At 38.3% G+C, this 57,671-nt stretch carries 53 protein-coding genes and 1 tRNA gene (2 of these 54 running past the window's edge); 23 read left to right on the top strand and 31 right to left on the bottom strand.

Features of this window, described 5'->3' with window-relative positions; genetic code table 11:
• The 3 genes in view from E4661_RS03370 to E4661_RS03360 are tightly spaced (at most 29 nt apart) and all read left to right on the top strand, a layout consistent with a single transcriptional unit that may run on beyond the window.
• Positions 1-487, top strand: partial view of a hypothetical protein gene (locus E4661_RS03370; protein WP_136465403.1) — the 3' portion only. The gene continues 425 nt to the left of window position 1, outside the view; 487 of the gene's 912 nt are visible here — the last part of the coding sequence; its start codon lies beyond the left edge, outside the window; it ends in the stop codon at positions 485-487.
• Positions 488-499: 12 nt separating this feature from the next.
• On the top strand, positions 500-1,333 hold the full coding sequence (locus E4661_RS03365) for a hypothetical protein (RefSeq protein WP_136465402.1): 834 nt from the start codon (positions 500-502) through the stop codon (positions 1,331-1,333).
• A 29-nt stretch (positions 1,334-1,362) separates the two neighbouring features.
• Entirely contained in the window at positions 1,363-2,328 is a 966-nt protein-coding gene (locus E4661_RS03360; protein ID WP_136465401.1) for a hypothetical protein, read from the top strand.
• Here E4661_RS03360 and E4661_RS03355 read toward each other — a convergent pair.
• The 4 genes from E4661_RS03355 to mnmE all read right to left on the bottom strand — a co-directional run bounded on the left by E4661_RS03355 (position 2,302) and on the right by mnmE (position 7,506).
• On the bottom strand, positions 2,302-3,351 hold the full coding sequence (locus E4661_RS03355) for a GDP-L-fucose synthase family protein (protein WP_136465400.1): 1,050 nt from the start codon (positions 3,349-3,351) through the stop codon (positions 2,302-2,304). The genes E4661_RS03360 and E4661_RS03355 overlap by 27 nt on opposite strands.
• 11 nt (positions 3,352-3,362) lie before the next feature.
• Positions 3,363-4,481 (bottom strand): GDP-mannose 4,6-dehydratase, encoded by a 1,119-nt coding sequence (gene gmd / locus E4661_RS03350; RefSeq protein ID WP_136465399.1) that lies wholly within the window; start codon positions 4,479-4,481, stop codon positions 3,363-3,365.
• A gap of 335 nt (positions 4,482-4,816) precedes the next feature.
• Positions 4,817-5,953 carry a tyrosine-type recombinase/integrase gene (locus tag E4661_RS03345; protein ID WP_136465398.1) on the bottom strand — a complete coding sequence of 379 codons (1,137 nt, stop codon included), beginning with the start codon at positions 5,951-5,953 and terminating at the stop codon, positions 4,817-4,819.
• Positions 5,954-6,135: 182 nt separating this feature from the next.
• Positions 6,136-7,506 carry a tRNA uridine-5-carboxymethylaminomethyl(34) synthesis GTPase MnmE gene (gene mnmE, locus E4661_RS03340; RefSeq protein WP_136465501.1) on the bottom strand — a complete coding sequence of 457 codons (1,371 nt, stop codon included), beginning with the start codon at positions 7,504-7,506 and terminating at the stop codon, positions 6,136-6,138.
• A gap of 94 nt (positions 7,507-7,600) precedes the next feature.
• Between mnmE and E4661_RS03335 the strand changes: the two genes are divergently transcribed.
• On the top strand, positions 7,601-7,966 hold the full coding sequence (locus E4661_RS03335; protein WP_136465397.1) for a DUF4870 domain-containing protein: 366 nt from the start codon (positions 7,601-7,603) through the stop codon (positions 7,964-7,966).
• A gap of 57 nt (positions 7,967-8,023) precedes the next feature.
• Here the strand turns inward: E4661_RS03335 and dnaN are convergent, their stop codons facing one another.
• The 5 genes from dnaN to E4661_RS03310 form a co-directional block, all read right to left on the bottom strand.
• Positions 8,024-9,142: a DNA polymerase III subunit beta gene (gene dnaN, locus E4661_RS03330; protein ID WP_136465396.1), complete on the bottom strand. Its 1,119-nt coding sequence runs from the start codon at positions 9,140-9,142 to the stop codon at positions 8,024-8,026.
• 112 nt (positions 9,143-9,254) lie between these two features.
• A complete protein-coding gene (gene gldG / locus E4661_RS03325) occupies positions 9,255-10,919 on the bottom strand; it encodes a gliding motility-associated ABC transporter substrate-binding protein GldG (protein ID WP_136465395.1) in 1,665 nt (554 codons plus the stop codon).
• A complete protein-coding gene (gldF, locus tag E4661_RS03320) occupies positions 10,919-11,650 on the bottom strand; it encodes a gliding motility-associated ABC transporter permease subunit GldF (protein ID WP_136465394.1) in 732 nt (243 codons plus the stop codon). Before gldF ends, gldG begins: the two co-directional genes overlap by 1 nt.
• A 61-nt stretch (positions 11,651-11,711) precedes the next feature.
• Complete coding sequence (locus E4661_RS03315; protein ID WP_136465393.1) at positions 11,712-12,038, bottom strand: putative quinol monooxygenase; 327 nt, start codon at positions 12,036-12,038, stop codon at positions 11,712-11,714.
• Complete coding sequence (locus E4661_RS03310; protein ID WP_136465392.1) at positions 12,039-12,869, bottom strand: SAM hydrolase/SAM-dependent halogenase family protein; 831 nt, start codon at positions 12,867-12,869, stop codon at positions 12,039-12,041. It lies immediately after the preceding gene.
• A gap of 122 nt (positions 12,870-12,991) precedes the next feature.
• Between E4661_RS03310 and E4661_RS03305 the strand changes: the two genes are divergently transcribed.
• From E4661_RS03305 to acs, 6 genes are all read left to right on the top strand, one after another.
• Positions 12,992-13,945, top strand: coding sequence for a PhoH family protein (locus tag E4661_RS03305; protein WP_136465391.1), 954 nt, complete (start codon positions 12,992-12,994; stop codon positions 13,943-13,945).
• 6 nt (positions 13,946-13,951) lie between these two features.
• Entirely contained in the window at positions 13,952-14,911 is a 960-nt protein-coding gene (locus tag E4661_RS03300) for a phosphoribosylaminoimidazolesuccinocarboxamide synthase (protein ID WP_136465390.1), read from the top strand.
• Between the two features lie 88 nt (positions 14,912-14,999).
• On the top strand, positions 15,000-16,796 hold the full coding sequence (locus E4661_RS03295; RefSeq protein WP_136465389.1) for an alpha-L-fucosidase: 1,797 nt from the start codon (positions 15,000-15,002) through the stop codon (positions 16,794-16,796).
• A gap of 86 nt (positions 16,797-16,882) precedes the next feature.
• Positions 16,883-17,137: a DUF4212 domain-containing protein gene (locus tag E4661_RS03290; protein WP_136465388.1), complete on the top strand. Its 255-nt coding sequence runs from the start codon at positions 16,883-16,885 to the stop codon at positions 17,135-17,137.
• A 3-nt stretch (positions 17,138-17,140) separates the two neighbouring features.
• Positions 17,141-18,916, top strand: a complete 1,776-nt coding sequence (locus tag E4661_RS03285) for a sodium:solute symporter family protein (RefSeq protein WP_136465387.1) — start codon at positions 17,141-17,143, stop codon at positions 18,914-18,916.
• A gap of 166 nt (positions 18,917-19,082) precedes the next feature.
• Entirely contained in the window at positions 19,083-20,990 is a 1,908-nt protein-coding gene (gene acs / locus E4661_RS03280; RefSeq protein WP_136465386.1) for an acetate--CoA ligase, read from the top strand.
• 44 nt (positions 20,991-21,034) lie between these two features.
• Here acs and E4661_RS03275 read toward each other — a convergent pair.
• A tRNA-Met gene (locus tag E4661_RS03275) sits at positions 21,035-21,108 on the bottom strand.
• Between the two features lie 135 nt (positions 21,109-21,243).
• On the opposite strand from E4661_RS03275, the gene E4661_RS03270 reads away from it, so the two are divergent.
• Positions 21,244-21,627, top strand: coding sequence for an START-like domain-containing protein (locus E4661_RS03270; RefSeq protein ID WP_136465385.1), 384 nt, complete (start codon positions 21,244-21,246; stop codon positions 21,625-21,627).
• Between the two features lie 54 nt (positions 21,628-21,681).
• Positions 21,682-22,527 (top strand): aminotransferase class IV, encoded by an 846-nt coding sequence (locus E4661_RS03265; RefSeq protein WP_136465384.1) that lies wholly within the window; start codon positions 21,682-21,684, stop codon positions 22,525-22,527.
• Positions 22,528-22,529: 2 nt separating this feature from the next.
• Here E4661_RS03265 and E4661_RS03260 read toward each other — a convergent pair whose 3' ends face one another.
• The 5 genes from E4661_RS03260 to E4661_RS03240 form a co-directional block, all read right to left on the bottom strand.
• Positions 22,530-23,090: a YqgE/AlgH family protein gene (locus tag E4661_RS03260; protein WP_136465383.1), complete on the bottom strand. Its 561-nt coding sequence runs from the start codon at positions 23,088-23,090 to the stop codon at positions 22,530-22,532.
• Positions 23,091-23,211: 121 nt separating this feature from the next.
• Positions 23,212-23,484: an HU family DNA-binding protein gene (locus tag E4661_RS03255; RefSeq protein WP_073176939.1), complete on the bottom strand. Its 273-nt coding sequence runs from the start codon at positions 23,482-23,484 to the stop codon at positions 23,212-23,214.
• Positions 23,485-23,659: 175 nt separating this feature from the next.
• Positions 23,660-24,625 (bottom strand): methionyl-tRNA formyltransferase, encoded by a 966-nt coding sequence (fmt, locus tag E4661_RS03250; protein ID WP_136465382.1) that lies wholly within the window; start codon positions 24,623-24,625, stop codon positions 23,660-23,662.
• Complete coding sequence (locus E4661_RS03245) at positions 24,606-26,492, bottom strand: RecQ family ATP-dependent DNA helicase (protein ID WP_136465381.1); 1,887 nt, start codon at positions 26,490-26,492, stop codon at positions 24,606-24,608. The genes fmt and E4661_RS03245 overlap by 20 nt, the downstream gene beginning before the upstream one ends.
• Positions 26,492-27,055, bottom strand: coding sequence for an AAA family ATPase (locus tag E4661_RS03240; RefSeq protein ID WP_136465380.1), 564 nt, complete (start codon positions 27,053-27,055; stop codon positions 26,492-26,494). The genes E4661_RS03245 and E4661_RS03240 overlap by 1 nt, the downstream gene beginning before the upstream one ends.
• Positions 27,056-27,143: 88 nt before the next feature.
• Here E4661_RS03240 and E4661_RS03235 point away from each other — a divergent pair, with 88 nt between their 5' ends.
• From E4661_RS03235 to murA, 3 genes are all read left to right on the top strand, one after another.
• Positions 27,144-27,431, top strand: coding sequence for a DUF493 family protein (locus E4661_RS03235; RefSeq protein ID WP_136465379.1), 288 nt, complete (start codon positions 27,144-27,146; stop codon positions 27,429-27,431).
• A 77-nt stretch (positions 27,432-27,508) separates the two neighbouring features.
• Positions 27,509-28,156: a DUF4290 domain-containing protein gene (locus E4661_RS03230; protein WP_136465378.1), complete on the top strand. Its 648-nt coding sequence runs from the start codon at positions 27,509-27,511 to the stop codon at positions 28,154-28,156.
• A 15-nt stretch (positions 28,157-28,171) separates the two neighbouring features.
• The gene (gene murA, locus E4661_RS03225) at positions 28,172-29,479 is read left to right on the top strand and encodes a UDP-N-acetylglucosamine 1-carboxyvinyltransferase (RefSeq protein WP_136465377.1); all 1,308 of its coding nucleotides are present in this window, start codon (positions 28,172-28,174) and stop codon (positions 29,477-29,479) included.
• 17 nt (positions 29,480-29,496) lie between these two features.
• On the opposite strand, the gene E4661_RS03220 is transcribed toward murA, so the two are convergent.
• Positions 29,497-30,360: an AraC family transcriptional regulator gene (locus E4661_RS03220; RefSeq protein ID WP_136465376.1), complete on the bottom strand. Its 864-nt coding sequence runs from the start codon at positions 30,358-30,360 to the stop codon at positions 29,497-29,499.
• Between the two features lie 91 nt (positions 30,361-30,451).
• On the opposite strand from E4661_RS03220, the gene E4661_RS03215 reads away from it, so the two are divergent.
• Positions 30,452-31,168: a phytanoyl-CoA dioxygenase family protein gene (locus tag E4661_RS03215; RefSeq protein ID WP_136465375.1), complete on the top strand. Its 717-nt coding sequence runs from the start codon at positions 30,452-30,454 to the stop codon at positions 31,166-31,168.
• Between the two features lies 1 nt (position 31,169).
• Positions 31,170-31,979 carry a sugar phosphate isomerase/epimerase family protein gene (locus tag E4661_RS03210; RefSeq protein WP_136465374.1) on the top strand — a complete coding sequence of 270 codons (810 nt, stop codon included), beginning with the start codon at positions 31,170-31,172 and terminating at the stop codon, positions 31,977-31,979.
• On the opposite strand, the gene E4661_RS03205 is transcribed toward E4661_RS03210, so the two are convergent.
• The 8 genes from E4661_RS03205 to E4661_RS03170 form a co-directional block, all read right to left on the bottom strand.
• The gene (locus E4661_RS03205) at positions 31,960-32,832 is read right to left on the bottom strand and encodes a polysaccharide deacetylase family protein (protein WP_136465373.1); all 873 of its coding nucleotides are present in this window, start codon (positions 32,830-32,832) and stop codon (positions 31,960-31,962) included. The genes E4661_RS03210 and E4661_RS03205 overlap by 20 nt on opposite strands.
• 65 nt (positions 32,833-32,897) lie before the next feature.
• Entirely contained in the window at positions 32,898-34,871 is a 1,974-nt protein-coding gene (locus E4661_RS03200; RefSeq protein ID WP_136465372.1) for a tetratricopeptide repeat-containing sensor histidine kinase, read from the bottom strand.
• Between the two features lie 130 nt (positions 34,872-35,001).
• Positions 35,002-36,006, bottom strand: a complete 1,005-nt coding sequence (locus E4661_RS03195) for a pirin family protein (RefSeq protein WP_136465371.1) — start codon at positions 36,004-36,006, stop codon at positions 35,002-35,004.
• Positions 36,007-36,019: 13 nt separating this feature from the next.
• On the bottom strand, positions 36,020-36,991 hold the full coding sequence (locus E4661_RS03190) for an NAD-dependent epimerase/dehydratase family protein (protein ID WP_136465370.1): 972 nt from the start codon (positions 36,989-36,991) through the stop codon (positions 36,020-36,022).
• A 13-nt stretch (positions 36,992-37,004) separates the two neighbouring features.
• A complete protein-coding gene (locus E4661_RS03185) occupies positions 37,005-37,889 on the bottom strand; it encodes a VOC family protein (protein WP_240751400.1) in 885 nt (294 codons plus the stop codon).
• A 60-nt stretch (positions 37,890-37,949) separates the two neighbouring features.
• Positions 37,950-39,377, bottom strand: coding sequence for an amidohydrolase (locus E4661_RS03180; RefSeq protein ID WP_136465369.1), 1,428 nt, complete (start codon positions 39,375-39,377; stop codon positions 37,950-37,952).
• A 114-nt stretch (positions 39,378-39,491) separates the two neighbouring features.
• Positions 39,492-40,802, bottom strand: coding sequence for a cryptochrome/photolyase family protein (locus E4661_RS03175; protein WP_136465368.1), 1,311 nt, complete (start codon positions 40,800-40,802; stop codon positions 39,492-39,494).
• Positions 40,799-41,296, bottom strand: a complete 498-nt coding sequence (locus E4661_RS03170; protein WP_136465367.1) for an SRPBCC family protein — start codon at positions 41,294-41,296, stop codon at positions 40,799-40,801. The genes E4661_RS03175 and E4661_RS03170 overlap by 4 nt, the downstream gene beginning before the upstream one ends.
• Before the next feature lie 201 nt (positions 41,297-41,497).
• Here E4661_RS03170 and E4661_RS03165 point away from each other — a divergent pair, with 201 nt between their 5' ends.
• The gene (locus E4661_RS03165; RefSeq protein ID WP_136465366.1) at positions 41,498-42,340 is read left to right on the top strand and encodes a DUF2911 domain-containing protein; all 843 of its coding nucleotides are present in this window, start codon (positions 41,498-41,500) and stop codon (positions 42,338-42,340) included.
• Positions 42,341-42,386: 46 nt separating this feature from the next.
• Here E4661_RS03165 and E4661_RS03160 read toward each other — a convergent pair whose 3' ends face one another.
• From E4661_RS03160 to E4661_RS03130, 7 genes are all read right to left on the bottom strand, one after another.
• Positions 42,387-44,093, bottom strand: coding sequence for a sodium:solute symporter family protein (locus E4661_RS03160; RefSeq protein WP_136465365.1), 1,707 nt, complete (start codon positions 44,091-44,093; stop codon positions 42,387-42,389).
• Between the two features lie 110 nt (positions 44,094-44,203).
• The gene (locus tag E4661_RS03155) at positions 44,204-46,735 is read right to left on the bottom strand and encodes a PIG-L family deacetylase (RefSeq protein WP_136465364.1); all 2,532 of its coding nucleotides are present in this window, start codon (positions 46,733-46,735) and stop codon (positions 44,204-44,206) included.
• Between the two features lie 100 nt (positions 46,736-46,835).
• Positions 46,836-47,795: a septum formation inhibitor Maf gene (locus tag E4661_RS03150; protein ID WP_136465363.1), complete on the bottom strand. Its 960-nt coding sequence runs from the start codon at positions 47,793-47,795 to the stop codon at positions 46,836-46,838.
• A 35-nt stretch (positions 47,796-47,830) separates the two neighbouring features.
• Positions 47,831-48,433 (bottom strand): Maf family nucleotide pyrophosphatase, encoded by a 603-nt coding sequence (locus E4661_RS03145; RefSeq protein WP_136465362.1) that lies wholly within the window; start codon positions 48,431-48,433, stop codon positions 47,831-47,833.
• Complete coding sequence (locus E4661_RS03140) at positions 48,426-48,953, bottom strand: KdsC family phosphatase (RefSeq protein WP_136465361.1); 528 nt, start codon at positions 48,951-48,953, stop codon at positions 48,426-48,428. Before E4661_RS03140 ends, E4661_RS03145 begins: the two co-directional genes overlap by 8 nt.
• Positions 48,937-49,698 (bottom strand): Rossmann-like and DUF2520 domain-containing protein, encoded by a 762-nt coding sequence (locus tag E4661_RS03135; protein WP_136465360.1) that lies wholly within the window; start codon positions 49,696-49,698, stop codon positions 48,937-48,939. Before E4661_RS03135 ends, E4661_RS03140 begins: the two co-directional genes overlap by 17 nt.
• Positions 49,699-49,982: 284 nt before the next feature.
• Positions 49,983-50,354: a DoxX family membrane protein gene (locus tag E4661_RS03130; protein WP_136465359.1), complete on the bottom strand. Its 372-nt coding sequence runs from the start codon at positions 50,352-50,354 to the stop codon at positions 49,983-49,985.
• A gap of 98 nt (positions 50,355-50,452) precedes the next feature.
• Here E4661_RS03130 and E4661_RS03125 point away from each other — a divergent pair, with 98 nt between their 5' ends.
• The 5 genes from E4661_RS03125 to bshB1 all read left to right on the top strand — a co-directional run.
• Positions 50,453-51,133 carry an RNA polymerase sigma factor gene (locus E4661_RS03125; protein WP_136465358.1) on the top strand — a complete coding sequence of 227 codons (681 nt, stop codon included), beginning with the start codon at positions 50,453-50,455 and terminating at the stop codon, positions 51,131-51,133.
• A gap of 419 nt (positions 51,134-51,552) precedes the next feature.
• Positions 51,553-54,726: a cytochrome c biogenesis protein CcsA gene (locus E4661_RS03120; RefSeq protein WP_136465357.1), complete on the top strand. Its 3,174-nt coding sequence runs from the start codon at positions 51,553-51,555 to the stop codon at positions 54,724-54,726.
• A gap of 173 nt (positions 54,727-54,899) precedes the next feature.
• Positions 54,900-56,309, top strand: a complete 1,410-nt coding sequence (locus E4661_RS03115) for an MATE family efflux transporter (protein ID WP_136465356.1) — start codon at positions 54,900-54,902, stop codon at positions 56,307-56,309.
• Positions 56,310-56,344: 35 nt separating this feature from the next.
• On the top strand, positions 56,345-57,514 hold the full coding sequence (locus E4661_RS03110; RefSeq protein WP_136465355.1) for a trans-sulfuration enzyme family protein: 1,170 nt from the start codon (positions 56,345-56,347) through the stop codon (positions 57,512-57,514).
• Positions 57,515-57,516: 2 nt separating this feature from the next.
• Positions 57,517-57,671 carry the beginning of a bacillithiol biosynthesis deacetylase BshB1 gene (gene bshB1, locus E4661_RS03105; protein ID WP_136465354.1) on the top strand. Its footprint extends 568 nt past the window's final position, so the window shows 155 of its 723 coding nt (coding positions 1-155); the start codon lies at positions 57,517-57,519; its stop codon lies beyond the right edge, outside the window.

Genomic DNA, 57,671 nt, shown 5'->3' with positions numbered 1-57,671 from the left:
AGAAGTCATCGGGGAGTTACCAAATTATGAGGAAGCAAAACGTAGGTTCACATATTTTGGATTGGATTTGGAACCTCTTCACTATCAACAAATATGGAATATTGAACGAAATCAAAACCAATTTAGTAAAAGAAAGTATCTTCTTTCTTACCCTCTTGTTGGAGGGTACTCCGATATGTTTGTTATAAGTTCAAAAATCATAAAAAAGTTTTGTCATTATTGCGGTGTATTCGCCGCTACAAGATTGTTCGTTGAAATTGCAGTCCCAACAGCTTTGGTATTGTCAGCGACTGTTATAGTCCAGGAAAAAGATATAGAATTGGGAGGAAAGGCTTTGTGGGCCAATGAAGATTATATGATTTTCAAACCTTACGATAAAAAACTGGAGAAGCTACTAACAGGATTTCCCGAGAAACTTTTATATCTCCACCCTGTTAAATTATCAAAATGGGACACTACCTTATGGAATAAGCCAGAAATGAACTAAAAAAAACTGAAAATGGAACGTTTCATGTATCTGGTTCAATGTAAAGGGGATAATGTAGAACCTTATCCTGAACTTCAAGGACAACATCATAGAAAGATTGTCTTTTTATCTTGGAAATTAAAAAATGAGCACATGATTTATTTTCCAAACTCTACATGGACAGCTGGTAGGAATAGATTACTGTTGGAAGCCAGAGTTCAACAGGAACGTTATGATTATTATATTTTTTTGGATGATGATATTCTTTTCAATAAAGGCAGCTTCGATGAATTTGAACAGTTATTGCTTAAGGAATCACCTGCTGTTGCAACTCCATTACTAATTGGCTATCCTTTTTCACGGCAGTCAGCTGATTCCATACAAGCGGTGTTCATGTTTGATGCCTGCATGAATGCATTTCATCACAGTATAATTTTCGATGACGCGGTTTTTCCTTATTGTACCATTTTTGATAAGGATTCTTGGTGGTACTCTCAATATGTAATGATTCATCTTTTAGCTCTTTTTTATGAAGGACATGTTATACAACTGAATAACATATGTATAATCAATTCTGAGCATGGTGATTATCCAAAAAACATTTATGTAGATAAAAAAAATAACAAAAAAGCTGAACAAGAAAATCAATCAAGTACTTCTGGTTTCAGTTATTTTGATAGTGTTGAAAAATGGATTTATTCAGAATACTTATCCAATTGCGAAAAAGTATTGATTTCAAGAAGGAAAATTATGAATGGAGTTTTTGATAGAGTGCTATCCAGCAAAATAGATTATTCAATTTCCAAGGAAATAAAAAAAAACTGCTTTAAAGTATCTCCTGAGAAAATCAATGACTCATTTGTTTGATTTTGAACCTATAAATTATTTGCAAAAGAATGAAGGAAATAAAAGACTTGACTAAAGTTCTCTTGTCAAATCTCGATGAAATCAAAGAAAATTCAGTAAATGGAAAGATGTTTGTCGCCAATTACCTTTTTAACTATAGAGAGTTTCAAAAAGATAGCACTTATGAAGATGAATTGTTGGAAGTTATAGAAATTGCGTTAGACGCAGAATTTTCCAATATTCAAAATGCTAGATTGGATTTCTTTACAGGTATTACTGGATTGGGTTGGGCGCTTGTTAAATTAGTACGTAATGGATTTTTTGAATCCAGCAATTTAATGGATATTCTAAATTTAGTAGATTCTAAGGTAACAGCGGAAACAGAAGTATTATGCAAATCAACTATAATTGAAAGGCACGATTTGTTAAAACTTTTGGGAGCCATATCATATTTTATAGAACGAATAGGGCTTTCGAATGCGAAAACACCCTGCGACCTTAGAATTAGCCAATATCTTTCGATGGCTATTCACGAAGTATCAGGTAATTTAAGAAATAATGATATAGAGGATTTTTGGGTTTTGCAGCTTCGCAACCTTGTTATAAAGGAATGTCTTGATGAAGGAGTATTGGAACATCTAGGTTATGAAAAAATAAGATTATTGAAAGAATCGCTAGTACAATTTGATAAGAAACAAATCTCCGAATATTATTTTTATTTTTTGGAAAATAAGCAATTTTTATTAGCCTTAACTGTTAGAGTTCTTCTTGAGGAAGGGCATTATAAAGAAATTGAAGAGGACAAACTTTTTTTTGACCAAATTGAAAATTATGCCCGGAATATTATGATTCAAATGAAAGACGCACAGAATGTAGCGCAAGAAAACCTTTATGAACTTTGCTTAATTGCCTGCGCTTCACTTAAAAACATGGGGCAGGATGATAATGAATTTTTGAGGTATGCTCTTGGGTTTCGACTCTGCGAACCACTATTTTCCGAGATAAGAGATAACTAATTTTTTTAGACCTTCCTTAAGGGATGTTTTAGGTTCCCAACCAAAACTTTCTAATTTTGAGTTATCTAATAATTTTCTTGGAGTCCCATCCGGTTTTGAAGCATCGAAGTAGATAGTTCCTTGATATCCTACAATATCTCTTATGATTAAGGATAATTCCTTGATATTGATTTCCTTTCCCACTCCGATGTTAATGTGGGTCGATGGATTACTTATTAGGCCAACTTTACTATTTAAATCTTTGAAATCTACAATTTCCATGATATGTATGCATGCTGAAGCAAGATCTTCTGACCAAAGAAACTCTCTTAATGGTTTACCAGAACCCCATAACTCCAATCGGTTATGATAAACTCCTTTATTTTCGATATAATTTATTACTTCATCTACTGATTCTATTTCCAAATCTTCCTGGAGTGATGCAAAATCTCTTTGATGATACCATTTAGCTAAGATTATTTTTCGTATCATGGCAGGGATGACATGGGAAGTATCCAAATCAAAATTATCATTTGGCCCATATAAATTTGTGGGCATAACTGGAATAAAATTAGTGTTATATTGTAGGTTATAACTTTCGCACATTTTGACACCTGCAATTTTTGCTATGGCATAGGATTCATTAGTAAGCTCCAAAGGGCCTGTAAGTAAATGCTCTTCCTTGATCGGTTGTGGTGCGGCTTTTGGGTAAATACATGAACTACCCAAAAAGAGTAATTTTTTAATTCCAAACCTGTAGCTGCAATAAATCACATTGTTCTGTATTGTCAGGTTTTCATAAATAAAATCTGCTTTATAGGTTTTGTTTGCTTGAATACCCCCTACTTTTGCAGCCGCCAAAAAAACGTATGTAGGCCTCTCTTTAGCAAAAAACTCATATACAGCTTTTTGGTTTAACAAATCCAGTTCACTTCTGTTTTTAAGTAAGAGATTTTTATATCCTTTTTCTAAGAGTACCTTAACTAAAGCGCTTCCAACCAAACCTTTATGTCCAGCTACGAATATCTTAGCTTCTCTTATCACTTTGATGTAGCTTATTCATAATAATTTTTAACCTTATAACCACCCTCTTTTAGGTATTGTTCTTTATAGGTCAATTTTAAGTCACTTTCCATGATGTCCATTATTAGTGAGTCCAAATTATATTCAAGTACCCAATCCAATTTGATTCTTGCTTTTGTTGAATCGCCCACCAAAAGGTCAACCTCAGTGGGACGATAATACCTTGAATCCACACCTACCACTTCTTTGCCAATAGGTAATTGATATTTTTGCTGGTTACATTTCACGACATAAGCCTTTTCATTCCTTCCAGTTCCTTTAAACACAATTTCAATACCCAAATGGGAAAAAGTTTTTAAAACAAAATCTCTGACGCTTGTAGTAATGCCTGTTGCGATAACCCAATCTTCTGGAACTTCATATTGCAATATCAACCACATCATCTTTACATAATCCTTGGCATGGCCCCAGTCTCTCTGTGCATCCAAATTACCCAAATATAGTTTTTCCTGTAGACCTAGAGCAATCCGACATACAGCTCTGGTTATTTTTCGAGTGACAAAGGTTTCTCCCCTTATTGGCGATTCATGATTAAATAGAATGCCATTACAAGCAAATATGCCATAAGCCTCCCTATAATTTACTGTTATCCAATGAGCATATAGCTTGGCAACACCATAGGGACTCCTAGGATAAAATGGGGTGTCTTCATTTTGGGGAACCTCTTTAACTTTACCAAAAAGTTCGGAAGTTGATGCTTGGTAGAATTTTGTCTTTTTCTCAAGGTTGAGAATTCTAACGGCTTCCAATAATCTTAAGGTACCAAGAGCATCAATATTTGCTGTATATTCTGGATTTTCAAAGGATACTCTGACATGACTCATTGCTCCTAAATTGTAGATTTCATCTGGATTTGTTTCCTGAATTATACGAATCAAGTTGGTACTATCTGAGAGATCACCGTAATGAAGAAAAAAATTAGAATCTTTTTCCTGTGGATCTTGATAAAGGTGGTCTACTCTATCTGTATTGAACATAGAAGAACGTCTTTTAATACCATGTACTTGGTATCCCTTTGTTAATAGAAACTCGGAAAGATATGCGCCATCCTGTCCTGTTATTCCGGTAATTAAGGCTGTTCTTTTATCCATTACAATATGTAAGATAATTCTTTCAGTTTATTGAAGCAAATGAAACCAACTTTATTCTGAATCTTGACTAAGTTTTGACTAATTTTTAAGACTTTCGGATATGTTAAGCGACAATTCATTTTTTCGCATTTAAAACATCCTGTTCAAAAAGAGTTTAAGATCAAGTTCACATATTTGTAAGTTAAGAAAGAACAAAATCGGATTACTCAGATTGTGAAAAATCTGAGACAAAACTGAAATCAACCATTGGCTTGACCTAAATAAAAGAAATGACAATTTTGATAGATAATAAATTGAGAAAGGTAAACTAGAAACTCTTTTAAGTAAGAGTTTTTCTATTGTTTGCCAATATCCAATTCAGGAATCATATTCGCGGCCTCTTTCATTTTTCTGTCAATTATTTTAGTGTAAATTTCGGTTGTCCTTATTTCTCGATGTCCAAGACGTTTTGAAACCGTATAAATATCTGCACCATTTTCAAGTAATAAAACAGCATTTGTATGCCTGGCACTATGGAAAGTGATATGTTTTGTAATACCAGCTTTCATGCACCACCTTAGGATTTCAGTATTGTAAACTGCACCATATTTTAAGCCCTTAAAAACCCGTACGGTTTTATGAGTTCTTTTGCCTAATAAATCTCTTGCTTGGCTAGAAATATAAAGATACTCAAGTCCATCAGTCTTTTTCTGCCTAAAAATGATTCTTGAAGCTTCGTCTTCATCTCGTACCTCCGCCCAAGTCAGTTTATTGATGTCGCTCCATCGTAATCCAGTAAGACAGCTGAATATGAAAGCGTTCTTAAGTATTGGGTATTTACATCCGGTTTGTGTCAAAGCCTGTAATTCAGAATAGGTCAGATATTCCCTCTGCGATTCCGCTTGTTCAAATCCTTTAACCGACTTAATAACATTTGTGTCAATATAGTTCTCATTATAGGCTTCTCGAAGTGCTGCTTTCAGTTTATTGAAGTAAGTATATTTAGAGTTTTGGGATAGAGGAGTTTTGCTTTTTGTTTTGGCCTTGGTATCTAAGTACCTTTTGAATCCGCGAACAAAATCCGTATTAATATCCTTTAATTGAATATGTGCAGGAGCGTATTTTTTTAAGTGCTTAAAAGCAGCATCCCAATTTCCATAGTTTCCTTTGGATTCATAACGCTCTTCTTGCAATGTTTTGTAGAAATCAAATAGAAGGATCTTCCCTTTTTTATTGTCTTTAAGTTTATACTTGCCTTGATAGAATTCCGATTTTCTTATAGAAAGGATTTTTTCGGCCAATTCGTAAATCTCCTTGTTCGTTCTTTTTTCATCTGGTGTCGATGGATTTTCCAAAGGATACATTTTCAAATACTCAAAATCTCTATTGTATTTGTTGATTCCGTTCTTGTCAATAAAGTGGCCTTTATAGTATTCAATAAAAAGACTCAACTTTCCATTTTTAATCTTTTTACTTTTTAGATTTATTTTCATTTCGAGGTGAAATTTTTTCACCTCGAATATCATAAATTATGTAGAGGTGAAAATTAGGTGAAATAAATATATGAAAATAAGCTATTAAAAGAAGTTAAGTAAAGGAATATTTTTCAACAAATCATTGATAATCAATTAAATGAAAACAAATGAACTTAAATCAAATTTAAAAATCAACTTACTTATTTCCCGATGCAAAAACTTGAAAATATATTTCCAAGTAATTCATCTGTGGTTACGCTACCAGTAATTTCACCTAAATGATATAGTGCTTCACGGATATCAATGGCCATTAAATCACTTGATAAACCTACCTCCATACCTTCCTTAACTTTTTGGATTTCTTCCAAGGCCTTTAATAACGAATCATAGTGCCTACCGTTGGTAACAATTGATTCGCCACTTTGTAACCTTCCTGAATCTACCAAAGAAAGCAACTTTTGCTCCAACTCTAAAATTCCTTTTTTCTGCTTGGCCGAGATAAATAGTGTATCCGGGATTGTTTTTTTAATATGATTGACACTTGTATCATTAAGTAGATCAACCTTATTGCAAATAGGTAGAAGTTCTTTATCAGGAAATTGTTTTTTTATGTTTTCAAATGGGGAGATATCCTTACTTGATCCGTCAAAAAGATAAATGATCAATCTAGCTTTTTCGACTTTGTCAAAAGTACGTTCGATTCCAATTTTTTCGACGACATCCGCTGTCTCTCTAATTCCTGCTGTATCGATAAACCTAAAATTGATGCCCTTGATACTTATTTGATCCTCCACCGTGTCCCTAGTGGTACCAGGAATATTGCTGACAATGGCTCTCTCTTCATTTAATAGTGCATTCAGTAAGGTGGACTTACCTACATTTGGCTCACCTACTATAGCCACGGGGATTCCATTTTTAATGACATTGCCTAGTGCAAAAGAATCAATGAGTTTTTTGAGAACCTCACTAATACGTTCTAACAATTGTTTGAACTGATCACGATTGGCAAATTCAACATCTTCTTGGGAGAAATCCAATTCAAGCTCAATTAATGAAGCAAAATTGAGCAGTTCTTCGCGCAATTTTTTGATTTCATTGCTAAACCCACCACGCATTTGTTGCATTGCAATTTCATGGGAAGATTCACTATCGCTGGCAATTAAATCCGCAACGGCTTCAGCTTGGCTAAGATCCATCTTACCATTTAAAAAAGCTCGAAGGGTGAACTCACCAGGAGAGGCCATGCGACATCCTTTTCTTAAAAAAAGCTGTAGAACTTGTTGTTGAATATAGGAGGAACCATGACAGGAAATCTCTATGACATTCTCACCAGTATAAGAATTAGGTGCCTTAAAAATGGAAACCAGTACTTTATCAAGCTCTTTCTGATCATCGATGATATGACCTAAATGTATGGTATGACTGTTTAACTGGGTTAAATCCTTATTGGAAACCGATTTGAATTGGGAATTCCCTATTTTAATGGCATTTGGCCCCGAAATCCGTATGACGGCTATTGCCCCAACACCTTGGGGTGTTGCCATGGCAATTATATTATCACTCGTATTCATTTTCATGGGTCAAAAATAAGAAATCCGCATGGGCTGTAACATTATTGGCGATTTGGACACTTATACTATGTAATCATCACAAAATCAATCAAAAATGGAAGTCATCAATAAGAATCAAACTGTTTTAAGAAAAGACAACAATTTACTGGCTATTACCCATCTCACTCAATTACTGTATTATGTTACGGGTTTTGGAGGTTTTATAGTTCCGTTGACCATATGGTTGACCTCAAGAAAAAGCGTTGAGCATATGGATGAACATGGAAGGGCCATAGTTAACTTTCAATTGAGTTTGTTGTTGTACGTAATAATAAGTATTCCATCAATTTTGCTCTTTGGACTTGGCATTCTCGGACTGATTGGGGTTGGAATAGTAGGATTTGTTTTACCTATTGTAAATGCCATAAAGGCATCAAACGGGGAATCACCATCTAAGTTCTTGACTATACCATTTATATAGATAAAAAAAGCTGGGAAGAACAACCCAGCTTTTCAATTTCTTTAGCAAATACTTGGCTTACCCGTTCAACATTACTGGCATTACCAGCATGGTGACCAACTCACCCTCATCCAAGCCATCAACTGGGGTTAAGATGCCTGCACGGTTGGGTAAACTCATTTCCAAGGATACCTCATCAGAAGATAAATTACCGAGCATTTCTACCAAAAACCTGGAATTAAAACCAATCTGCATGTCATCTCCTTGGTATGAACATGAAAGTCTTTCTTCTGCTTTATTGCTGTAGTCGACATCTTCAGCTGAAATGTTAAGTTCGGCGCCTGCAATTTTTAACCGTATTTGATGTGTGGTCTTGTTAGAGAAAATAGAAACTCTGCGTACCGAACTTAAAAATTGGTTTCTTGAGATGGATAATTGGTTTGGGTTCTCTTTTGGAATAACAGCTTCGTAATTGGGGTATTTTCCATCGATTAATCGACAAATCAATTCCGAATTATCAAAGATAAATTTAGCATTACTGTCGTTATACTCGATGGTAATCTCAGATTCCGAGCCAGATAAAATACCCTTAAGAAGGTTCAACGGTTTTTTGGGCATAATAAACTCGGCAACTTGAGAAGCCGTAACATCGTTTCGTTGGTACTTGACCAATTTATGGGCATCTGTAGCTACGAAGGTTAGATTTTCCGTGGAAAACTGAAAAAAAACACCACTCATTACCGGGCGCAAATCATCATTACCTGCAGCAAAGATTGTTTTATTGATAGCTGTTGCTAACACATCGCCCAAAAGGGTAGTAGAGCTTGGATTTGAAACTTCTACGGCTTTTGGAAATTCTGCTCCATCGGCATAAGCAAGCGCATATTTACCGTGATTAGAACTTATTTCTACGGTATTGTTATCCTCCACTACGAAAGTCAGAGGTTGCTCTGGGAACGTTTTAAGGGTATCCAAAAGTAGTCGCGCTGGAACTGCAATAGCCCCTTCCGCGTCAGAATCAACCTCAAGAACAGAACTCATGGTGGTCTCAAGATCTGAGGCCGAAACCGTTAGTTTGTTCTGTTTTAGATCAAAAAGAAAATTATCGAGGATAGGTAGGGTGTTACTGTTGTTGATAACTCCCCCCAAAACCTGTAATTGTTTTAGCAAATATGTACTGGATACGATAAACTTCATTAAAGGAATTCTTTTAGTATTGAAGCCCTTTTAAGGTTTGAAAAGGGCAGATAAATCGATAAAAACAAATATATTTTAAAACCCCTTAGCAATAAAACAAACTTATCAACAGCTAAAGGGTATATTTTTTCTTCCTGTAATACCCAAAGAAAATACCAACAAGTAAGGTGAAAAGCACTGGAATCCCAATATTTATAAACTGCCATTTGTTTTTTTGGGAAGCAATTTTCTCGACATCGAGTAACGGAATAGAGACCCTTTTGTTTCTAATGTTTATAAGTCCGGTGTCATCTAAGAGATAATTGATGCAGTTTACCAGAAATTCTTTGTTGCCATAGAAACTGTTAGTCCATTTATCATATCCAAGTTCCAATGGTGCCCCGTTGCGTAATTGGTTTTTAATAAAATCGCCATCGGAAATCACAATCATTTTGTTTTCAGGGCCTTCTTCCGTGGTTTTTTCCAAATCAATTGGTCTAATTCTATTTTTGAACATTGATCTAAAGTTCCCTTCGATTAAAACAGCAAGAGGCTGGTTGCCATTGGTGTATGTTTCCTTGTTTGGTGGATTATTTAAGATATCCAATCCGATTTGTTTTGGTGTACCTTCGGTTTTGGATAATGGAGAGCTTTGTAGCAGTACGGTTTTACGGAAATCATTTTCCAGAATATCCATAGGACTGGCAAACTGATAACGAACTGCCTCTATATTCGTATTTATAGCGTTGTTGTTTTTTGAAAACACCATGGGATTGTAATACCATGGAACCGGGTTGTATTGCGAATCATTTCCATCACCAGAGGCCAAAACTATTTGGGTAAAATAAAGATCATTCACCAAAGTAGGGTTAATTCGGATACCATAGGTAAAAAAGAAATCCTTAAGATTCAAGTCCCTGGGAATAGCCAAAGCTTTTCCACCACCGCTAAAAATACTATCGACCTCCATGGCCACTTGATCTACTAGCCACATAGATCTTCCACCATTTACCACAAACTGGTCTAGAACGAATTTTTCTTCATCGTTAAATGCTTCTGTAGGTTTGGCTATCAATGCCAAATCGAATTCTTTTAACTGGTCGAGCGTTTTCTGAGGGTTTGAAGCCACAGAATCTAAAGTGATAACACCAATGTTATAATAATCTCTAATAGAGGTTAAAAAATCTGCAATATAACGGTCATCCAATTCGCCGTTTCCTTTTATCACGGCTACACGTTTCTTATCGGTTATGCCAAGTTTGGTAAAAGCATCAGCAAAGGCATACTCTAGCTGTTGTACCGAATTGTTGATGCGGTCTTCCATGGTGTAACCCAATTTGTTTTTGAGCAATGAGACCTTAACAGTCTTGTTTTTGTAATTCACCATGGCCCAAGGAAAAACCAACTCTTGGGACACTTTACCATTTTCTTCTATGGTCACTTCGGCAGATTTCAACCCGATTTGCTGTAACGAAGCTATGGTCTGTTGGCTTTGGCTTTCATCCGCTAGTGGGTTTACCAAATTATATTTAATGTTCCTGTTCTTAGCGGCAAAAGATTCTAGCAGCTGAATGGTTTCCACCTTTAGTTTGTTAAACTCGGGTGGAATATTACCATCTAGCAATATGTCCACGATTACTGGCCCATCAAATTTTTGGGCAGCTTTAATTGTCGGTTCAGAAAGGGTGAACCTTTGGTCTTCAGTCAAATCAAATCGAAAATACGCCCAATTGCCTATTACATTTAATATGATAAGGATGACCAGTGCCTTTAGAAATGCTGTAGATAACTTTATCATTAGCGAGGCAGTTGTTTAAGCTGTTGGAAAGTAAGGTACAGAAAGAATATAGTCAAGGATACAAAATAGAGCAAATCCCTAGTGTCCACAATCCCCCTAGCAATACTTTTGAAATGAGATTTAGCCCCCATACTTTGAATCAGTTGCTGTGTTTCTCCATTAGAGAACAAAGAAGAAATAGCTTCAAACCCGTAAAAGATTAAAAAGCAAATTAGAATGCCAATAATAAAGGAAACGATTTGATTGTCGGATATGCTAGAAGCAAAGACTCCTATGGAAGTATACGCCGAAATGATAAAAAGCAATCCGAAGTAGGACCCCACAACGATACCCAAATCATAGTTGCCCTCGGAGATTCCAAGACTCGAAATCGCAAAAACATAAACCACCGTTGGAAGAACAGCTATAGAGCATAATATCACAGCTCCTAAAAACTTTCCCAACACAAGATTCCAGATGGATGTAGGTTTTATCAATAATAATTCAAGAGTACCGACCTTGCGTTCCTCTGAAAAACTTTTCATGGTTATGGCCGGAATCAGAAAAACAAAAATCCATGGAGCAAGTAGAAAGAAGTTTCCCAAATCCGCAAAACCGTAGTCATAAATGTTGTAATCTCCTTTAAAAACCCATAAGAACAATCCGTTCAAAAGCAAAAACAATCCTACAATCAAATACCCTATAGGGGACATGAAAAAGGAACGGACCTCTTTTTTAAATATAGCAAGCATATCAATTATCAATGAGTAGTTTACAGTGGTCAATAAATACGTTAGGTATCTGCATTGCTAATTAATTGCCAATTGTTGTATTGTTAATTGTTTTACTGCTCTTTGAACACTGTTTCAAACTCCAAGCTTTGGGTTTTTCGGCAAACAATAATTTTGTTTTGCCCCAAACTTGTTTAAAAAAATCTGATGACCTATAATTTTCCAAATCCGATTCGTTTTCCCAAAAACTATATGTAAAAAAGACATTTGGATTTTTAATATCCTGATACAACTCTACCATCGAGCATCCTTTAAAATCCGTAATCTTTGATTTTGTCGTTTCAAAGACTCGCTCAAAACTAGGAATATTTTCGGGTTTAAAGGTGAGTTTAACAATACGTATCAGCATTTATAAAAAATTTATGGTCACAGTATCCCTATAATTCAACCCAAGGAGAGTAGAGGCTCCACCTACAGTGTTTAAATCACTTTTGTAAATGGCCAATTCTATATATCCAGCAGAATTAAAAAGAGCCAAAGCGTCCCCAGGTCCTTTGCGCTGACTTTTCTCTAGGTTAAAGTTGATGATTCCGTTGTAACTATTATGTATGGCACGTATCTTATTGGTACGTGCTATAATTTCAAAATCTCTACCGTTTCTATAGGCTTCAAACAGATTTTTCTGAATGTTGGTGATTACATTGCCATAATTATCCACATATACCACATTACCCATAATTGTACTGCCATTATCCGATATACGAGGCTCAAACTCCCGAAGTTCTTTCAAGGCGCTAAAAGGCCTTCCAATTATTTCCAATGTTCCACCTCTGGCAATATGACAAGCTACTTGCACAAAAACATTCAACACGGGGAATGAACAAGGGGTTATATCGGGAATGTTGATTTCCACTATTTTTTCTGGTTTTATTTCCGAAGTAATCAAAGAAATAACACCATTGTTGGCACTAATAAAATAATGTCCATCAACCTGAACCACTATGTGTTGGTTTTCAGGGGATAATTCAGAATCTACCCCAACAATGTGTACAGTGCCCGGTGGGAACGAACGATAGGCATTTTTTAAGATATATGCACACTCTTGGATGTTAAAGGGACTTATCTCATGCGAAATATCAACAATCGGCACATCCGGTAAGTTGGTGAGGATAGTACCCTTTATTGTACCAACAAAGTGGTCTTTATGGCCAAAATCGGTAGTTAATGTTATGATTGCCATGCAATACTGTTGATATGTTTTTCCCTTTTCAAATCGATTTTTGGTTAAGTTTGTGCGGTAAAATTAAGTAAAAAGAAAGAATAAAAATTCTTCAAAAACAACCCTTAAACACCCCGTTTTTTTTGAACGAACTTATAATTGAACTCACAGAGATAAGCCCACAGGATTTTTTTGGGCAGCAGAATGAAAATATTGAGCTACTTAAAAAGTACTTCCCTAAGTTGAAAATCGTTGCCCGCGGCAGCAAAATCAAAGTATACGGAGACGAAGCATTATTGGAAGAGTTCGATAAGCGGTTTGATATGCTCACGGCCCATTTTGCCAAATACAACAAATTGGACGAGAACTCAATAGAGCGTGTACTCACCAGTAACGGGCAGGAGGATTATAGCTCTTCAAAAAGTAGTGGTGACGTGCTTGTCCATGGTGTTAGCGGAAGGTTGATCAAAGCTCAGACAGCCAACCAGCGTAAATTGGTCGATGCATGCAAAAAAGACGATATGGTTTTTGCCATTGGTCCTGCCGGAACGGGAAAAACCTACACAGGTGTTGCCTTAGCAGTAAAAGCCCTTAAGGAAAAACAGGTGAGAAGGATTATCCTAACCCGTCCAGCAGTGGAAGCCGGAGAAAATCTTGGGTTTTTACCAGGGGATTTAAAGGAAAAACTGGATCCTTACATGCAACCGTTATATGATGCACTTCGGGACATGATTCCAGCTGAAAAATTGGAAAAATATATTGAGGACGGTACTATTCAAATCGCTCCGATGGCCTTTATGCGTGGAAGAACATTGGACAATGCCTTTGTTATTTTGGATGAGGCACAGAATACCACCCATGCACAAATGAAAATGTTTTTGACCCGGATGGGTAAAAACGCCAAATTCCTGTTGACCGGTGACCCGGGGCAAATCGATTTACCCCGTAGAGTTATTTCGGGCCTTAAAGAAGCACTTCTAATTCTTAAAAATGTTGAAGGCATCAGTATCATTTATTTAGATGATAAAGATGTAATTCGACATAAATTGGTCAAAAAAGTCATCGACGCCTACAAGAATATTGAGCACCAAAACTAGCCAAGCATGTCAAATACATTAATGGATACCGATTTCCATTTTTCAGGTCAAAAATCGGTTTATAAAGGAAAAGTTCGTGAGGTATATACCTTGAAAGATGATATTTTGGTAATGATTGCAACGGATCGCTTGTCAGCTTTTGATGTGGTCATGCCCAAAGGTATTCCCTATAAAGGACAGATTCTTAATCAGATTGCCACAAAAATGATGCAGGCAACCGAGGATATAGTCCCGAATTGGCTAATGGCAACTCCTGATGCCAATGTTGCTGTGGGTAAGGCTTGTGAACCTTTTAAAGTTGAAATGGTGATTAGAGGATATCTTTCCGGTCATGCAGCACGAGAGTACAAGGCAGGGAAGCGCATGTTGTGCGGAGAACCCATGCCGGAAGGAATGAGAGAGAATGATAAATTCCCGGAGCCCATCATCACTCCAGCAACCAAAGCGGAAAAAGGAGACCATGACGAAGATATTTCAAAAGTGGAAATTCTGGAAAGAGGAATTGTCTCAAAAGACGATTATGAAGTTCTCGAGAAATATACCAAAGCCTTGTTTCAGCGAGGAACCGAATTAGCCGCACAGCGAGGATTGATTTTAGTTGACACCAAATACGAATTTGGAAAAACAAAAGATGGAGAAATCGTCTTAATTGATGAAATCCACACCCCGGATTCCTCACGTTATTTTTATATGGAGGGCTATGAGGAACATCAGGCAAAAGGTGAATCGCAAAAACAGCTTTCCAAAGAATTTGTCAGACAGTGGTTGATCTCAAATGGATTTCAAGGGTTGGAAGGGGAGACCGTGCCTAACATGAATGACGACTATATTCAATCTGTTTCTGAACGTTATATTGAATTGTACGAAAGTATTACTGGAGAAGCTTTTGTAAAAGCGGATCTATCCAATATCCAAGAGCGCATAGGGCAAAATGTTTCCAGCTACCTTGGTACTCTTGAAGAATAACGAATACTAAATCTGCAGTATTTGGGGAGATTAAAGAAATAATATTGGACCCTATTCCATTTATAGGATATTGTGCTATCTTGATAGCATGAAAAACATACCCTTACTCTTTTTTCTTTTAACCCTTCCTTTACTAAATGCACAAAAATTAACAAACCAACGAGCTCTGTGGTTTACCGATGCTCGTTTTGGGATGTTCATTCATTGGGGAGTTTACAGTGGCGCGGAAGGTTATTGGAAAGGAGAAAAGCTACGATATGATAATGACTATGCGGAATGGATAAAGTATCGTAACCAGATAGGTAATACCGAATACTTATCACTTCTGGATAACTTTGATTGGGATTCAATCGACCCTGAAGAGTGGGTGTTATTGGCAAAAAAAGCAGGAATGAAATATGTGACCATTACTGCTAAGCATCATGATGGTTTTGGGTTATGGAACAGTAAGGCGAGTGATTATAATATCTATAAACAAACCAATGCCAAAAGGGATATTATTAAAGAATTGGCCGAAGCCTGTAAAAAACACGGGTTAAAACTTGGACTTTATTATTCGCACTGGATAGATTGGGAACACCCTGATAGTTGGGACCATAGCAAGGAGATAACTGGCCTTTCTAAAGAAACATATAGCAGATATTGGGAGCAGAAAGTTATGCCGCAAATGCGTGAACTTCTTACCGATTATGGTGAAATTGGGTTGATTTGGTTCGATATGTGGATTCATCACTCGGAAACCGTGGTTACCAAAGAACAATTGCTCCGTCTCAAAAAAATGATCAGGGAATTGCAACCAAATTGTTTGATCAATTCCCGGTTGGGATTATCAGTAGAGGAAGATCGTGATGTGGATTTTCAAACTTTGGATGATAATCAATTGGGGTATGCCAAAAAAGAGCATCCTTTTCAAACATCTGCCACTGTGGCCCATTCCTGGGGGTACCATGCCACGGATTCCAAATGGAAATCGACTACAACACTTTTAAAATCCATTATAGGAAATGTGGCACTTAACGGGAATTTAATGCTAAATATAGGACCAAGGGCCAATGGAGAGATTCCTAAGGATATTGAACAGCGAACTGAAGAAATAGGGGAGTGGTTAAAAGTTAATGGAGAATCCATCTATGGAAGTGCGGCTTTTGGATTAAGGGCAGATATGCACGATTGGGGAAAACTAACATATAATGAAGACACATCTAAATTGTATTTGCATATATACAATTGGCCTTTAAACAATCAACTGAAGCTCACAGGAGTTAAGAATAATCCGATTCGAATATATCAACTGGCGGATAAATCAAAAGCCGAATTGGAATTTAACCATCATGAGGCTGTTACCTCTATTAAGTTGTCAAAAACAGCTCCGGACCCAAGAGTTTCTGTACTGGTCATAGAATATAATGCTACGCCAACAGTGGAAAACGATTTGGTAGCTTATTCGTTTTCTGGAGGGTATTCACTTAAACCTAATAATGCAATTCGGTCAAAAGGAGATGCGTCGATTATAGAAGCACAAAAATTTGGGTCGATACCTGAACATGTTCAATTTGACCAAGAAAGTGAATTCCAATGGAAAATCTATATAGATGAACCAGGCCAATATAATGTTGATGTTTCATATAGTTCCCAAGAAAAATCAGCCAATGGCAAGGTAACCATAGTTTGCAATGGGAGTGCTTTAAAAGCAAAAGTGCAGCCAACTGGAAAAACTGTGGGCGAACCTAATACTGATTGGCATATAGATCGCTATGTGGCACAGAAAATGGGAACATTTGAGTTTACCCAGCCCGGGTATTATACGTTGACCATGACGGCAGAGCCTGATAAGGATAAACCTATAAAGTTTCAGTGGTTATGGTTGGAAAAGGTTAAAAACTAGCATTGTAATTAAAATTGTTGTTACACTTTTAAAATACAGACAATCATAAAAATTGATTTTGTATTTTATGACTTTATACTTCTTTTATGGATAGCACACAGCGTAAAAAATATTGGCGGGAAAATCTGAAATACCTAGCCATCCTTCTCTCAATCTGGTTTTTGGTCTCCTACGGGTTTGGGATTCTATTGGTCGATGAACTGAACACAATTCGATTAGGTGGCTTTAAACTAGGGTTTTGGTTTGCACAGCAAGGCTCGATTTACGTTTTTGTACTGCTAATTTTCATTTATGTCCGTTTGATGAACAAGTTGGATAAGAAATACAATGTAAGCGAATAGATTATGGGAATTCAAACATGGACGTTTATCATCGTCGGAATCACTTTTGCATTATATATAGGTATTGCAATTTGGTCTAGGGCAGGTTCAACAAAAGAGTTTTATGTGGCTGGAGGTGGAGTTTCCCCATTGGCCAACGGTTTAGCGACAGCTGCCGACTGGATGTCTGCAGCTTCCTTTTTGGGTATGGCAGGCATTATAGCATTTGCAGGCTATGACGGTTCAGTGTATTTGATGGGTTGGACAGGTGGCTATGTGTTACTGGCGCTTTTGTTGGCACCTTATCTTAGAAAGTTTGGAAAATTTACCGTCCCTGACTTTATTGGAGATCGCTATTACAGTAACATTGCCCGAACCGTTGCCGTGATAGCTGCACTTTTTGTTTCCTTCACATATGTAGCTGGACAAATGCGAGGAGTGGGAGTGGTTTTTTCACGTTTTTTGGATGTTGAGGTAAATACAGGAGTTTATATTGGAATGACCGTGGTTTTGTTCTACGCTTTTCTGGGAGGAATGAAAGGCATTACTTATACCCAAGTAGCCCAATATTGTGTACTCATTTTTGCATTCATGGTCCCAGCGATATTCATTTCGATTATGGCTACTGGAAACCCAATCCCACAATTAGGGTTTGGCTCTGCTGGTGAAGATGGGGTTTATTTGTTGGATAAGTTGGATGGATTGATGACCGACTTAGGCTTTACGGCCTATACAGATGGTTCTAAATCTGTTACCGATGTGTTTTTTATTACTGCAGCTTTAATGCTGGGAACGGCTGGCTTACCGCATGTAATCATTCGTTTTTTTACCGTGCCAAAGGTAAAGGATGCCCGTAAATCAGCTGGATATGCGCTGTTGTTTATAGCCATTCTGTATACCACGGCTCCGGCAATTGCCGTGTTCGCACGTACTAATCTTATGGAAACGGTTGAGGATACACCTTATAAAGAAATTCCATCATGGTTTACCAAATGGGAAAATACGGGGCTCATCGCATGGACAGATAAAAATGGCGATGGTAAAATTCAATACCTCCCCGGCGATGCCGTTAATGGAAAACCACTTTTTGTAGATGGTAGGGGGGAATATGGTCAACGCATGATTTCCAATGCAAATATATCTTCGGCCAATGAACTGTATGTAGATAGAGATATCACTGTTTTGGCAAACCCAGAGATTGCCGGTTTACCCAATTGGATTATTGCCTTGGTGGCTGCAGGGGGGCTTGCCGCTGCTTTGTCAACGGCAGCAGGGTTACTTTTGGTGATTTCTACCTCAATTTCCCATGATTTGATTAAAAAGCAATTTGCTCCGGATATTTCTGATAAAAAAGAATTATTAATAGCGCGTCTTGCAGCAGTTCTTGCTGTGACCGTTGCAGGTTATTTTGGAATCCACCCGCCGGGTTTTGTGGCTTCGGTAGTAGCGTTGGCCTTTGGTCTGGCAGCATCTTCGTTTTTCCCTGCTATCGTTATGGGTATTTTTAGCAAGCGTATGAATAGGGAAGGGGCCATTACCGGTATGATTGCTGGTTTGGCCATAACCACGTACTATATTGCAAGATTCAAATTAGGTTGGATTGGAAACCCAGAGACTAGCACCGCTAAGGATTGGTGGTTCGGCATTTCACCAGAAGGCTTTGGTACTTTGGGAATGTTGGTGAATTTTGTTGTTGCCTTGGTTGTTTCTAGATTTTACCCAGACCCTCCGGAATCTGTTCAAGAAATTGTGGAGAACATCAGAATTCCTAGCGGAGCAGGAGAGGCCATAGAGCATTGATTAAAAAGGTTCAAATAAAGGGATTTCACATTTTTTTGTCCATTTGATATTTATGGGTTTGTTAAATTGAAAAATGTGCAATTTTTATAAGATTAATTTGAGGAGTTCTGTGGTCGTTTCACTTTTTTGCTATTTTTAACGCTCACTAATTTTTCGAGAATAAAGTATGAGCAACTACCACATTAAACATTTGGAAGAATATTTTCAGGTTTATAGAAAATCTGTAAGAAACCCCGAGGCATTTTGGGAAGAAATCGCGGAAGAACATTTTGTTTGGCGCAAGCGATGGAATAATGTGTTGGAATGGGATTTTTCAAAACCTGAAGTAAAATGGTTTGATGGAGCACAGCTCAATATTACAGAAAATTGCATAGATAGGCATTTACATATTCGAGGGGATAAAACTGCTATTCTTTTTGAGCCTAATGATCCTAATGAAGAGGCAGAACATATTACTTATAATCAATTACATGAACGTGTATGCAAGTTTGCCAATGTTCTAAAGGACAAAGGAATTAAAAAAGGCGATCGGGTAATAATCTATTTGCCAATGATACCTGAGTTGGCAGTATCCGTTTTGGCGTGTGCGCGAATTGGAGCCATACACTCGGTTGTGTTTGCCGGATTTTCTTCTACCGCTTTGGCAACACGAATTAACGACTGCGAAGCTAAGATGGTATTAACTTCTGACGGTTCTTACCGAGGAGGAAAAACCATTGATTTAAAAGGTATTGTGGACGAAGCCTTAAAACAATGCCCAGGAGTTGAAACGGTTTTGGTCGCCAAGCGAACTAATGCCGAGATACACATGGAAACTGGCCGCGACCAATGGCTGCAGCCATTACTGGACAAAGCGTATTCAGACTGCGTACCGGAAATTATGAATTCTGAAGACCCTTTGTTCATTTTATATACATCAGGTTCAACAGGAAGACCCAAGGGTATGATGCATACCACAGCGGGTTATATGGTGTATACAGCATTTACCTTTAAAAATGTGTTCCAATACCGTGAAGATGATGTGTACTGGTGTACTGCTGATATAGGTTGGATTACAGGACATTCTTATATTGTTTACGGACCCTTAGCCAATGGGGCCACCACGGTAATGTTTGAAGGAGTGCCTTCTTATCCAGATTTCGGAAGGTTTTGGGAGATTGTGGAAAAACATAAGGTTTCCCAATTTTATACGGCACCAACAGCGATTAGGGCCTTAGCAAAGGAGAATTTGGATTTTGTTACCAAATATGACCTTTCTAGCCTTAAAGTGCTTGGAACAGTAGGAGAGCCAATCAACGAAGAAGCTTGGCATTGGTATAATGACCATGTCGGTGAAAAGAAATGTCCAATTGTGGATACATGGTGGCAGACTGAAACGGGAGGAATACTGATTTCTCCAATACCTTTTTCAACACCAACAAAACCAACTTATGCAACACTACCCATGCCAGGAGTGCAACCAGCGTTAATGGATGAAAATGGAAAGGAAATTCATGGCAATCAGGTTGATGGACGTCTTTGTATAAAATTCCCATGGCCTTCCATGGCTCGAACCATCTGGGGTGACCACCAACGTTACAAGGATACGTATTTCGCCGCTTTTGAAGGCAAATATTTTACTGGTGATGGAGCTTTACGGGATGAAGTAGGGTATTATCGTATTACCGGTAGGGTAGATGATGTAATTATTGTCTCAGGACATAATCTGGGAACAGCACCCATTGAGGATGCAATTAATGAGCATCCAGCCGTAGCAGAATCGGCTATTGTTGGTTTCCCACATGATATTAAAGGAAATGCCCTTTATGGCTATGTGATTTTGAAAGAAACTGGTGAATCCCGTGATCGTAACAACTTGAAAAAAGAGATCAATCAAATGATTACTGAACATATTGGTCCAATAGCCAAACTGGATAAGATTCAATTTGTACCAGGGTTGCCCAAAACGCGAAGTGGAAAGATTATGCGACGAATTCTAAGAAAGATAGCTTCCAAGGACACGAGTAATTTGGGAGATATTTCCACATTATTGAACCCGGAAGTGGTTGAAAAGATAATGGAAGAAGCCCTATAAAGCTTATTAAATAAAAAAGCCCCTTTTAAAAGGGGCTTTTTTTGTAGCGAGAGGGGGACTTGAACCCCCGACCTCAGGGTTATGAATCCTGCGCTCTAACCACCTGAGCTACCTCGCCGTGGTTTGTTTTTGCGGGTGCAAATATAAAGCTTAATTTTTGCCGAATCAAAATTCATATTAATTTATTATTTGACATTTATTTTTATATCTTCCCAACTTATATGAATGTTGAAAGGAAAAACCAATCGTACCAATGAGCGATAAGATAAAATTTGAATTGGAGTTTGTAATACAGGCATCACCACAGTTGCTTTATCAATATATTTCGACCCCTTCGGGCTTATCAGAATGGTATGCCGATGATGTAAATTCCCGTAGTGAAATGTTCACTTTTATTTGGGACGGAGCTGAAGAAGTTGCCAAAATGCTAAAACGGAAGAGCGATGAGTTCGTTAAGTTTGCTTGGGAAGAAAATGATGATGATAGTTATTTTGAAATGAAAATCATTGTGGACGAAATCACCAAAGATGTTTCACTGTTCATAACGGACTTTGCGGAAGACGACGAGGTAGATGAAGCTAAAATGCTCTGGGAAAATCAAATATCCGACCTAAAACAGGTGCTAGGATCTAAATAGTGTTATTCTTGATGAAAACGTATATTTGGTCCCGATAAAAATCGGGACTTTTTTATGGTCAATTTTAACGGTAACTTGTTCTCAAAGGATTCAGAAATCCTTACCCAAAACAATAGAGGTTTAAAATATGGAGATGCTCTTTTTGAAACCATACGTTGTGTAAATGGCACTGTGTTTTTCTGGGAAGATCATTACTTTCGATTGATGGCCTCTATGCGGATTCTTCGTATGGAAATTCCAATGGAGTTTACATTGGAATTTCTTGAAGAGCAAATCAGAAGGACGGTTGGGAAAAATGACTTTGCAAATAGCCCTTCAAGGGTGAGATTGACGGTTTTTAGAAATGATGGAGGATTTTATGGCCCTTTGACAAATAAAATATCTTACATAATCGAAGTCAGCCCCCTAGAGTCTCCGTTTTATATAATTGAAGAAGTACCATATGTGGTAGAACTGTTTAAAGATTACTATGTCAACAAAGACATGTTGTCAAATCTGAAGACAACCAATAAGGTTTTGAACGTAGTTGCCAGTGTTTATGCTAAAGAAAATGGTTATCAAAACTGTCTATTGATCAATAATGATAAGAATGTGGTAGAAACCATAAATGGGAATCTTTTTCTAGTGAGTGGTGAAAAAGTTAAAACACCACCTTTAACCGACGGTAGCTTAAATGGAATTATTAGAAAGAAACTTCTCGAGATTCTATCATCTTTAGATGATATTACCTTGGAAGAAGCGTCTATCTCTCCTTTTGAGCTTCAAAAAGCGGATGAACTTTTCATTACCAATAGTATAAGTGGCATTATTCCCATTACAAAATATCGAAAGAAACAGTTTGACACTACATTTAGCAAAAGCCTTGTGGGTAAATTAAATGCAAAGGCCAGAGTTGGCTAAATCTAATTAAGGGAAGGATTGTCAGGAGCATTGGACCACAGAAGGTAATCACCACCTAGTTCTACCATCTTTTCTTTCCAAAAGGCGTTTGAGGATTTTTCCAGAATGCTGCTTTCATATTCATTTTGTACAACCACCCATGATTTTGAAAGGAGCTCTTGATCCAATTGGCTCGAATCCCAGCCGGAATATCCCAAGAAAAATCGGATATCTTGTTCCGAAATTGCCTTTGTATTAATGAGTTCAACGGTTTTTTCAAAATTACCTCCCCAAAATATACCGTCTGAAATCTCAATGCTACCGTCTATCAGATGTGGTACTTTATGGATGAAGTATAGGTTGTCTTGTTCAACTGGGCCTCCGTTGAATACCTTAAACGGTATGGTAATCTCGGAAATGAGATCATTTATGGTATAATCCAAAGGTTTGTTAAGGATAAAGCCAACGGAACCTTCATGATTATGTTCGGCCAAAAGCACTACGGATCTACTGAACGAAACGTCACCCGAAAGTGTCGGTTCAGCTATCAACAATTTCCCTTTTGTGGGTTTTAGGCTTACCATAACAAAGGATTCTTACTTCTAAATATAACATAAAATATAATATTTTGGAAAACCCATGGATTGACCAAAATAAAAAAGCACTCCCATTGGAAGTGCTTCTATATATTCTAAAAACTATTGATTAGTTTACCGAACCGCTCAATTCAGCTCCTGCTTTGAACTTTACTACGTTCTTAGCAGCTATCTTGATGGTTTGCCCTGTTTGGGGATTTCTTCCTTCTCTTGCATTTCTACGAGATACTGACCAAGAACCAAAACCTACCAAAGAAACTCTGTTTCCTTTTTTAAGTGATCCCTCTACATTTCCCAAGAAAGATTCCAATGCTTTTTTAGCCGCTGCTTTAGTGATGCCTGCATCAGCTGCCATAGCATCGATTAATTCTGTTTTGTTCATAATGGAATTAAATTAATTGTTGTAAAATAATTTTAATGCTGAACAAATTTATACGGATTTGCGTGCAACGCAAGTAAAACCAAGGGAAATCCGGCTTTTTGTTGATAACTTGAAACGTTTGTTGATAAAGTTGAAAGAAAAAGGGGGCTTTAGCTAGCCTAGTAATGACAAGGGCTTAGCGAAGATGAGCCGATTCATCCAAATTTAACCCATTCAATACCTGTGTGATATGCATTCTTCTTTTCCCTGGTAATTGTACCTCTAATAAATGAAGGAATCCTCTGCTAACTGCAACTTTCATTTCCTTCTTGTTCCAAAATACTTGTCCAGTGGAATGTGTATGTTTTTTCGATTCCATTTCAGTTTTAAAGATTTTAATGTTCACATCATTACCATTATGGATAAAGTGTGACCACGCCGCTGGGTAAGGACTTAAACCTCTAACATGATTGTGAATTTGCTCCATTGGTGCATTCCAATCAATCTTACAGGTTTCTTTATGGATTTTATGCGCAGGTTTTAAATCCTTTGAATCGGTTTGGATGAAACTCGATACTTCACCATTTTTAATTTGATGGCAGGTCTCTACAACAAGTTGGGCTCCTAAATCCATTAATCTATCGTGTAATATTCCTGCATTATCATTTGGGAGTATAGGAGCGCTTTTTTGAAGAATAATGTTTCCTGTGTCAATTTTGTCATCAATAAAGAAGGTAGTTACTCCAGTTTCCGTTTCACCATTTATAATAGCCCAATTAATAGGAGCTGCTCCTCGATATTGGGGAAGAAGGGAGGCATGTAGATTAAAGGTGCCATTTTTGGGCATTTGCCAAACTACTTTGGGAAGCATTCGAAATGCAACCACCACCTGCAGGTTCGCGTTAAGGCTTTTTAGTTCAGTCAAAAAAGCTTCGTCTTTTAAGTTGGTAGGCTGTAAAACGGTTAACCCATTTTTTTCAGCGAATTGCTTAACCGCGGATTGCTGCAGCTTTCTTCCGCGACCTGCTGGTCTGTCAGGCGCTGTTATAACGCCTACTATTTCAAAACCAGCATTTACGATGCTTTGTAGGCTTCCCACGGCAAATTCCGGGGTTCCCATAAATACAATCCGTAAAGGATTTTTACTTGATGGTGTACTCATTTCTAGGGTTCAATTGAATCACTTGGTCTTCCAACAAATCTCGTAAAGCTTCCCATATGGCCTTCTCATCTACCATGGTAACCTCGATAAGTTGTCTTGATGTATGCGGTTTGGTCTTGAGAAGATGAGTCAGCATTTTTTTTAATCCATCTATATCAAAATCCATTCCCGCGGTGCAAATATCGCACGACCCGCAGTTATGTTTGGCAATTTCTCCGAAATAATTTAATAAAAAGCTACTTCTGCACTTGTTGGTATTATTGGTATAGTCCAACATGGCCTGCATATTGGTTTTTTTGACCTTGTTGAGTTTTTTGATGTTTTCTGAAAAAGGGTTTATCGTTCGGTCGTCTTCTCTAGGAACCAAAAAGGAAATTTCTATATCGCTCGAGGCACTTTTGTATTCTGCAATGTTATCTTCATGCAATTGTTGAAGAATCTTCCGAATATACTTTTCGGGTACATTGGTTTTTTTTGAGATTAGTAATAGATTAATTTTGGTTTCAAACTCAGTAATTCCTCCATATGTCCTTAGAATGGTTTGAATTATGGGAGCTGACTTTTCGTGCTTGTCCAAATAGTTGAAAATTTCATTTTTGGAAGCCACAAACCGTAACAAGGTCTTTTCATTATAGTTCTCAGAAAGTGTAAGTACCGAATTTTGATCTAAGATTCGCAACCCATGATATGTCATATTTGGATTAAGCTCGTAACGCTTACAGAATAGGTTGAAGTTAAAATCTAAAGTATCTGAAAACAATTCGCCGTATGGGATTTGAAAGTAGTTGTTCAGCTGTAGATATAGTTTTTTGACAAATGTAACATCAGGAAGATGCGCCAAAAATTGTTGCTTAGCCCGTTGATCATCTTCGTTTCCTTTAATTAAGATAGCCGTGGAGGGTTTGCCATCCCTTCCCGCCCTTCCGGCTTCCTGAAAATAACTTTCTAAACTGTCCGGAATTTGAAAATGCACAACTAATCTTACGTTCGGTTTATCCACCCCCATGCCAAAGGCATTGGTCGCAACCATGATTTTTATTCGTTCAGTTAGCCATGAATTAAGGCGTTCCTCTTTCTCAACTTTTGAGATGCCTCCATGGAAAAAAGAAGCTGAAACCCCATTTTTGTTTAAAAATTCGGAAAGGGTAACCGTCATTCTTCTAGATCTAACATATACAATGGCACTTCCGGAAATATCGCTTACCGCTTTTTTTAAGTGGTATAGTTTATCCTCTGTTCGTTTTACTTTGAGACTGATGTTCGATCTAGAAAATGAATCTTTGAAAACCTTGGGTTCTTCCAACTTTAGATTTTCAATTATATCTTTTGCCACTTTAACCGTTGCCGTTGCGGTAACAGCAATCATTGGTTTGTTCGGTGCTAAATCTTTCAATATGGCACAATCCAGATAAGCTGGTCTAAAATCATTTCTCCATTGAGAGATACAGTGAGCTTCGTCAATTGCCAATACATTTACATTCATTTCTTGAATACGCTCCTGTACAATAGATTGCTGTAGTCGTTCTGGGGATAGGTACAAAAACTTATAATTGCCATAAATACAATTGTCGAGTAAGTTGTTTAGCTCGTCAAAAGAGATTCCTCCAACTAAAGCAATGGCCTTTATGCCTCTTGATTTCAGTTGTCGGACTTGATCTTGGATAAGAGCAACCAATGGGGATACCACTATGCAAATTCCTTCTTGAGCGAGGGCTGGAACCTGATAACAAATAGATTTGCCACCACCAGTAGGCATGAGGGCTAGCACATCCCTACTGTTCATAACAGTTTGAATGATTTCTTTTTGGGAGCCCCTAAAGTCCTTATACCCCCAGAATTCTTGTAAAACCCTATTGGCTTGTTGCACTATATTTGGTTAATAGTTTCCAAAACAAAAGATACTCTTTCCGGAACGGTTTTTTTGGGAATTAGAATGGGGTCATAGCCGAATCGAGTATAGGTATGCATCAATACATCGTGAATGCTTTGTGCTTCTTCAAAAGTTTCCAATCGTTCATTGTCAGAAACATAAATCTCCTTCCAGGGTGGAGCAATGAATATCATGTCGTACCGATGATTTTCGCATGTTGAGATAAATTCTTGATCATAAGATTGGTCAAAAAAATCCATATAGGCCAAAACATCTGGTATACCACGATCAAAAATACTTACGGAAGTATTCGAATCTAAAGACTCCTTAAAGTGGGCAGTCCTACCATACAGCAAATCTTTGTTGAACTGGAGGGCATCATCGACAAAAACTAAGGGATTGGATACGAACGTGGCCGAATCACCGTCTTTTTTGGCCTTAGATGTCATATCCCGAATTATTTCATGGAAGCATTGAAAATCCTTGTCTTCCAATCCATTCACAATAGATGTTTTCCCTGTACCTGGAGCACCTGTAATTACTATTTTTTTATTATTCAAATGAAACTATTTATTAACACAAAGTAATGAAATCGATAGAAGGAAAAAAAATTGTTGACTAACCCATATATTTGTATAAAATAGCACCATGGAGAAGGAAAAATCAGAAGAATTTTACGCCAGATTAAAAGAACAGCTGTTGGAGAATACGAGTTGGCCCTCCAATTATTTATATAAGTTCATTGTTCCCACAGATGAACAGCGAATTAAACAAATAAATGACATCTTCAATAATACAGGAGCCGTAATAGAATCCAAGAAATCGAAAAAAGGAACTTATACAAGCATATCCATCACGGTCAATCTTAACGGTCCTGATGAAGTAATCGCCAAGTATAAAGAGGTGTCCAAAGTTGAGGGAGTAATATCTCTTTAACTATGTTTTGACATAATTTTATTAATTTGCAGGCGTTACGGATAGACTTCCCAATTAATTTCTATAAATATTTTAGTTTGAATTTAGTAGACAACTTAGAATACAATACGGAGCGCCCAAAGCTCCACATTCCCGAATATGGCCGTCATTTTCAAAAAATGGTGGATCATGCAGTCTCTGTGGCCGATAGGGAAGAACGTAATAAAGTGGCCAAGGCCATTATTAGTGTAATGGGCAATTTGCAGCCCCATTTACGTGATGTACCTGATTTTCAGCACAAATTATGGGATCAATTGTTTATCATGTCTGATTTTAAGTTGGATGTTGATTCTCCTTTCCCCATAACTTCCAAAGAAGTTTTACAGCAGCGTCCGGAACCTTTGGAATATCCCCAAAACCACCCTAAGTACCGATTTTATGGAAACAACATCAAAAGAATGATAGATGTAGCCATAAAATGGGAAAAAGGAGATTTGCGTTCAGGCCTTGAGTATGCGATTGCCAATCACATGAAAAAATGCTATCTGAACTGGAACAAAGATTCCGTTGAGGATGCTGTGATTTTTGAACATTTGAAGGAATTGAGCAATGGTGAAATTGATTTGGCTCCGCGTGGGGAAAATTTGACTGATAGTGGACAATTCCTTAAAAATCGTTTGTCAAAGTCCCATAAAAATGGAGGAGGCAAAAAACAGCGCAATAATAGGAACAAGAAACGATATTAAATTCCGAAGGAATTCATGGGAACATTTCGAATAGAGGGTGGCCACCAGCTTCATGGTGAAATTACACCCCAAGGAGCGAAGAACGAGGCACTTCAGATTCTTTGTGCGGTATTGCTTTCACCTGAAAAAATAACCATCAACAACATTCCGGACATCATAGATGTCAACAAGTTGATTGCCTTGCTTGAGGACTTAGGGGTAAAGATCCAAAAAAAAGGCAAGGGCTCTTATACCTTTAAAGCTGATGACATTAATCTAGATTACCTACAGTCTGACCAATTTAAACAAGATGGCCGCGGATTACGAGGTTCCATAATGCTAGTAGGCCCTTTGTTGGCCCGTTTTGGGAAAGGGTATATCCCAAAACCAGGAGGTGATAAGATAGGTAGAAGACGTTTAGATACCCATTTTGAAGGTTTTATAAAGCTTGGCGCAAAATTCAGATATAACCGAGAGGAATACTTTTACGGTGTAGAAGCGGAGAAACTCAAAGGAACCTACATGTTGTTGGATGAAGCTTCAGTAACAGGAACGGCCAATATAGTTATGGCCGCCGTACTTGCTGAAGGTACCACAACTATCTACAACGCTGCATGTGAACCCTATTTGCAACAATTGTGCAAAATGTTGAACCGAATGGGAGCCAAAATCTCAGGAATAGGGTCAAACCTCTTAACCATTGAAGGAGTTGAATCCTTAGGAGGAACTGAACATACAATGCTCCCTGATATGATTGAAATTGGGAGTTGGATTGGGTTGGCCGCGATGACCAAAAGTGAGCTCACCATTAAAAATGTGAGTTGGGATGATTTGGGGCAGATTCCCAACGCATTTCAAAAATTGGGTATTCAATTGGAACGAAGAGGAGATGATATATACATTCCCAAACATGAAAATGGATATGAAGTCCAAAACTACATCGATGGTTCTATTTTGACTATTGCCGATGCACCATGGCCTGGATTGACTCCAGACTTGTTGAGTATCTTACTGGTTGTTTCCATTCAAGCCAAAGGGGAGGTCGTAATTCATCAAAAAATGTTTGAAAGTCGCCTATTCTTTGTAGATAAACTTATTGATATGGGAGCAAAGATTATTCTTTGTGACCCGCACAGAGCCACGGTAATAGGACATAACTTTAGATCCACTTTAAAGGCAACCACAATGGTTTCACCCGATATTAGGGCTGGGGTTTCATTATTGATTGCCGCCTTATCCGCCAAGGGAACATCTACAATCAATAATATTGAACAGATTGACCGTGGTTACGAAAATATCGACGAGCGGCTTCGTGCCATTGGGGCAAATATCGTAAGGGTTTAAGGTCCATTTTCTCAAATTCAACTTTGATTTTGCATCGCCTTATAGGTTTTAGGCGACATTCCTGTATATTTCTTAAAGGTGGTGGCAAAGTATTGAGATGAGCCAAACCCTAGTTCAAAAGCAACTTCGGTAATCGTTTTTTTCTGGGATAATTGCGCTTTGGCCTGTTCAATTTTCAAGCGATTGATATATGCTCTAGGAGGAACCCCAAAGTTCAACTTAAACCAAGATTTAAGGTATGGAATAGAAAAATCAAGCAATGCCGCCAGTTCGTCGACATAGATTATCCTATGAAGATTCTTTCCAATGAAATCCTTTATAATGATTACCCGCTCCGAATCTTCAAGGGGCTGCTGCGTATCTGTAAGCAAGGAAACCTCTATTAAAAGCTGTATTACGGCCTGACCAATTTGCAATCGGTTAAAAACCGCTTCTGAATGTTCAAGCAACACCATTAGTTTTTCCAACAAATGTTTTACTCCGAATGCTCCTTTGATTAGGTTACCCCCATTTGTTACCAGTTTGGTAAGAAGAAAATCAGATTGATTATTGGGGAGATTAAATAAGTGACCATTTCTACTATCCAAAGAAATTTGTATCCAATAGAGTTCTCCAATATCTTCTGGATATACACCTGAACTATGGTTCACATTGGGTGGAACGATAAGCATGTGGTTCCCGGTTAACTTAATCAAATCTTCACCAATCTGATAGTATTGCTGCCCTTTAAGGCAAAAACAAATTTCAAGTACATCCGTGTGCTGATGATCATCAAGCAATGATTCAACAGAATTGTACCGATAATGCCCAAAATCTAAGCATCGGTTAAATCCGAGCGTGTTAAGTTGAAATACCTTTCTTTTATTTGTTTGCTTTTGCATGCTATTTGTATAAAAAAGTAGGGTATTACGAATTTAAAAGACTTTTTGGTTTCTGTGGTTTTATTTTGAATAGGATTTAAACAAATCAGGTATGAAAGAAAATTTCTTAAAACAGGGGTTTACGAAATTGGACAGACTAATTCCAGATGTTGAGGTGGAAAACCTTAGAAAACTCTATGACGAATTGTTAAACGACCGAAAGCGCACTGCAGGTTTACGGAGTGATTTAGGCGGAAAGGGAGATTCAAAAGCAAATGTGGAAAAGATAACCCAAATCATGAGACCCAGTATGATTGAACCAAAACTGTCATCCAATATTGCTTATACCCTGGCCCTAGACCATGTTAGGGATATGCTAGGTGTGGACATGGAACTTGATTTTGATATGCTTATTAATAAAGCACCCCAAACCAGCACCCCAACCCCTTGGCACCAAGATGCGGCCTATTGGATTAAGATGCCGGATAAAAGATCTGCCAGTTGCTGGATAGCGCTAGATGAGGTGTATGAGGATAACGGTTGCATGTGGTTCATACCCAAGGAAAATGAGCAGATTAAACCCCATAAACATTATACAGAAGGAGGAGCTTTATACTGCGAGGCTGATTTATCAATAGCAAAAAGTGTTCCCTTGAAAGCCGGAGGATGTACGTTTCATGATGGATTTACGTTACATTTTAGTAAAGGAAATACTACAAATTCTCAAAGGCGTGCTTTAATACTTAATTTTCGTCCGAAAAAGATGATTGAACTGGAAAGAAGTCAGGGAGTAGATCATACGGGTGAAAGAAAAATTAGAAACAAATAATATGGAGTTCAAATTTATTTATCCCCGATGGGGAAGTGCCGATATCCCCTGGCCCGAATTTTTGCAAAAAGTAAAGGAACATGGATATGATGGCGTTGAAATTGATTTACCTCTTGGAAATCAGAAAAAGGATATCCTCTCGATTCTAAAGGATTATGAATTGAACTTTGTAGGGCAGCATTGGGAAACCAAAGAAGTAAATTTTGAAAAACACAAAGAGCAATATAAAGGGCATCTATATAATTTGGCAGAAGCCAACCCGCTTTTAATCAACTCCCATACTGGAATGGATTTCTTTTCCTTTGGACAAAATGCGGAGTTGATTGAAATGGCGATGAAGATTGAGGAGGAAATGGGAGTTACCATTACCCATGAGACCCATCGTTCCAGATTTTCGTTTGCAGCCCATGTTTGCCATGCTTTCCTAAAGGAATATCCTAAACTTAAGCTCACATCTGACTTTTCGCATTGGTGTTGCGTTGCCGAAACGTTACTTGAAAATCAATCCGATGCAGTCAACTTGGCCATTGAGCGCTCATATCACATTCACGCAAGGGTGGGGTCGGCGCAAAGTCCGCAGGTGATAGACCCACGAAGCGATACATATGCTTTGGAGCTGAAGCACTTCATGAACTGGTGGAAACAAATGCTTTTGGATGCCCAAGCTCATGGGAGAGAATACATTACAATAACCCCGGAATATGGCCCTGAACCCTATGCTTTATTACATCCCAATACAAAAAGTTTGTTAGCTGATCAGTGGGAGGTGAACCAATTCATCAAAGGAGAGATTATGAAAGCTTGGACATAACATTGCAAATATCCTTCCAAGCAATCAATTTAGCACCGCTTTTTTCAAGAAGGGATTTCGTGTAATCACTTGTGAAGGTGTCAAAATCAATTTGTCGCCATTCGGAACCAAAATTGGGGTGGTTTACGGTAACTCCTTGCATTTCGAAATCATCAAATGCAGGATGAATTAAAATGACATTGAGTCCTTCCACTAATTCCTCGAAGACTTCGTGATAATAGGATTGAAGGTTACCATTTTCAAAATATTCGAATTTGCCAATGTGCACTTTATCAACAAGAAAGTCATTCTTGTATATGTTTTTTTCTGCGTTCAAACCCACCATTTCCATCAATTGTCGATTTAGTTGGACAGGGAGTTTATATTTTTGACCTAATTCCTTATAAATCTGCAGAAATTCTGGTTTGGCGCCCACACTGTACATATGGGAATCTAAATGCGTAGGAGTAAGCCCAAAATCTAGTGCCTTCTCAATTTGAGCTGTAAGTTCTTTTCGTACTTCTTCAGCATGGGCATTATTTTTCACCTGATTTCTGCTTTTAAAGAAATGACCATTCTCATCCACCAAACTTGGAACTTCGGATGTGGGTAAAACAGGACCAAATTTATATTTCTCCCATTCACAGGTTAGGGTCAGATGCACCCCATAATCATAGTTGGGGTTGTTTTTTGCAAAAAGAGCGGCCTCATAAAACCACGGGCAGGGTACCATAATACTATAGGAATTCACTATTCCCTTTTGAAGTGCTTGAAAAGTGGCCTCATTTTCTGAATGGGACAGGCCAGCATCGTCAGCATGGACGATAAGTAGTTTGGCATCTTCGGTAAACCCTAACATTTTGGCTAAGTTCATTGCAATTCGCTTTTAACCTTAAATATTTTCACAAGCTCTTTGATACGTAATAAAGCCCTAATGTGTTAATCTTTGGGTATTAAGATAGTAACTTTTGTTCCTGTTCGGGTTTCACTGTTTAGGTTCTCCACCTTCAACAGCTTTTGATCAGCAAACCTTTTTAGATTATCAATTCGCTTGGCCGTAATCGACATTCCTCTGGATGTAGCTTTGGATTTTGTCTGTCTTGTGTTTGCATTGATTCCAACCCCATTATCTTCTATAACGCATTCCATATATTCAGTTTTGTCATTAAATGATATGGATAACTTTTTTTCGCCCAGCTTTGGCATGAGGCCATGAATTATCGCATTTTCCACATAGGGCTGAACCAATAACATTGGAATTTCATGTGCGAAGACATCTAAATTCTTGCCCACATTTATCTTATAGCTAAATGCATTGTCAAACCTAAGGGACTCAAGTTCCAAGTAGATCTCAAGCAATTCTATTTCCTCCTTGAGCAGCAGGGTTATGTTTATTGAGCTTTCCAAAACCTGGCGGAGTAACTTTGAAAATTTGGACAGATATTTTAATGCATTTGTTTTATCGTTGGAATTTATAAGATGTTGAATAGAGTTTAATGAGTTAAAAATAAAGTGTGGATTCATTTGGGCCCTTAGCATACGCTTTTCAAGTTCCATGTTCATCTTCTCAATTACCTGATTTTGCTCGGATATGAGTTGGTTCTTCACCCGAAATAGTTCGTTGGATTTTTTCTTCCCCAAATATCTATAATAGAGCAATGCCGCCGAAAAAAGCAATAAAAACGAAATGATTGACAGGTAAATTGTGCGCCTCTTGCCTGAAGTCACCTTGGAGTCGAGCAAGGCCAATTGCAGTGCATTTTCATTTATTTCCTTGTCTTTTAAGTATACTTCATGTTGTATTTGCAAATTTTGTATTTCTCTTATCTTGGTTTCATTGAGCAGACTATCTTGATAAGCCATGGTTTGTTTTAGATGATAAGCTGCTTTGGAATAACTTCCAATCTCTTCATATATCTCAGAGGCTAACGCATGGGCTTTCTGTTTATATTCATATTCCCCCATGACCTGTAAGGCGTTAAGATTTTGGTTAGAGTAGTCCACCGCTTCGTCCATCTTCCCTTGTCGTAGCATAAGTTTGGCAAGATTCCCATAGGCAATAGCAATTTCTTGTTTAAGCGATAGATTTTTAGCAAGCTGTAACGATTTCAATAGATAATCCTCAGAACGCTGCCATTGCTTTAGGTTGAGATAACAAATACCAATATTCGAGTAGGCCATGGTCAAGGCAACTCTATTATGTTTTTCATTGAATTTGGCGGCGCGAAGAAATTTTTCCAATGCAGCTTCATAATCTTGGTTTTTAAGATCTATCTCTGCAATGTTCACCAAGACACTATTTTCTGTGAATTCGTAACCCGGACCGTAATGTGTTTCCAAAGCTTTTTCGTAACTGTCGATGGCTTTTTGTTCTTGATCCAGTAAATCATATAAAATTCCCAGATTTATGTAAATACTGGTTACAGAGTTGTCTTCGTAGTGTTGTAAAGAATCCACTAATTTCAGACCTTTTAGGTAGAAATCCTTACTCTTTTTATAGTCACCGATGCGTTTGTATATAATGCCAAAGGAATTGTAAATGTTAATTTCGGCATCAAAATCATTCTCTCTTCGAGCTAACGACAATGATTGTTTGAAAAAATCCAACGATTCTGCATAACTACTCGTTTTTCCATGGGTTAAAGCTATTGCATAAAGTGCATCGATTTCTCCATTAGTGAATCCGATTTTTTTGGCTTCATTTAAAGCTTGAAAACCATATTCCAAAGACATTTCTTTGCCTTGATTTACTGAAGAGTTACATAATAAAATCAGTAATCTTACTTTGGTAGTATCATTTGCCGTTACCAGCAAATTTTTAAGGCTGTCCAGTTTTTGGTTTTGAGCAAAACATGGTGCCGTACAGAGTAAGTAAATAAGAATTGTACTCGGAATTAGGTTGGCAAATTTCATTACATCCAATTTGGGACAAATTAAAGAGGCTGGGATTAAATGATTTGAAAAATTATAGTGTATAACAAATTCATGGGAATTTGATGGTTTGGAGTATTTTTAGAGGTTAATGCTGTTTAAGAAATATCATTTAACCTTTTTCTACCAACTTGCCATCCGGATATAATGCAAATCGCCCTTTTTCCTTTTCATGAACATTGTCAGGGTAGGGCCAAGGCCATCCTCCAAATTGAGTCAGTTGATATTCTTCTATAGCCTGTTGGATTTCTTCCTCAGTGTTCATCACGAAAGGACCATATTTGGCAACAGGTTCGTCAATAGGTTTGCCTTGAAGCATCAAAAAGTGCGCTTTTTGACTTCCAACTTTAATGGTTACATCCAATGAAGGATCCAAAGCGATTCCAAAATTTGGATTTATCTTTCGCTCCCCAATGTGAATTTCATCACCTTCGTAAAAATAGAGCGTTCGAGTTACCAAGGTTTTCGAACTCGGTAAAACATATTCCGTGCTGGGTTCAATGTGAATATTCCAAACCGCTACTTCGTTCTCCGGCTTAGCTGCCCAAGAATCAGGTGCTGGATCATTGGCCTGGGTTCCCTTATAATTCCCCGCCACGACTTTAATCTGAGCATTTTTTTCCTCGATTACGGGAATATCTTCATGCCATAACATTTTAAAATGAGGTTCCACAAATTTATCTGCTTTGGGAAGGTTCAGCCAAATTTGAAACAGCTCCAGCGGATTATCTTTTTCTATATTGAGCAAGGGAAACATTTCAGCATGTTGTACGCCTCGACCAGCAGTCATCCACTGCACATCTCCTTCTCCAAATCTTCCTGCAGCACCTAGAGAATCGGAATGATCACAATATCCCTTATTTACAATGGTAATGGTTTCAAACCCTCGATGTGGATGGTACGGAAATCCTGGAATGGTTTGTCCATGATACATGCGCCACCCATCTTTTAGGGTAAAATCGTTGCCGATATTTCGTCCTTCGAGTAGTTTAGGATCAGGCCCCATTTCTTCGTTGCCTTTTGGGTAATGATCCAAGTGATACACACAGAACAAAAAAGGATCTTGGGTTTGCCAGGGAAAGCCTAGCGGAAAGGTTTGTAGTATGGGGTCGTTCATCTTGAGAAAAGTTTTAGGTTTTGGATTTGCTATTTGAAGCATTGTCGTAGTCCCATGCATCGTCCACTAATCTTTTCATGTCATACTCAGGTGACCAACCTAATATAAATTTTGCTTTTGAATTATCGAGCCAGGTAGAATAATAGTCCGTTTTTACAGATATCGATGGCAAACCTTTGGTTGTTTTTAAATAGTTGGCCATTTCTCCATAATCAACAGGGTTGTCCATGCAGATATTGAAGGTCTGTTGAATAGCTTTTGGGTGTGTCAATGCTACAAGGATAGCGGATACAAGGTCATCGAGATGTACAAAATTTCTTTTTAAAAAATTCCCTTTGGCATCAAGCATTAGGGGAATTGTTTTTAGCGCGACATATTTTTTAGCGCGATCATTTCCAACCAAGGTATGCCAAATAGGACTTCCGAAGCTATTTTCGGTAAAGGTCAAATGTCGCTTTAAATCATTTTTCTCCATGATCCATGGAGCTCTGAGGCAGACACCTTCAAAATTATACTGTACATAATATTGATCAAGTATTACTTCTTCCAGAACTTTTGAAAGGGCATAGCAACCAGGATAAGCTGTATGCTTTTGAGTTTCTGTAACTGGTTTTTTATGCGGATAGAAATAGTGGCCCACAGAGGCATCACCACCAATAAGTATGAACCGTTCAAAATCATGACTTTTTCGACAGGCCTCTAATAAATGGTACATGCCTTTGATGGAAACATCAATAAAAGTATCTTCAGATTCTTTGGTAGTGGCTAAATGGAGTACATGTGTTATATCTTGTACAACATTGTCAACAGTTTTTTTATCCGAAATAGACCCATGGATTATTTCAATGCGCTGGTTGGGCTCTAGTTTTCTTTTATGACATAAAGCTCTGACCGTAAAATCTTTGTATTCTTGATTGTTGAGCAACTTCGTAATAAAAGCTTGACCCACTTTTCCGGTAGCACCTGTAACCAATACTTTTTTCATGGAATCACATTTTTTAATGCACAGCTGTATTGATTTCAATCCAATAACCCTCTGGATCTTGAATATAAATTTGTTTTACACCATCAGCTCGATCAGTAACCGAGCCCTTGTTTCCGGGCCAATCGTAAAAATCAATGTTTTTGGAGACCAATCTTTCAACAAAGCTCTCCAAATCGTCAACAGCTAAACATAAATGCATGCTTTTGTTCTTTTCGAAAGGAGCAAAATCCTTTTTGATTAAATGCAATTGTGAGCTTCTATTCATATTAAACCAGCGAAAACCTGGCTTATTTTCAGGGTGGGGGATTTCTTCAAACCCAAAGACATCTTTATAAAAATCTCCTGTTTTCATCAAATTGGTCACCACCAAGGACTGATGATCAAAGTTAAAATCAGGTTTTGAGGTACTCCTTGCTTCGAACTTGGTTTTAAGATAGATCTGTTTCCATTGTCCATCTACATAGTTGCCCACAGTAAAGTTGTAAGTGTTATCATTTACATATTCCCAATAATCAGTAACAACCGAAGCTCCATAAGAATAGGTATAAATGAAATCCTTTCCTTTGGCTTCAACACTTCCCGTAGTGACTCCACCGAAAACATCAAATTCCCAAAATTTAATGGTATTGCTTTCCTTGTCAAATTTTCGAATACCATGGTTTCTTGGACCGTAAGTTGTTTGTTCTTGGTTTGTAAAGCCTTCTGCGTCGGAAATAACCAAAGTGCCCCCTAGATCATATTTAAATTCTATTTCCTGCTTGAATTTTGTATTATTTCCCCATTCACCTTCAGCAAACCATGTTTTGCCCATCAAGTTTTCAAAAACGGACAAATGTTCTTGTCCTTGACTTTGGACAGTTATGCCCAAGGCCAGTAATAGCATCAACTTCTTTATCATTTTCAATTGTTGTTTAAAAATTTGGATTTGTCCGTTTTGTTTTGATAAAATTACTTTTGATTAGTTATTCCCAATTGGGGGAGGCCCATCAATCATGGCTTCATATTTTTCATCTCCTTTTCGGGTTTTGAACTCTTCCTTGACTTTAGTGACCAATTTAGGGTTTTCAAAGAGATCTGCCATGGTCATCGCCATCGCCTTAGAAGCATATACCATTCCCTTATGCCCAATACTCATTCCCCCGCAGGCCACAACGGCCCATGAATGCCACGGTGTATCTTTTGGAGCCACGGTAACACTTAAATTGATGTTGGGGACATTCCAGCTCACATCTCCAACATCGGTAGAACCACCTCCGGGATTTTTTTCCGTTTCACGCAGCGATTCAATTTTACTGTCCATACCCACTTCCGGTTTTCCCGTAGCCTTTTGAATGGCCTTTCCGAAGGCGGTTTCTTGATCTGTATAAGATATTGGGCCTAAAAGTTCTAAGTTTTTCTGCATGATTTCTCCTCCAGTGCGATTAACCAATACCTCATAAATTCCTGACACCAATGAAATTTTGTAATCAACATTCGCCATAATAGCAGCTCCTTCAGCCATTTTTTTCACGCGCTCATAGGTGGGTAGCATGATTTTTCTTTTGGGGTCACGTACGCGTACCCAAATTTTAGAATAGTCTGGGACTACATTTACGACCTGCCCACCATCTTGAATATGGTAATGGATTCGGGAAGTAGGTTTAATGTGTTCGCGATAGTAATTAATTCCGGTAGTGTATAGTTCCAAGGCATCTGACGCGCTACGCCCGTTCCAAGGATCAGCTGATGCATGTGCAGCCTGCCCATGGAATTCCACAATAAAATCGATCAGCGAAAGACCACTTTGAACATCCGCTTCAATATTGGCACCAGGATGCCAGCTTACATTTACATCGACATCGTCCCATAGACCGGCCTCGACCATCCAAACCTTGGCAAAGTACTTTTCCTCTGCGGGTGTTCCCAAAAATTTGACGGTTCCTTTCAGCTTGCCCGCTTCGATTTGTTCCTTGATGGCAATGGCTGCTCCTAAACTTGCTGCCCCGAACATATTGTGCCCGCATCCATGGCCAGGTGCTCCTTCAGCCAGAGGATCTTTGGTCGGAACTGTTTTTTGGGAAAGACCTGGTAAGGCATCAAATTCCCCTAAAACACTGATCAAAGGTTTGCCTGAACCATAAGTAGCGGTAAATGCTGTTGGAATATTGGCTACTCCTCGAGTCACCTTTAATCCATTTTTTTCTGCGTAATCGGCCAATACTTCAGCGGATTTAGATTCATTAAAGGCCGTTTCGGCAAGGGCCCAAATGGAATCACTTATTTGAATCAGGTTTTCTTTATGAGCCTCAACAGAAGCTATAATTGCTTTTTTGTTTGAATTGAGTTTTTGCGCTGTCAAGTTAAGCGAAACCAGACAAAGCAATACTAGAGTGGTTAATCGTTTCATTTTATATTGTTTGAATTAGCTCGAAAGATGAGGGTAATGCATTTGGGTTCGAACTTCATTTTTCCCACTGTGGACCCAAAAATAAAACCAGATATTAAAAATACTGAAAAAGCTTCAACCAAGGGCGGCTTTGTAAACTTGAAGACAGCGTTCACGGGCCATTTTATGATCTACAATGGGAGATGGATAGCTAAACTCTTGAATATCAAGCACCCATTTGTTAATATATTCATGTTGTGCATCAAATTTTTCTATTTGGGTCGTTGGGTTGAAAATCCTGAAATAGGGAGCTGCGTCAACCCCGCTACCTGCTGCCCATTGCCAGTTACCCACATTACTTGCCAGTTCAAAATCTAAAAGTTTTTCGGCAAAGTAGGCTTCACCCCAACGCCAGTCAATAAGTAGATGTTTACAGAGAAAACTGGCTACAATCATTCTCACACGATTGTGCATGTATCCTGTTGTATTAAGCTCCCGCATTCCCGCATCAACAAATGGATATCCTGTTTGTCCTGCTTTCCAAAGATCAAATTCCTTATGGTTGTTCCGCCATACAATGCGATCATACTTGGGTTTAAACGATTTGTCCACCGTATGCGGAAAATGCCAAAGAATTTGCATAAAGAATTCCCTCCAGATCAATTCACTCCAAAAAACTTCGTTTTCCTGGACGATGGCATTTTTAATAACCTGTCTAATTGAAACAGTTCCAAATCTAAGATGTGGCCCTAAAAGCGATGTGCCGGCTATTTTTGCAGGAAAGTTCCTGGTTTGTTCGTAGTTCTGAATCAAATAAGGTGTTATGTTGAATTCTGGTACTGAAATAGGAGAGGGAACAAAGCCAATATCTTTAAGGCCCATATTTGGAAACTCATCGTTTTTACAAAGTCTATTTAATCTACGGGATGAATCAAAAGGGATAAGATGTTCTTTTTGATTAAACTTTTCCTTCCATTTGTTTTTATAGGGCGTATATACCACATATGGATTACCATCTTCTTTGACTATTTCATCTTTTTCAAAAATCACTTGATCTTTATAGGTACAGAAAGCGATATTCTCTTTGGCCAATAGTATTCTTATCTCGGAATCCCGTTGGATAGCATAAGGTTCATAGTCGTGATTGGTAAAAACGGCTTTGACCTCATATTTGTGCATAATTTGGATGAAAATAGAAATAGGATTACAATGATACATAGCGAGACCACTTTGGTATTTGGATTGTAATTCTTGGTGTATCTTTTGCAGCTGCCCATGAATAAAAGTGACTCGAGCATCATTTTTCGGAAGGTTATCCAAAATTTCTGTATCAAAAATAAAAATGGGTAATACAGGTTGACCACTATTAAGGGCATGGTACAAACCGATGTTGTCTTCTAGGCGTAAATCTCTACGAAACCAAAAAATAGACACTACATCCTTCATATGGATTTTATTTCCACAAAGTTTTGAACCTTTTCAACCTCTCCAAAGAGTTTGGTTAGTTTTTGCTGACGATATCTAAATATTTTTAAAAGTTGCTGTTTTATCAAAATAGGATAAACCAATTGCCCCAAAATCCCGAATGGGAGCTTAAAATCTATGATATCCTCCATTTGAACTCCTTCGGGCACCTCTTTTAAAAAGTGCTTATGATGCCATAGAGCATATGGGCCAAACCGTTGTTCATCTACAAAATAGCTCCCTTCGACTACATGCGTTATTTCGGTGACCCATTTGGTGCTTAGACCTGGAAACGGATTGACCTTATATTGAATAATCTGGCCCGGAAACATGGGTCTATCAATATCCGATAATATATGAAAGTCCATGTGATCAGGAGTAATCTCCTTAAGGTTTCTTGGGTTTTTTAAAAATTCCCAAGCTTTTGTTTTGAAGATGGGTAAGGTTTGAACCGCATAAAGTTGATATAAACGCATATATCGTTTTTCTTCAAAAATAAATAAATTGTTTAATAATTATATAAAAACATTAAACAAAATAAAATTCTGAACTTTAAATTGAACTCAAAAATAATTTTGAAAACATACCACCATGAGTTTCTTTTAAGTGTTTCTTAACAAGCTTCGCATCCCATAATGGCTAGCTTTGTTTTACTAACAAATCTAAAATTCTTATAAATGAAAAAACTAGCATTGTTTGCTTTTGCTGCCCTGCTTACTGTGTCCGTTGGAGCGCAGATGCAAACACCACAACCCAGTCCTTCGTCAAAACTTAGCCAGACCGTAGGACTTACCGATGTGGAGGTCGAATACTCTAGGCCTTCCGTTCGAGGAAGAACGATTTTTGGCAACTTGGTTCCTTATAACAAGTTATGGAGAACTGGTGCCAACAGAAACACTACAATCACATTCAGCGATGACGTGACCGTTGATGGTCAGAAAATTAAAGCTGGATCCTATGCTATCTTTACCAAACCTGGACAATCTTCATGGGAAGTTATTTTCTATGCGGATACCAATAACTGGGGAACACCACAGGAGTGGGATGATAGCAAAGTGGCTGCCAAAACCACAGCTCAGGTTTATCCATTGCCAGTATCTATTGAAACCTTTACGATTACTATTGATGATGTGAACAACAATGGAGCTAGTTTGGGAATGATGTGGGAGAAGGCCTATGTGGGCGTGAAGTTTGAAGTGCCTACTTTGGAAAAAGCCCAAAAAAGCATTGAAAGTGTTATGTCCGGACCAAGTGCAGGTGATTACTACTCAGCCGCTTCTTATTATTATGAAGAAGGAAAGGACTTGAACAAAGCTAAAGAATGGATTGCAAAAGCCGTTGAAATGAGGCCAGATGCCTTTTGGGTAATGCGCAGGCAATCTTTGATCTTGGCTAAGCTTGGTGATAAAAAAGGAGCTATTGCTGCTGCAAAACAATCATTGAAAGTTGCAGAAGAAGCTGGGAATGCTGACTATGTGAAGCTGAACAAGGATTCTTTAAAAGAATGGGGCGGACTATAAGTCGTTGACCAATGAATTATTTTAAACCCGCTAATTGGCGGGTTTTTTATGCATTTAAGTGAGGTTTCCTAAAAAAGTAATCAAATCCTTCGATAAGCATGGCAATGAAGATGACCAGTAGACATCCAAACGCATTCAACCATAAATAGGACATCCAATCCAAATACCAACCCACTATTACCACAATCTGGGTAATCAAAGCGGCTATGAACACAGCATTTCCTTTCACAAATTTGAAGAAGAATGCCAAAAGGAAAATACCTAATACGTTTCCATAAAAAATAGACCCGATAATGTTCACCAACTGTATAAGGTTGTCAAAAAGGTTGGCTACACATGCTATGATAATAGCGATAACACCCCAAAGCAGCGTAAACCCTTTTGTAGCCAAAACGTAGTGTTTCTCGTTCTTTTTCTTTGCTTGGTTTCTTTTATAAAGGTCTAAAGCTGTGATGGTTCCAAGCGCATTTAGTTCGGATGCAGTGGAGGACATCGCCGCAGAAAGTATAACGGCCAAGAGTAATCCTATAAGTCCCGCCGGTAAATTGTTTAGGATAAAATGGATGAACACATAGTCTTTGTCGTTGGTCTCTACAGAATCATCTGCTTTTGAAATCAAAGCTTTGGCGGCATTTCTACCTGCCTTTTCTTGTTTGTTGATTTTTATAATATCTTGTTTTGCCTGTCGAATCGCATTGTATTCCTTTAAGGCCAGGGCTTCGGAAAATGAACTTTGCGCCATTTTCTTTTCTTGCTCCAATTCTAAATGTGCCTTTTCGAGCGCTTTGTAATCTCCTTCAAATTCAGAGGTCATTACTGCTTGCGTAGCTGCCGGGTTAAAATTCAACGGAGATGGGTTGTATTGGTAAAATACAAATACCATTGCACCAACGAGCAGAATAAAAAACTGCATTGGGATTTTAAAAATACCATTGAATATTAACCCTAATTGGCTTTCCCTAACAGATTTCCCAGAGAGGTACCGCTGCACTTGACTCTGATCTGTACCAAAATAAGCGAGGGCCAAGAAAAATCCACCAGTAATACCGCTCCAAAAGGTATATCGGTTATTGGTGTCAAAACTGAAATCGAGAATTTGGAGTTTATCGTTGGCGCCTGCTATTTTAAGAGCTTCACCAAAGGACACCCCGGTCGGCAAGGAATCCAAAATGAAAAAGAAAGCAAAGAACATGCCCACCATAATGATGAACATTTGCTGTTTTTGTGTAACGCTTACCGCTTTGGTACCCCCAGAGACCGTATAAATGATAACCAAAATTCCGATAATGATGTTAAGGGTACGCAAGTCCCATCCCAATACAGCAGATAGGATTATGGACGGTGCGAAAATGGTGATTCCTGCGGCCAAACCACGTTGAATCAGGAACAAAATAGCCGTAAGGCTTCGGGTCTTTAAGTCAAACCGACCTTCGAGCATTTCATAAGCTGTGAAAACCTTGAGTTTTCGGTAAATGGGGATGAATACCAAACAAATAACAATCATGGCCATGGGTAATCCAAAATAGAATTGCACAAAGCCCATTCCATCATGAAAAGCTTGTCCTGGAGTTGACAAAAACGTAATGGCACTGGCTTGGGTAGCCATAACTGAAAGTCCTATGGTCCACCATTTGGCATCATTGCCTCCTCTTACATAATCCTCTACATTTTTGCTCCCACGGGTTTTCCAAACACCATAGCCTACAATAAAAAGCATGGTGCTGCCTAGAACAATCCAATCCAATATACCCATGAAACCCTTAGTTATTTAGTATCATTATGAAGTAAAAAATCAGAATATACAGCACATTGAGAATATGCACAATGGTGTATTCCTTTTTCCAGATCAAAGTGTTGTCCATACTATCCTTTGACATTGCTTTCAGATTTTACTTCACTCTTTCCTATGGAAAGCATGTTTGCAAATAATTTGTACGCTCCAGAAACTCCGGCTGGCAATTCCCTAAAGAAACTCAGCCCCGTATAGATATAATTTCCTTCGCCATATGGCGCCACAAGTAAACTACCTTCGGTGGCCTCTTCCCCTTCATCGGACATGGAAAGAATAGGTGTGAACTCTGGAGCCCATTCCTTTGGGAAATAAAGCCCTCTTTCTTGAACCCAGCCATCAAAGTCACTTTCTTTAATAGTATTGGGAAAATTAACCAAGGAATGATTTTTTGCTACAATACTTACTTCGGCGGTCTCATCTGTAACACGGTCACGGGATAAGGTAAGGTCGTACGGAGCGATATTTTCAAATTGTTTGGCCCATCTACCTGCCGTATTATATTGAACTATGAGATTTCCACCTTTTTCTACATAATCAAAGAGATGGGGTTGTTTAAATTTTAAGTCGTCTACCACATTGTAGGCACGAATGCCTACCACTACGGCATCGTATTTATCCAAAGAGCCGGCTTGAATTTCCTCCGGATTGATGATATGGACTTGGTACCCTATTTGTTTTAGACTCTCAGGAACTTTATCGCCCGCTCCCATAACATATCCTATATGCTCACCCGATTTTTGAATATTCATACGTACTACCTTGGCCTCTGAAGGTAAAAGGATGGACTGTTTGGGAATATGGTCGTAGGTAATCTCAACAAGTTCTTTTCCATGTGTTTGATTGCCGATTTTCACTCTAGGAGCAATTTTACCTTCACTGTCATGCTCGGGAGGAGTAATCTTAAAAGTTACAGATTGTTCCTGTCCTTTTTGCGCTATGGAGAAAGGAATTTTGGCAGGAAAAACGCTCCAACCGACAGGATGGTCCAATGTTATTTCTCCCTCAACATTATCCTTACCAGCTTTTACACTCACAAGAACATCCTTGCTACCGGTATCTGAAAATATGATAACCTTTTCTGCGATTTTTGAAGTAGCTTCGGGAAGGACAACAAAAGGCTCGTATAATTCACCCTTTTCCGGTTTAGAATACCGTCGGATTACAGGTTTTTCAAATCCAATCTCGACACCATCAAAATCCAACACGAATTCTGCAAGAAACGCACTGGGCGTTTCCGGCTTTCCAATCATTTTCGGGTTGTCGACCTGATACATCCCTAAACTCCACGGATTGTTCAACCAATAAGGCCCTGATTTTGGAGTAGTTTCCGGAACGTGAAACTCTAATTCAAGATTTTCCTTTGCATTATGGGCCAAAACTTGGTTTGGACTTAGTTTGGCATCAATTCCAATTAACTTAACTTCTTTTAAAGTAACTGGTTGTGTACTTCTGTTAAGGGCCTCAATGTTCAGTTTCACCTGACTGTCCAATGTAGTAGATGCTGACTCGGCATTGGCTTCTAAATACATACCAGCGCAATCCAGAATAATGGACTGTAATTCTTGGGATTTTAAAGACTTCCAATGCTCATCTTCCACATTTTGCAAAAGTTGGTATGCTTTTACCAAATCTGGGATGTGTTTGGAAGGATTGGAAAAATCAAATTCTTTTTCAACCTTATAAAGAATATCACCAATGGCTTTGCCTCCTTTTATTCTACTCCATGAAGTATCAATACCATCAAAAAGATTGTTGCTGGCAGGAAGGTCACCTTTTAATAATTCCACATATTCATCTTGGGATCCTCTGGTAGTGATTCTTCCAAAACCCTGACACAGGTGCTGACTACTGGCTATGGATGCAATTTCATTGTTGGAAAGGCCCAATTCGGGATAATAAACACCGACGTCCAATTTCAACATTTTGGATTTATCGGCCTTTTCAAAATTCTCGCGGCTCCCGTAAAACCACCAGGATGTATTGAAGAAAATTCTTCGTGGTTGCCAGGTTTCGGTCAATTTCAATTGTTCAGGATAGGCTTTTTTATCGTTGGCCAAATCAAAAGCTTCCATACTCAGCATAGCGGAAGAGGTATGGTGCCCATGTGTGGAACCTGGGGTTCTATGATTGAATCTATTGATGATCACATCGGGTTTTAGATTCCGGATGGCCCAAACTACATCTCCCAAAACAGTTTCTTTATCCCAAATTCTGTGGGTTTCCTTCGGATGTTTGGAATAACCAAAATCATTTGCTCGCGAAAACCATTGTTCTCCTCCATCCATTCTTCTGGCAGCCAAAAGCTCTTGCGTTCGTAGAACACCTAAAAGTTCCCTAAGCTCAGAACCGATTAAGTTTTGCCCTCCATCACCCCGGGTCAGAGATAAATAAATGGTTCGGGCTTTATCATGGTTGGACAGGTACGAAATGAGCCTGGTATTTTCATCATCAGGATGGGCCGCAATATAGAGTGCGGTTCCCAAAAAGTTTAATTTTTGAAGATTATGATGAATTTCGGTAGAAGAAGGTTTGTTTGGCCTTTGGGCTATAGAATTTGAAACGACGGCAGTTAAAGTCAGCACACTGACCCAAAAGTTTCGCATACAGCTATTTTTAGTGGTTATGCCAAATATAGAAAGATTACAACCAGACAGGATGCTATTTAGAACATCTTTAACAGGGTATAATCAAGACAAGAATGGATTAATTCAACCCTAAACTATCACGCAAGACAACATCCTCATTTCCATTTTGACCCCAATACGCTGTTTTGATAGTTTTTAACTTGGTTGCACGCGTGGTCAACACCTTCGCTTTTGACCCAAAACCACTTTTGAACTCTTCTGTCCAACTTTCAATCGTATACGGAAATTTGGATGTAAAGTTGATGGTCAAGTTTCTTTCAAGGTTTGGGTAGGTCACCGAGTAACTACTAATACCATCTTTTGTAGTCAAACCAGCAATGGCATCATATGCTTTAAGCTCCTTGTGGCTCAATCGAATATATTCCAGTGAAGGAATCATTTTTAGGTCTCCTGTTGGCAAACCTTCTGGATTTATTCTGATTTTTGTCCAGATTTCATTTTCCAGCGCATTTTTTTGGAGGGTTATGTTTTGGTCGGCTTCGCTTTCAAAATAGGAATGGGAAGTAAACTCAAACTGATCTCTATTGTTGATTTGAGAATACATATGACCGCACCATTCCTGAACAGATAAACTCGTCTTGATGGCATGTTGATTATCATGTACAGGATAAAAAGTACTTCCCATAACCGAATAAGGGTAAATGCCTGTGAGGTATTTTTTTGTTGAATTGAGTTTTAAAACAGATAGGTTTTCTGGATTGTTTCGGTCAGCCTTTACTTGTTTTTCAGGTAAAAATGGTTCGGTCACATATATTAACACGGAATGCCCATCCCTGATTTGTCCGTATCGAGCCTGTTCCAGTTTGTACGAAGTAATTTCGGCCAGACCTCCATACCAATACTTTTTCCACTTTTCGCTAAGCTGCCTTTTGGGCTTGATGACTTCCGATACAACGAGCTCATCATTCATTGCCATTTCTTTGTTAGAGACCTTGTTTTTATCCATACAAGAGGTAATGGAAGTGCAAGCCAACAATAGCGCAATAACTGTTAATTCAATTCGAAAGATCTTTTTCATACCGTACGAGTTTTAGTAAAGTTACACATACATTGCTAGGAAACCATATCTGTTAACGTTTTGTATACTAAATGTGTAGGAAGCCCAACCACATTGGTATAAGAACCTTTAATTTCTGAGATTCCAATCATCCCAATCCAATCTTGGATACCATAGGCTCCTGCTTTGTCAAAGGGTTGGCATTTATTGATATAATGATTGATTTCATCATCTGTAAAATCCATGAATTTCACCAAAGTTGTGGCACTTTCTGTTTTTTGTAAGGTAGAAGTAGTAAAACATACCGAGGTGATTACCTCGTGCCAATCACTGGATAAGGTACGTAACATCTGATAGGCTTCAGTGGGATCTGAAGCTTTGGCCAAAGATTCGTTTTTAAACCAAACCACAGTATCGGATGTAAGTACAATTTCGTTTGATTGGAGCTCTTCTTTGAACGGAGTGGCTTTCAATTCTGCCAAGTATCTGGATATTTGCTCTCCTTTTAAACTTTCCGGATAAATTTCCTCAACAGATTTAGGTCTTACTTCAAATTCAAGCCCTAGGTCTTTTAAAAACTGTTTTCTTCGAGGGGAACCAGAACCAAGGATAAGTTTATAACCGTTTAGTTTTTGCTTCAAAGGGTTATTGTCAATCATTTTTTGCACTAAAATTATCGTTCCAGTCACCACGTACCTTAAGTACTTGTTCAATGATGTCACGAACACAACCGTCCCCACCATTTTTGTGCGAAACATAATCGGAAATCGCTTTGACCTCCGCTACCGCATTTTGAGGAGATGTGGCCAATGCAACTTTTTTCATAGGTGGAATGTCAGGAAGGTCATCCCCCATATAAAGAACAGTTTTGGGGTCTATGCTATATACATCTAGATACTCCTCTAAAGGTTCTTCTTTATGATGTGCTCCTAAATAGATGTCTGTTATACCAAGTCCTTTAAGCCTTTCTTTAACCCCTTGGTTGGTGCCACCAGTAATGATACAGACATTATACCCTTTTTGCAAAGCGGTTTTTAAGGCGTATCCATCTTTTACGTTCATCTTACGGAGCATTTCACCTTCAGAGGTTATCAAAATTGATCCGTCGGTGAGTACACCGTCTACGTCAAAAATAAAAGTGCTTATGACGCTTAATAATTCTTTATAGTTTTTTTTCATGGGTTTCTTGGATGGCTTCGCTAAGTAGTTTATAAATTTTGGTTTGTTGTTCGTTTTCCAGTAAACCTATATGGTTTTGAATGCTTCCGAGGTCACCCCTTCGTGCTGGACCAGTTTGTGCCTCATGCGGATGCATTATCTGTACTTTTTCTGCTGTCTCAAGAATCAAAGGTCGTAAAAGTGAGAAAGGGAGTCCTTCTTTTTCGCAAATATCTTTACTGATTTGATAAAGATAACTTGTAAAGTTATTGGCAAAAACAGCAGCTAGATGCAATTTTTTACGTTGTTCCGAATCGATTTCATGTACATTATTTGTTATTTGCTCCGCAAGATACCTGAGTAATTTCATTGAAGAATTCTCACTGGTTTCCAGACAGATAGGTATGTCTTTAAAATTCAATGGTTTACCTTTGGTGAAAGTTTGCAACGGATAGAAAACTCCTCGATTGGTTAAAGGAATGCAATCCATTTCCATAGCTCCAGAAGTATGAACTACTACTCCTTTTTTTGAATACAGCAGCTGAGCCACGTCGGAAATTGCATCATCTTTTACGGCTATGATATACACATCGGCATCCTTGATTTTTGTGGAGTCAGAGCAGGTTTCAACTCGGGATTCAAATTTTTTTAAACGCTCTGGATTTCTTCCATATACTTGTACTATTCTCACTTGAGATTGTACAATGAATGCATTGAACAGATGTGTGGCAAGATTGCCTGTTCCCAAAAGGATAATGGAATACATATGTCAAAAATAACCAACAGAAATAAATGGGTAAAGAAAAGCCACCGATTTTGGTGGCATTTTCACAAGTTAATAGGATAGATTTCTTTTAGACGCAGGCTACAGTAACATCATGCCTATATGCACTGTCCTTAGTGAACTCCATTGTGATTTGACTGTTGTTCTACAAGGAGGTAAAAAATTACTGGCGGTAAACTTGACCTTATGATCATGTCCTGAACCATCTTGAACGGAATATTCTTTTTCAACACATACAGTCACCCCTTCTTTTGATGCAATAAGTGTTAAGAAGATTGATTATCAGATAGCTTAGCCAAGGCGAAGGCGCCTATGGCCATTACAAGATCTCTGACGGCCACATCAATAAATGTTCCTCCTAGGAGTAGCACCAATGCAATAACGGTTAACCATACTGAAACCACCAATGCCCCAATTTTGGTTTTTAAAAACACTAAAACACCTGCAAGAATTTCAATTACGCCAACTACTATCATAAACATACCTGAATCGAAAGGAATCATGTCTGATAGTGTTGGGGAAATATATTGTGTCCAATCAGTTAAAAGATTGGTGAACTTGTCCAATCCGGCCACAATGGGGACCAATCCGTAGGTGTATTTCAACAAGGATTTTACGGTTTCAATATTCGATTTCATGCTTTTTAGTTTTAACTTTAGATAGGTGAGCCTTAAAAAGGTTACAAAATTTTGTAACTATTTGTAAGAACCTGAATCTAAAAGCAAAGCGGCAACTTATGGAACCTATCCAATTAAATGATTACAAACCCCATCAACTAACTGAGTCAGAAATCATCAGGCGTATTCTGGCAGGAGAAAGGGAGTTGTATGAAATTCTATTGAGAAGGAACAATCAAAAGCTTTTTAGGGTGATCAGAAGCTATCTAAAAGATGAGTCAGAGGTGGAGGATATTATGCAAAACACTTATCTGAAAGCATTTGAAAAGTTGTATCAGTTTAAACACTCGTCTACCTATGGCACTTGGTTGATAAGAATTGGAATCAATGAGGTATTGGCACGTTTAAAAGAAAAAGACAAGGTGGTCCATCTATACCAGAGATCATCAGAAGAAAAGAAAAATACCATTTTGGAAATACCAGATAAAAATCAGCTCAATCCAGAGAAACGTATTATAAGAAACGAAGCCAAACAACTTTTGGAAAATGCAATTGACTCTCTTGATGCTAAATATAGGACTGTTTATGTGCTCAAGGAAATAGAAGAGATGTCCATAAACGATATTTCTGAATGCCTCAAGATTTCTAAATCCAATGTGAAAGTTAGACTTCACCGGGCTAAAAACACACTAAAGGAGAGACTTTATGAGCTTGCAGCGAACAAAGAAGATGTTTTTGGTTTCGGTTTCAGTCGATGTGATAACATTACCGAGAAAGTCATGCAGCAAGTATTGGCATAAAACATCCAATAAACACTTCTTAAAAATCCTAAGGGTTTTGTAACCTTTCTTCATATTCCCAATCAAAAGATAGTAGCAAAGTAATTGGCACTTCCTGCCAAGGTTAAATTCAATGCAGAAGAATGATTAAAGGCTTATTTGAATGCCTTGTAAAACAGAGAAGATACTTTGACTTTTGGCTATGAAATAGGAAACTAGTGTCTTATTAGTGGTCCCCCGTGAGAATATTTGGAATAAAGATGGTACTCTCAGGGGGACATTTTTTCTGTAAAGGATTCCCTTTGTAAACTTCATTTGTTCAATGCAGAAAAGGTTTTGTCCTTTTCGTGATAAAAGACCTTGGAGATTACAGTATTGTATGGATTTTAAGCATTTAGTAACTACCTTTGTGGCCTTTTAATTAGACACGCTCTCCTATTATGCTGGACAAACTTTCCAAAATTCTGTTCTCAACCCGATTAATGGCTGTTCTTTTTTTGGTCCTAGCAATTGCGATGGCCTTCGGAACATTTATAGAGAACTGGTACAGTACAGAAACTGCGCGTATTTACATCTATAACACCACATGGTTTGAAGTCATTATGGTGTTTTTTATGATAAATTTTATTGGGAACATTTTCAGATATCGATTGTTACGATGGGAAAAGTGGCCCGTACTAGTACTGCACTTATCTTGGGTCTTGATTATTGCAGGGGCTTTCGTTACCCGTTATATTAGTTATGAGGGTGTGATGCCCATTCGCGAGGGCAGCACTGAGAGCCGTTTTTATTCAGATAAAACATACTTGACCGCTTTTATCGATGGGGAAATCAATGGAGAGGTTAAACGCAGGGTATTGGAAGATGATTTGATTGTAACCACCGAGGGCATAAAATCTTCTCTTCCATGGAAATCAGATTTTAACGGCACACCATTTACCATTGACTACGTGGATTTCGCATATGGTTCCGAAAAGCAATGGGTTCCGGATGAGGCTGGGAAAGAATATTTGACAATTGTTGAAGCAGGAGATGGGCAACGTCATGAACACCATGTCGAAAACGGTACCGTGGTCAATATTCACAACCTTTTATTCGCTGTCAATAAAAAAACTGATGGCGCCATCAATATTGTTACTTCAGACGATGGTTCTTACCAGATTGATACTCCGTTTGACGGAAACTTTATGCGTATGGCAGATCAATTTAGGGGTGAAGTGATTAAAGATAGTCTTCAATCATTCCAGTTAAGATCTTTATATACCATGGCGGGAACACAATTTGTGGTTCCTACACCCTTGACTAGAGGCAAATATGTAGATAGACCGTCATCAGAACCGAAACCCAAAGATGGTATCATGGATACATTGACCGTTTCAATAACCAGCAATGGTCAAACGGTTCAAAAAAAGCTTATTGGTGAAAAATTCAACTCCAATTTTTCCGAAAAGTTCAAGGTCGGTGATTTAGATTTTTCACTCAGCTATGGGTCCAAAACGTATGAACTGCCTTTTGGCATCAAGTTAAATGATTTTATAGCTGAAAAATATCCAGGTACCGAAACTGGCTATGCTTCTTTTATGAGCAAGATTACCGTTGATGACAAACGCCCGTTCGATTATGATATTTACATGAACCATATATTGGACCACAAGGGATATCGGTTCTTCCAATCCAGTTTCCATCCCGATGAAAAGGGAACCGTTCTTTCAGTTAACCATGATTTTTGGGGTACATGGATTACCTATATAGGTTATTTTCTTTTGTATATCGGTTTAATGGGCATCATGTTCTTCGGAAAGACTCGTTTTAGAGAGTTGCAACAAGCGCTTAAAAAGATAAAGGCAAAAAAAGCTGCTTTGTCTGCAGCGGCTATTCTTTTTGCTACAAATTTATCATTTGGACAAGCGGTAAATAATGATGAACATGGACATGCTAATGCACCAACGAAAGCGCAAATAGATTCCATTATCAAATCAAGTATTGTGTCCGAGGAGCATGCAGAAAAATTTGGAGCTCTAGTGATTCAAGATGAGGGAGGTCGAATGAAACCTGTGCATACATTCGCTTCGGAAGTTTTGCGAAAGTTGAGCGAAAAAAACACTTATGAAGGCCTTACCGCCAATCAGGTATTTATGTCTATGATGATGAACCCTGGGGTTTGGTACAACACCGAATTTATTGCAATCGCTAAAAGAGAAAATGATAGTATTAGGGAAATAATAGGCGTACCCAAAAGTCAGAAATATATTAAGGCCACAGATCTTTTTACTCCTGAAGGCGGATACAAGTTGAGAACCTATTTGAAAGATGCCACTATAACGAATAATCCAAGTAAGTTTCAAAAAGATTTCATCAAAATACATGAACGATTAGGACTACTTGATCAGGCTCTTAATGGGAGCATACTTAAAATTTTTCCGTTGCTAAATGATGAAAACAACAAATGGATTTCGGCAGTGGAGTTTCGTTCGGGACAATATCATGTTTCTGATTCGTTGTACGCCAATTTCATTAAAAATGCAATGCCATATTATTTGAGCACTTTGAGAGCTGCCATAAAATCAAATGACTATTCGGAGCCAGAAAAATTGTTGGAGGCTTTTAAACAAAATCAAAAGAACCATGGTATTGAGGTGCTACCCGATGAAAAAAGGATAAAAACGGAGATTTTATATAACAAACTGGACATTTTTAACCGTCTATATAGGTATTATGGCTTGGTTGGAGTATTGTTATTTATTGTTTTAATACTTCAGATTTTTAAAGAAAGAGAGATATACAAAGCTGCTGCGTATCTTTTAAAGGGAACCATTGTTTTATTCTTTATATGGCATACGGTAGGACTGATTATGCGCTGGTACATTTCTGGACATGCGCCGTGGAGTGATGCTTATGAGAGTATTGTATTTTTGGCTTGGGCGGCAATGGGCGTAGGGTTGGCCTTGGGCCTTAAAAGCCAGTTGACCATAGCTGCTACCGCTTTTGTTGCCTCGTTATTTTTGATGATAGCCAATTGGAATTGGGTAGATCCGGCAATTTCTAATCTTGTTCCAGTTTTGGACAGTTACTGGTTAATGATTCATACGGCGGTAATCGTTGGAAGCTATGGGCCCTTAGGAGTAGCAATGATTTTAGGTGTAATTTCACTTTTACTGATCACATTTACAACCAAAAAGAACAAAAAACGTATTCACCTTAGTTTAAAAGAATTGACCATAGTGAACGAATTGGCATTAACGGCCGGTTTGGTAATGTTGGTCATAGGAACATTTCTTGGTGGCCAATGGGCTAATGAAAGTTGGGGTCGATATTGGGGCTGGGATCCTAAGGAAACTTGGGCCCTGATTTCTGTCATGGTTTATGCTTTTGTACTTCATATGCGTTTGGTTCCAGGACTTCGTAGCTTTTGGTTGTATAACTTTGCAAGTATTATTGCATTTGCAAGTATCATGATGACCTATTTTGGAGTCAATTTTTATTTATCAGGATTACATAGTTATGCTAGTGGAGATCAGGTAATCACACCTACTTTCGTATGGTATACAGTACTTGGAGTTTTTATTTTGGGAGGAATAAGTCTATGGCGATACCGCGTCAACTATGTTAAATAATTGATTGGAAATTTCTTACTTCAAAAAAAAATCCCATATTTGCTTCATCATGAAGCTATAAGAATTATGTACGCAATAGATGTCACCATGGGCTTTAGGCCCAAAAAGTAACCGAAAACTCTTTTTCGGATTCGTGACATTTTCTCTTTTTTCTTACACATAATTCTTTAAAAATGACAAAATCTAACACACATACTTTTAAAAAACTCCTTAATTATTTCTGGATTGCTGTAACCGGAAAAGAAACCGAATTTACTTCTGGAAGCATTCGAAAGGCCATTTTTATGCTTTCCATTCCAATGATTCTGGAAATGCTAATGGAATCTATATTCGCATTAGTAGACATTGCCTATGTTTCCAGAGTTAGTGTGAATGCGGTAGCTACCATTGGTTTAACAGAATCTGTAATCACCCTTATATATGCATTGGCCATAGGTTTGAGTATGGCAGCTACAGCGGTGGTTGCACGACGTGTAGGGGAAAAAGATATTCAAGGAGCAAGAACGGCAGCTGTTCAAGCGATAGGTCTTGGGATTTTGATTTCTATTATTTTGGGAATCGTGGGAATTCTTTATGCTAAGGAAATCCTGGCCTTGATGGGAGGAGAGCCTGATCTTATCGAAGAAGGTTACGGTTATACCAAACTGTTGATAGGCGGAAACATTACCATCATGTTACTGTTCTTGATCAATGCCATATTTAGAGGAGCGGGCGACGCTTCCATTGCCATGTGGACATTGGTGCTATCAAATAGCTTGAATATAATTCTTGATCCCATATTCATTTTTGGATGGGGGCCCGTCCCAGAGTATGGAGTAATGGGAGCTGCCATAGCAACCAATATTGGAAGGGGAACAGCAGTGCTGTTTCAATTGGGAATCCTATTTTTTGGATGGAGTAAAATTAAACTTGCCATTAAGGACCTCATGGTGAACATAGAGGTAATGGTCAATCTTGTAAAAGTTTCGCTAGGGGGCATTGCACAATTCTTAATAGGAACATCAAGTTGGGTGTTTTTGATGAGAATCATGTCCGAATTCGGAAGCGAGGTCTTAGCGGGATACACCATAGCCATTCGGGTAATGATGTTCACTTTAATGCCTTCATGGGGCATGAGTAATGCAGCAGCAACACTTGTGGGGCAAAACCTTGGAGCTCAAAAGCCAGATAGGGCGGAGGTTTCAGTTTGGAAAACGGGAAAGTACAATGCCTACTTTATGGGATTGGTATCCTTGGTATATCTTTTCTTTGCCAAGACCATCGTTTCTTGGTTCAATACTACCCCAAGTGTTGTGGAGAATGGAGCATTATGTTTACAGATAATTGCTGCGGGCTATGTCTTCTATGCTTATGGAATGGTAGTTTCACAGGCATTTAATGGAGCTGGTGATACGAAGACACCGACCAAGATAAATTTCATTTCATTTTGGTTGTTTCAATTACCGGTAGCATATGTTTCCGCTTTGATTTTGGGCTGGGGAGCAATGGGTGTTTTTATAGCCATAACCACTGCAGAGGTCTTACTTGCGGTAATAGCCATTATATGGTTTAAAAAAGGAAACTGGAAACGGGTTCAAGTATAAGTGGTTTCGTATCTTTAGCTTAAAAATTTGGCGATATGAGCCTTAATAAAAAAGGAACAAATACTGTTTGCACGCACGTGGGTGAAGTTGAGGACACTATCTATAAAGGAGCTGTATCACCTTTATATATGAGTACTTCCTATGCATTCGAAGATGTTGATGTTAAACGATACCCGAGGTATTTTAACACACCTAACCAAGAAGCATTGTGCAAAAAGATAGCGGCCTTGGAGCATACCGAGGCTGCTTTGATTTTTGGTAGTGGCATGGCGGCCATAAGCACCGCCTTAATGACCTTTTTGAAGGCTGGAGATCATGTTGTGCTTCAACAAACAATTTATGGAGGCACTTATAATTTTGCTGTTTCTCAATTGGAAAAATACGGGATTTCTTATTCTTTCACCAATGGATGGAAGGTCGATGATTTTGAAAAAGAAATCAAGCCCAATACAAAGGTGATCTATATTGAAACGCCTTCGAACCCTTTGTTGACCATTACTGACTTAACTGGAATTGCCAATCTAGCCAAAAAACATGGAATATTGTCAATGATTGACAATACCTTCGCCAGTCCAATAAATCAAAATCCCTCGGACTTTGGAATTGATGTAGTTTGTCATAGTGCCACCAAATATATGGGAGGACATTCGGATATTTGCGCAGGAGCAGTGGCATCTTCTAAACTACATATAGAGAAGATATTTGATACTGCCATTTGTTTTGGAGGGAGTTTAAGCGATTATACTGTTTGGCTTTTGGAACGAAGTATCAAAACAATGGGAATTCGTGTAAAAGCACAGAATGAAAATGCCATGAAATTGGCCAAGTACTTAGATTCTTGCGGTGATGTGGAAAATGTATATTATCCAGGTCTGGAATCTCATCCAGAGCATGAATTGGCCAAGTCACAGATGAAAGGTTTTGGAGGTATGTTGTCATTTGAGTTAACTTCTGAAATTGATGCTTCCCAATTTTTTAAAGAGCTGAGGTTAATCAAACCCTCCATGAGTTTGGCAGGTATTGAAAGTACCGTTCTTTCACCTACCAAAACGTCTCATGCGCTTATGAGTGCAGAGGATAGAAAGAGACAAGGAATTAAAAACTCTTTGATAAGGTTCTCACTAGGAATTGAAGAAATCGAAGATTTAATTAAGGATATTGAGCAGGCCATTGCAAAAGTGAAATCAAAAGCTGTACCCGTTTAAGTATGAAATTAGACATTTTAGTATTTGGTGCCCATCCAGATGACGCAGAGCTTGGAGCAGGTGGAACCATAGCCAAAGAAGTTTCTCTAGGTAAAAAAGTTGGTATTGTTGATTTGACTCGAGGAGAATTGGGTACTAGGGGCTTCGCGGAAATTCG

It is taken from the genome of Flagellimonas onchidii (genome assembly GCF_004804315.1).
GTDB classification, from domain to species: Bacteria; Bacteroidota; Bacteroidia; order Flavobacteriales; family Flavobacteriaceae; genus Flagellimonas; species Flagellimonas onchidii.
This window is presented reverse-complemented; position numbering and strand designations above follow the sequence as displayed.

Excerpts from the sequence above, each read along its gene's own strand:
- E4661_RS03365 (WP_136465402.1), top strand. The coding sequence starts at position 500 with ATGGAACGTTTCATGTATCTGGTTCAATGTAAAGGGGATAATGTAGAA.
- E4661_RS03150 (WP_136465363.1), bottom strand. The coding sequence starts at position 47,795 with ATGAAAAAGATCTTTCGAATTGAATTAACAGTTATTGCGCTATTGTTG.
- E4661_RS03140 (WP_136465361.1), bottom strand. The coding sequence starts at position 48,953 with ATGAAAAAAAACTATAAAGAATTATTAAGCGTCATAAGCACTTTTATT.
- E4661_RS03125 (WP_136465358.1), top strand. The coding sequence starts at position 50,453 with ATGGAACCTATCCAATTAAATGATTACAAACCCCATCAACTAACTGAG.
- E4661_RS03145 (WP_136465362.1), bottom strand. The coding sequence starts at position 48,433 with ATGATTGACAATAACCCTTTGAAGCAAAAACTAAACGGTTATAAACTT.
- acs (WP_136465386.1), top strand. The coding sequence starts at position 19,083 with ATGAGCAACTACCACATTAAACATTTGGAAGAATATTTTCAGGTTTAT.
- E4661_RS03270 (WP_136465385.1), top strand. The coding sequence starts at position 21,244 with ATGAGCGATAAGATAAAATTTGAATTGGAGTTTGTAATACAGGCATCA.
- mnmE (WP_136465501.1), bottom strand. The coding sequence starts at position 7,506 with ATGAATACGAGTGATAATATAATTGCCATGGCAACACCCCAAGGTGTT.
- E4661_RS03215 (WP_136465375.1), top strand. The coding sequence starts at position 30,452 with ATGAAAGAAAATTTCTTAAAACAGGGGTTTACGAAATTGGACAGACTA.
- E4661_RS03315 (WP_136465393.1), bottom strand. The coding sequence starts at position 12,038 with ATGCTGATACGTATTGTTAAACTCACCTTTAAACCCGAAAATATTCCT.
- E4661_RS03265 (WP_136465384.1), top strand. The coding sequence starts at position 21,682 with ATGGTCAATTTTAACGGTAACTTGTTCTCAAAGGATTCAGAAATCCTT.
- E4661_RS03180 (WP_136465369.1), bottom strand. The coding sequence starts at position 39,377 with ATGAAACGATTAACCACTCTAGTATTGCTTTGTCTGGTTTCGCTTAAC.
- E4661_RS03135 (WP_136465360.1), bottom strand. The coding sequence starts at position 49,698 with ATGTATTCCATTATCCTTTTGGGAACAGGCAATCTTGCCACACATCTG.
- E4661_RS03200 (WP_136465372.1), bottom strand. The coding sequence starts at position 34,871 with ATGAAATTTGCCAACCTAATTCCGAGTACAATTCTTATTTACTTACTC.
- E4661_RS03290 (WP_136465388.1), top strand. The coding sequence starts at position 16,883 with ATGGATAGCACACAGCGTAAAAAATATTGGCGGGAAAATCTGAAATAC.
- gldF (WP_136465394.1), bottom strand. The coding sequence starts at position 11,650 with ATGCTTGCTATATTTAAAAAAGAGGTCCGTTCCTTTTTCATGTCCCCT.
- E4661_RS03255 (WP_073176939.1), bottom strand. The coding sequence starts at position 23,484 with ATGAACAAAACAGAATTAATCGATGCTATGGCAGCTGATGCAGGCATC.
- E4661_RS03205 (WP_136465373.1), bottom strand. The coding sequence starts at position 32,832 with ATGAACTTAGCCAAAATGTTAGGGTTTACCGAAGATGCCAAACTACTT.
- E4661_RS03175 (WP_136465368.1), bottom strand. The coding sequence starts at position 40,802 with ATGAAGGATGTAGTGTCTATTTTTTGGTTTCGTAGAGATTTACGCCTA.
- E4661_RS03260 (WP_136465383.1), bottom strand. The coding sequence starts at position 23,090 with ATGGTAAGCCTAAAACCCACAAAAGGGAAATTGTTGATAGCTGAACCG.
- E4661_RS03110 (WP_136465355.1), top strand. The coding sequence starts at position 56,345 with ATGAGCCTTAATAAAAAAGGAACAAATACTGTTTGCACGCACGTGGGT.
- E4661_RS03155 (WP_136465364.1), bottom strand. The coding sequence starts at position 46,735 with ATGCGAAACTTTTGGGTCAGTGTGCTGACTTTAACTGCCGTCGTTTCA.
- E4661_RS03115 (WP_136465356.1), top strand. The coding sequence starts at position 54,900 with ATGACAAAATCTAACACACATACTTTTAAAAAACTCCTTAATTATTTC.
- E4661_RS03195 (WP_136465371.1), bottom strand. The coding sequence starts at position 36,006 with ATGAACGACCCCATACTACAAACCTTTCCGCTAGGCTTTCCCTGGCAA.
- E4661_RS03165 (WP_136465366.1), top strand. The coding sequence starts at position 41,498 with ATGAAAAAACTAGCATTGTTTGCTTTTGCTGCCCTGCTTACTGTGTCC.
- E4661_RS03210 (WP_136465374.1), top strand. The coding sequence starts at position 31,170 with ATGGAGTTCAAATTTATTTATCCCCGATGGGGAAGTGCCGATATCCCC.
- E4661_RS03335 (WP_136465397.1), top strand. The coding sequence starts at position 7,601 with ATGGAAGTCATCAATAAGAATCAAACTGTTTTAAGAAAAGACAACAAT.
- E4661_RS03295 (WP_136465389.1), top strand. The coding sequence starts at position 15,000 with ATGAAAAACATACCCTTACTCTTTTTTCTTTTAACCCTTCCTTTACTA.
- dnaN (WP_136465396.1), bottom strand. The coding sequence starts at position 9,142 with ATGAAGTTTATCGTATCCAGTACATATTTGCTAAAACAATTACAGGTT.
- fmt (WP_136465382.1), bottom strand. The coding sequence starts at position 24,625 with ATGAGTACACCATCAAGTAAAAATCCTTTACGGATTGTATTTATGGGA.
- E4661_RS03220 (WP_136465376.1), bottom strand. The coding sequence starts at position 30,360 with ATGCAAAAGCAAACAAATAAAAGAAAGGTATTTCAACTTAACACGCTC.
- E4661_RS03130 (WP_136465359.1), bottom strand. The coding sequence starts at position 50,354 with ATGAAATCGAATATTGAAACCGTAAAATCCTTGTTGAAATACACCTAC.
- E4661_RS03300 (WP_136465390.1), top strand. The coding sequence starts at position 13,952 with ATGTCAAATACATTAATGGATACCGATTTCCATTTTTCAGGTCAAAAA.
- E4661_RS03190 (WP_136465370.1), bottom strand. The coding sequence starts at position 36,991 with ATGAAAAAAGTATTGGTTACAGGTGCTACCGGAAAAGTGGGTCAAGCT.
- E4661_RS03360 (WP_136465401.1), top strand. The coding sequence starts at position 1,363 with ATGAAGGAAATAAAAGACTTGACTAAAGTTCTCTTGTCAAATCTCGAT.
- E4661_RS03345 (WP_136465398.1), bottom strand. The coding sequence starts at position 5,953 with ATGAAAATAAATCTAAAAAGTAAAAAGATTAAAAATGGAAAGTTGAGT.
- E4661_RS03160 (WP_136465365.1), bottom strand. The coding sequence starts at position 44,093 with ATGGGTATATTGGATTGGATTGTTCTAGGCAGCACCATGCTTTTTATT.
- E4661_RS03120 (WP_136465357.1), top strand. The coding sequence starts at position 51,553 with ATGCTGGACAAACTTTCCAAAATTCTGTTCTCAACCCGATTAATGGCT.
- murA (WP_136465377.1), top strand. The coding sequence starts at position 28,172 with ATGGGAACATTTCGAATAGAGGGTGGCCACCAGCTTCATGGTGAAATT.
- gldG (WP_136465395.1), bottom strand. The coding sequence starts at position 10,919 with ATGATAAAGTTATCTACAGCATTTCTAAAGGCACTGGTCATCCTTATC.
- gmd (WP_136465399.1), bottom strand. The coding sequence starts at position 4,481 with ATGGATAAAAGAACAGCCTTAATTACCGGAATAACAGGACAGGATGGC.
- E4661_RS03310 (WP_136465392.1), bottom strand. The coding sequence starts at position 12,869 with ATGGCAATCATAACATTAACTACCGATTTTGGCCATAAAGACCACTTT.
- E4661_RS03185 (WP_240751400.1), bottom strand. The coding sequence starts at position 37,889 with ATGATAAAGAAGTTGATGCTATTACTGGCCTTGGGCATAACTGTCCAA.
- E4661_RS03285 (WP_136465387.1), top strand. The coding sequence starts at position 17,141 with ATGGGAATTCAAACATGGACGTTTATCATCGTCGGAATCACTTTTGCA.
- E4661_RS03170 (WP_136465367.1), bottom strand. The coding sequence starts at position 41,296 with ATGCGTTTATATCAACTTTATGCGGTTCAAACCTTACCCATCTTCAAA.
- E4661_RS03235 (WP_136465379.1), top strand. The coding sequence starts at position 27,144 with ATGGAGAAGGAAAAATCAGAAGAATTTTACGCCAGATTAAAAGAACAG.